Source organism: Propionibacterium cyclohexanicum (genome assembly GCF_900111365.1).
GTDB lineage: Bacteria > Actinomycetota > Actinomycetes > Propionibacteriales > Propionibacteriaceae > Propionibacterium > Propionibacterium cyclohexanicum.
In genome coordinates, this window is record NZ_FOGZ01000008.1 from 57,032 (window position 1) to 112,956 (window position 55,925).

A 55,925-nucleotide genomic window follows, 5' to 3' on the forward strand; every position below is an offset into this window, starting at 1 on the left:
GGCACCCGAAGCGGCGACATCGATCCCGGGATCTTCGCCTATCTGGGGCGCGCCGAGGGTTGGAACATCCACCGCATCGACACCGAGCTCAACCTGAAGTCGGGCATGGTAGGGATGGCCGGGGTCAGCGATATGCGCGACGTCGAGGCCCGATTCGAAGCGGGTGACCCCGATGCCATCGATGCGATGGATGTGTACACCCACCGCCTGGGCTTCTACATCGGCGGCTACGCCAATCTGCTGGGCGGGGTCGAGGCCATCACCTTCACGGCAGGGGTGGGCGAGAACTCGGCCTTCGCGCGCCGCGAGATCTGCAAGAAGCTCGCCGGGATCGGCGTGGTGCTCGACGAGGAGCGCAATATGATCCGCGACCGTTCCCCCCATCTCATCTCGGCCCCCGAATCGGCGGTGAAGGTGCTCGTGGTCTGCACGAACGAGGAACTGGCCATGGCACAGCAGACCGCCGCATTGCTGTCCTTGTAGGGAGCGCTGGCAGGGGTGCCGGCCAGGGGCCAGGTAGCCCTCGGAGGGTGGCGCGGTGCGTCCGGGAAGGACTCGCGGCAGGACGCATGTCCCGTACTCCGATAGATTGGGGCCCATGGCTACTGCACTGGTCACCGGAGGCAGCAGCGGCATCGGCTATGCGTTCGCCCAACAGCTCGCGGCCCGCGGGGACGATCTCGTCCTGGTGGCCCGCGACGAGCCCAAGCTCCGTTCGGCCGCGGAAACCCTGCACACTCTTTTCGGTGTCGATGTCGAGACCGTCGTGGCAGATCTTTCAGTGCGCGAGGATCTGGTCCGCGTCGAGCGGCTGCTCGGTGACCGCGAGATCGACACGCTGGTCAATGACGCAGGCTTCGCCTGCCACGGGGACCTGCTCGACGAGGACTGGTCGGTCCAGGCGGCCGCATTCGATGTGATGTGCCTCGCGGTGCTCGTGCTGTCGGGCTCGGCGGGGCGGGCGATGAGCGCCCGGGGTCGAGGGGAGATCATCAATGTCTCCTCGATCAATGCGCTGCTGGGAGCCGACAACTATTCGGCGGTGAAACGCTGGATGGTCAGCTACACCGAGGCTCTGGCTGGACGGCTGGCCGGCACCGGGGTGCGGGCCAGCGTGGTTCTGCCCGGCTGGGTCAAGACGAACTTCCATTCCGCCGCAGGCCTGGAGCGTCCCCATATCCCTGGCTGGCTGTGGGTCAAGCCATCGCAGGTGGCCGCCTCGGCGCTCGATGCAGTGCGGCGCGGCGCGGTGATCTGCGTACCGACCGTTCGCTGGCGTATCGCCGCGTGGGCGCTGAGGCATGGTCCGGACGCCCTGCCCCGGGTCGTGGCGCGCTCGGTGCGTTCGGGGCACCGGCCGAAGGCGGGCCACTGATGGAGTACGGCCGCAGCAACTGGCGGTACAAGTCCGTCTTCACCGCCCTGGCGCGCAATGCCGTGCAGTTCACCGTGATGAAGCCGGCCATCGACACGGCCATCAAGGTGCACAAGCATGGGCTGGAGCATCTCGACGGGATCGACTCCCCGGTGATTGTCAACGCCAACCATTCGGGTCATTTCGACGCTCCGCTCGTGATGCTCACCATGCCGCGCCGCATCACGAACAAGCTCGCCACCGGCGCCGCGGCCGACTACTTCTTCGACAAGTGGTACAAGGCGGCGTTCACCGAGCTCATCGTCAACGCCTTCCCGGTGGACCGCACGGGCACCCGTAATCACCGGGGTCTGTCCGGCGATCTCCTGGACGCGGGTGTCTCGCTGCTCATCTTCCCCGAGGGCACGCGTTCTCGCACCGGAGGGATGGGGCGCTTCAAGCCCGGCTCCGCCGCCCTGGCGATCTCGCACAATGTACCCGTCGTGCCGGTGGCGATGGTGGGGGCGTGGGCAGCCTGGCCACCGAAGCAGGCCCGCTGGACTCCCGGTCGCCCCGATGTGCACGTGGTCTATGGCGCGCCGATGCGTGCAGAGCCTGGCGAGATCGCCCACGAGTTCAGCGAACGGGTGCGCCGGCGAATCATCGATCTGCACGACGCAACGGCGCGGGCGTATCACATGCCCACCCAGGCCCAGATGCTCCATCTGGCGGCGATCGAAGGCATCCGCACTGGCGAACTCCCCAAGGGCAAGCACCGCCGCATTTAGCGGCAGACATCCCGCCCGCCCAGCGGCAGGCATCCGAGTCCCGGCCGCTCCGCCGTCTGACTCATGGCGTCATCCCACAGCAGATCCATCGCTTGCGCGTCCGGTCCGGGCGCCGAAGGGGATGCTAGCCTCGGGGTCATGAGTGCAGATCGCGCAGTCTCCCCCGAGGCCATGGCGTCGGTGCACATCTGTTGTCCGCGCTGATCGAATCGCGCGTCGCCGCCCGATTCGGTGGGTATCGGCATCAACGGCTCCTCCTGCCTCTGTTCCGGCGCATGAGCCTGCTGGCCCCCGGACCGGCACAGAATCCACCGCCCCGTGCGGCTGCCTTCCTTCTGGAATCTTGGAGGTTGTTCCCATGTCCAACCCACCCGCCGTCCATGGCGAGGTCGTGGATCCGCGAGGTCCACGATTCGCTGCCGGCGTCACCTCTGTTGTGCTCATCGTCGCCCTGGCAGCCGGCCCACGATGGGGGCTCCTGCCCCTGCTGATCCAGTTGCTGGCCTTCGCCGCCGGTTCGCTGCTGGGCCTGCGCTACCAGCCCTACGGGCTGTTCTTCCGGAAGGCGATCCGGCCCCGGCTGAGCCAGCCCGCCGAGCTGGAGGACGCCCGCCCGCCGCGTTTCGCCCAGACGGTCGGCCTGGTCTTCGCGGTGGCGGGGGTTCTCGGATCGCTGTTCGCGCTGCCGGCGCTGTTCTATGTCGCGGTCGGTTTCGCGCTCCTCGCGGCCCTGCTCAATGCGATCTTCGCCTTCTGCCTGGGGTGCGAGATGTACCTGCTGGGCAAGCGGCTGTTCGACCGGCCGGCCCGCCCCGGCGTCGCGGGCTGAGCCGATGACAGGCCTGTGGATCGCGCTGGGAATCGTGGCACTGGCGCTGCTCATCGGCGCTGTGAGAAGAATCACCGATGGGCGCGCCCGCACGGCGCGGAAGTCCTCGCAACGCGTGGATGCTGCTGAGCTGGGAATCGAGTTGGCCCCGCACGGCACCTTCGTGCAGTTCTCCACGAGCATCTGCGCACCCTGCCGGGCCACGGCCAGGTTGCTCTCCCAGATCACCGAGGAAAACCCCGCGGTTGCCCATGTCGAGATCGACGCCGAGCACCGGATGGATCTCGTGGAGCGCTTCGGTGTGCTGCGCACCCCCACCGTGCTGCTCGTCGACGCCAAGGGCGCGGTGCGCTACCGATTCACCGGGCCGTCCAGGCGCGCTGAGCTCGTGGACGCGCTGGCGCGCCTGGAGGACTGAGCCGCAGGCCTGCTTCCATCGCCGGCAGCCGGGAGCGATCCCGGCACCGGACCGGGGCCGCGCAAGATGTCGCGCACAGTACGGCTCGGTAGGGTAGAGGCCATGCCCGGCTCCCCCCTCATCGACGACAGCGTGGCCGCTCCCGGCGAACGAGTGGTGGCAGTGGTGGTGGCCTGGAACCGGCGCGAGCTGCTTGGCCAATGCCTGGATGCCTTGGCCGCCCAGCGCCGCCCGGCGAACGCCATCGTTGTCGTGGACAATGCCTCCACCGATGGTTCGGCAGACCTGGCGGCCGCTCGGGATGTCGTGGACGAGGTCATTGCGATGCCCCGCAATACCGGCGGGGCCGGGGGTTTCACAGCCGGGATCGCGGTGGCGGTGGTGCGCCAGCACGCCGATCTGGTGTGGATCATGGACGATGACACGATCCCCGGGCCCGGCTGCCTGGAGTCCCTGCTGGACGTGCGGGCTCTGTACCCGGGCCGGCTGGCCTTGCTGGCGAGCCGGGCGGACTGGAAGGACGGGCGCGAGCACCCGATGAACACCCCGCGGTCCAGGCTTGGCGCCTCCAGCGCCGAGCGTTCGCGGGCCGCCTCGCTGGGCTGCCGTCCGATCCGCAGCTCCTCGTTCGTCTCGGTGCTCATCGATGCAATGGCGATCCGTGCCGAGGGGCTCCCCGTGGCGGACTACTTCTTGTGGAACGACGACTTCGAGTACACCGCGCGGCTGCTGCGGCACCGTCGCGGGCTCTATGTGCCGGCTGCCCGCGCGAGGCATCTCACGAAAGCGTTCGGCGACTCGTCCGCCGATCCCGGCCCGCGCTTCTATCGGGAGGTGCGCAACAAGATCTGGCTGTTCACCCATTCGCAGGCACTGAACGGCTGGGAAAGGGTGGTCTACGGCGCCTCGACGCTGCGACGGTGGGCGCGTACCGTGCGAGCATCCCGCGAGCGCGCGACGCTGGGCTCCGGACTGTGGCGAGGGCTCGTCGACGGCCTCACCGCCCGTCCGCGGCGCAACGACGAGGTGTTGGCGGACTGCCCTGTGGCCCACGAGATCCAAGAGCTGGAGAACCCACGATGAGCACCGACTTCAGCGTCCTCATGCCCGTCTACCGCGGCGATGTGCCGGCCCACTTCGCCCGGGCACTGCGCTCGGTGAGCACCGACCAGACCCGGCGTCCCAGCGAGATCGTCATCGTGCGCGACGGCGCGGTGAGCGCCGAGCTCGACGGCCTCATCGACGCCGCGCTGGCCGGTGAGGCCGTCGGCGGGGTGCCGGTCACCGCTGTGCGCCTCACGCACCATCGCGGCCTGGCGGGCGCGCTCAGCGAGGGACTCAAGGCCTGCCGCCATGAGATCGTGGCCCGAGCCGACGCCGACGACATCTCCGTTCCGATTCGGTTCGCCGCGCAGCTGCCGTTCGTGGCAGGGGAGCACCACCATGAACCGCTTGATCTGCTCGGAGGAGCGATCCGGGAGTTCGAAGACGACGAGTCACAGCTGGGAATCGCCCGCGTGCTGCCCACCGACGCGGACGAGATCCGCCGGGTGGCGCGCTTCCGCGACCCTTTCAACCACCCAACCGTCGTCTATCGCAGAAGCGCAGTGGACACCGCGGGCGGCTACCAGGAGCTCGCCCGGATGGAGGACTACTGGCTGTTCGCGCGGATGCTCGCTGCCGGTGCGCGGGTCGCGAACCTTGCGGAATCCGTGGTGCTGTACCGGGTGGGTGCAGGCGCGTACCAGCGTCGTGGCGGACTGGGCATGGTGCGCAGCGAGTTGGCTCTGCAGCGCGCCTTTGTCGGTTCCGGCTTCGTCAGTCCGCTGCAGGGCGCGCGCAATGTGCTGGTGCGGGGGGGCTACCGGATAGTGCCCACCGCGCTGCGCCAGGCGGGCTATCGGGCGATGCTGCGCATGGCTGGGCGCTGATCGGTGGCTCTGGGGCCTGCGTCGTCAACACGCTGACCGATTCTCACAGGGTCGGCACATGTTCAGCACAGCCTGTGAACACAACTGAGCGCTTGACTGGTCTTCTATGAGCGGTGGACGACGACACGCTCGTCCGACACGCACGCCGGCTGGTCTCCACGGACTCTGCGCCAGCTCTCGCAGCGATCTCGGGTGCCGACCACACGCGACGACAGGGGGGGAGCTTGCTCCGCATGTGGGGATTTGGCCATACCAGGAAGACGTCACGGCAGAGTCCACACATCTATCTGCTGGCGACTTCGGGACATCCCAACTATGGCGACGAGTTCATCGTGCGGTCATGGCTGGAATTCCTGAACCGCGAGCTACCGATGGCACAGGTCTGGCTCGACTCGCCCAATCCGGGGCTGTGCACCCAGCTGTTCAGCGATTCCCACCCGGGCCTGCGATGCACGGACACCCTGTGGAGACTCGCAGATCAGGTGAGCCGCCACGCGCCTGTGGCGCAATGGCGCAATGAGCTCGAATCGTATCTGGTGAACTTGGGCACTCCGCTGATCGATGCCGGCATCCAGCGGCTCGACCAGATGTCGCGAGTGCACATGCTCGGCGGGGGCTATCTGAACAGCATCTGGCCCCAGAACTGTCTTCTCACAGTTGCTGCTGCGGCCCTGAGCGGCAACCTCCGGATACCTGCAGTGGCGACGGGGCTCGGGCTGGAACCTCAGTCCGCCGACACCGCCGGGCTGCTGGGCGAGGCGTTCGGAGCATTCGATTTCGTGGAGTCTCGCGACGGGAGTGGACCAGTTGAGACGGCATTCCCTATGGCCACGCCCGGTTTCGATGACGCCTTTCTCGGTCTGGGCCCGGCAGTCGAGGGCTTCTGGCGCAAGCCCCAGGATCGGACTCCACCCCACTTCATGCTCCTGATCCAAGGCGACCAGTACGGTGACGAATCGTCACGCACCGATGTCGTGGAGACCGCGTTGGCAGAGCTGCGGCGGGCGGGATGGGCTCCGGACGAGCCTGTGGGGCTTGTCGAGGCCATCCCGCCCGATGACGCCTGGGCGCTGGCCGCACTGAGGGAGGAGCGTCACCTCACGGTGGAGTTCTACCCCTTCTTGGATTTGTGGAACAACGGGTTACCATTCGCCGCCGACCAGTACTGGGTGTCCACCCGTTTTCATTTCCACCTGCTGGCAGCTGCCTGCGGGATCGATGGCACAGCGGTGTCCATCTCCGGGAACTATTACTCACCGAAACACCATTCCCTCATCGAGCTGGGCACCGGGTGGCGCCTCGTCGACGCGCACGGCGCAACGATGTGCGAAGCCGACCGCACCGCGACCTGCTCGTTCCCCCGCGTGGCGGGCGAAATCGCCCAGGCAAAGACGGAACTGGCCCGGCTGGTCGCGCACGGCTATGGTGACCGGGAGCTCCTGAGAGAGCCGATCACGGCGCTGCGCGGCCGGCTGGCAGGCGGCAACCAGCCGAGGTGAGCCACGCCTTCGACCGGCTCACCTCGGGCGCACTGTCCCTTCGCGGATAGGGACAGCCGATGAGCAGCGCCTCAGATGCTGTCGGGCGGGCCGCCGACGCGCACCCGCACCGGCACCTCGGCTCGTTCCTCGTCGGTGAACAAGCGTTCTTTCAGCTGTTTCGTCGTCAGCGCAGGTTTGGGATCGTCCTCGCTACCGTCGAGTGCCTTGTTCCGGAGAAAGCGCACAGCCTGATCACAGGGGCCGTCGAAGACGAGCTTGCCATGCTGCATCACGATGCCGCGCTTGCACAGCTTCTCCACCATGTCGAGGTCGTGACTGACAATCACCAAGGTCTTGCCCTCGCGCACCATCGTGCGGATGAGTCTCTTGCATTTCTCCTGGAAGGGCTCGTCGCCGACAGCCAAGATCTCGTCCACCAGGAAGACATCGGGATTGGTGTGCACTGCCACCGAGAAAGCCAGTCGCAAGTACATTCCCGATGAGTAGAACTTCACCTCGGTGTTGATGAACTCGCCGATGTCTGCGAACTCGAGAATGTCGTCGTAGGCAGCGTCGATCTGTTCCTTGGTCATGCCGAGGATGGCGCCATTGAGATAGACATTGTCATGGCCGGTGAGATCTGGATGGAAGCCGGCACCCACTTCGATCAACCCGGCGACCCGCCCGCGGACCCCCACGGCACCCTCATCGGGCCGCATGACACCACTGATCAGTTTGAGAGTGGTGGACTTACCAGAGCCGTTGAAGCCCATGAGCGCCACAGACTCGCCATCTCTGATGTCGAGGTTGATGTCCTCCATAGCCTGGAATTCATTCGAATAATCCCTACGACGCCCCCTGATCAACCAGACCATGGCCTCCTTGATGGAGCGAGTATGCCGCAGCAAGAAGGTCTTCGTGACATGCTGCAAGGTAACGACGACATCGGCGCCGCGCGGTTCGAGTCGCTGTTTGCGGGTCATCACAGCTCCTGCGCGAACCGGGACTCGAACCGTCGAAAGAGGAAATCGCCGAGCACCAACGTTGCCACCGTGATCACCAGCGCAATCGGGGTCCACAGTGTGAAGAGATGAGGAACCACGCGCCACTGTTCTGGATTGATGGGGTATTTTGCGGTCGGCGCCCAGAAGCAGTCGTGGAACAACTCCACTGCGACGGTCAGAGGGTTGAGCATGTATATGTGCATGACCAGTGCGCCCATGGACTTTTCGACGAGCACCCACATATAGAGCACCGGGCTCAGCCACGTGGCCACCATATTGATGAGATCAACGAAGTTCTCGGCATCCCGGAAAAAGACGTTAGCGGTGCCGAAGATCAAACCCAGTGCAAGCGAGAATACCGATATGATGAAGGAGCCCATGAAGAACGACCCAGCCTGGACCCAGGTCGGATGCCATCCGATGATGAGGTTGACAACCACAAGGATGAGCACTTGGGGCAAGAAGTGGACCCATGCCACCAACAGGCTGGACACCGGGAACAGCTCGCGCGGCAGGTAGATCTTCTTGATCAGGCCGCCATTGCCCACAATTGCGCGCGAAGCATTGCCGAAGACCTCACCGAAGAGGTTCATGACGATGATGCCGCTGAACATGTAAATGGCGTAGTTCTCCAAGCCCTTGTTCAGCCCGAGGAACACTCCCATCGCGAGGAAGAACACGCCGAACTGCACTGCCGGCTTGATGTAGCTCCAAACCAGCCCGAGCACCGAGTCCCGGTAACGGACCTGGATCTCTTTGTCCACGATTCGCTTGAGAAGGAAGCTGCTGCTGAATACATCGCGTAATCCTCTGCTACGACCCGGCGTCTGCAACTGGATCGTAGAACCAGTTTCGCTCTGCTTCATGAGTGCCACTGGATCAAACCTCATTCTCCTCCGAGTAATGGGAAAAGGTCTCGCCCCACGCCTCCATTGACGTAATCCTCGGCAGCGCCTCCCGGTACTGACGGGCCAAGGACGGCCAGCGCGCCATGAGCTCCATGTGCAATTCAACGTCCGCCTTGAGCTGCACGCGCACCTGTTTAGGATCACGTCGGTAGAAACTCACGCCCGTACCTGTTGCATTGCTCACCAACGCCGAGTCCAGTTTCGGCAAGAAGAACCAAGCGGCGTCGTCCCTGGCCACAACCCGCTCGGGATGGGAGCGGGACAGAGCAGTCGGTGTCTTGAAGACTTGCCGCACCACAACGGAGGCTGCCCACGGCACCAGTGTCAGGGGGTTGGGTGAGTGGGTCTTCGTGATCCGGGGCACAGGGCGATCAGCCTTGACGACAGGACGATCTGCAGCACCGGTGATGAGCGTGCCGTCCACAAAGTCGCTCTGCATGGCGCGTGTTTCAGCAGCTTTGGACGCAAGCACCGAGTGAAGACCATCAGGGCCCGCCATGACGTCGCGCAATGCCATCTCCGTGAGTGTGGCTGCGTAGTACTGCATGGACAGCATGTGTTTGGTGAAGATATTGACACTTTCGCGAACCATCCGCCCACCGATCTTGTAGGGCGAGTGGAGCAGCGCAGCAATGAGTCTGTTGCGCTCATGGAAATAGGCCTGCCAGTCGGTGGCATCGTCCTTGTCAATCCAAGAGACATGCCATGTGGCCGACCCGGGAAGCGAGATTGTTGGGTAGCCGGCCGCGCGGGCCCGCAGAGAATACTCCGAATCATCCCATTTGATGAAGATGGGAAGCGACAATCCAATCTCTTCGATCACCTGGCGCGGTATCAAGCATTGCCACCAACCATTGTAATCCGCGTCCCAGCGCCGGTGCAGGTTCTTGCGAGCGCGCAGTCCCTCAATTGTGAAATCGATTGAACCCAATCCAGTAGTAGGTCCCCAGTTGAAGCGATATTCATCAACGATTTCCGCAAAGGCAAGCAGCGTCCCCCGCCGGTAGACATCGAACATATGTGAGCCAATGATGGCTGGGCGAGTACAATAGTCGGCGAAAGTGCAAGAGCGAAAAATACTCTCGCCATCAACCAGGATATCGTCATCAAGGGTCATGAAGTAATCTGACTTCGTACCGTCAGCACTACCCTTGACCGTCTCGTACATGCCTCGCGCATAGCCACCGGAGCCACCGAGGTTCCCCTGCTTGATCACCCTGAGACGGCCATGCATTTCTTCTTCAGCTGTCCGGAAGTGCTCATCATCACGAACGGCTTTGGTGCCTTGGTCAACTATGAGCATCTCGCGGACACACGCGTCGAGGGCACGACAAGCCGCGACCACACGGACGTTGCCAACAGCCTCCGCCGGTCGGTTGAACGTGGTCATCCCAAGAGTCACTGTGCCATGACGACCGTTGTCTGGAGCCAGCCACGAGGCTTCCTCAAGGACCAGGTCGTGATCGGGCGAGGCGGCCAGGTCAAACCAGTACCAGCCCCCATCGCCAAAAGTCTTCAGTGGCAGTTCGAAGGTCTCCGTGCTGCTGGCACCCGAGAGTGCTTTGGTCGCCACCTGCTGCCTGGCGGCCCGCGAATTCGAACCAAAAACGGTGACGCGCCCCGAGCCGGAGGTGCGGACCCTCAAAGTGACCACGTGCACCGTGGTCCACCACTGCCAATAGCCCGCCGGGAAGGCATTGAAATAGGAACCCAATGAAACACGAGCCCCGGCCGGCACGCGCAGAGACGTTGCGGAGAGGATGTTGTCGGGGTCCAGGGTGGCCGGATCCATCATTGCGCTACTTGCCGAGCCATCGTTCTCCGGCTTGTCAATGTACAGCGCGCGCGCGTCGCTGTCCTCAGTCTCGGGGAAACGAATGTGCGCCAGCTCTCGCAACTGCACCGAGGGCATCTCAGATTCACTCACGCGTCAACTCCTCCGCTCACGAACGCCTCGCCGGAGACGAAGTGCGGTTTGATCTTGTTCTCGAACATGGTCAGCGCAGAACCGATGGCCATGTGCATGTCGTAGTACTTGTAACTGCCCAGCCGCCCGCCGAAGAGGATCGTCTTCTCCTCCTTGACGCGGTCACGGTATCTGAGCAGGGTGGCCCGGTCCTCATCCGTATTGACCGGGTAGTACGGCTCGTCGCTGCGCCCGGCAAAGCGCGAGTACTCGCGCATGATGACGGTGGCGTCCTTCGTGTAGTCGCGCTCCGGGTGGAAGTGCCGGAACTCATGGATCCGGGTGAAATCGACGTCGAGGTCGGGGTAGTTCATCACCGCGCAACCCTGGAAGTCCTCGATCGGCAGGACCTCCTTCTCGAAGTCCAGGGTGCGCCACTTGAGTTCACCCTCGGCGTAGTCGAAGTAGCGGTCGATCGGGCCCGTGTAGACCACCGGAACCTGGCCCAGCACGCGTGCCCGCCCGAGCTCGCCCTCCGCGAAGAAGTCGGTGTCGAGACGCACCTCGATCTTCGGGTTGTCCACCATCCGCTCGAACCAGGCGGTGTAGCCCTCGGTCGGCAGGCCCTCGTGGGTGTCGTTGAAATAGCGGCTGTCGTAGGTGTACCGCACCGGCAGGCGCCTGATGATCGACGCTGACAGATCCTTGGGGTCCGTCTGCCACTGCTTGCCTGTGTAGTACTTGATGAAGGCCTCGTACAGCGGGCGCCCGATGAGCTGGATGCCCTTGTCGTTGAGGTTCTCAGGGTCGGTTCCGGCCAGCTCACCAGCCTGCTCGCGCACCCAGTCGCGGGCCTCCTGCGGCGACAGCGCTGCATGGAGGAACTGGTTGATGGTGCCGAGGTTGATCGGCATCGGGAAGACCTCGCCGTTGTGCCTGGTGAAGACGCGGTGCACATAGTTCGTGAAGGACGTGAATTGGTTGACGTAGGCCCACACCCTCTCGTTCGAGGTGTGGAACAGGTGGGCCCCGTAGACATGCACCTCGATCCCGGTGGCCTTCTCCTTCTCGGTATAGGCATTGCCGCCGATGTGGCCTCGTCGGTCCAGAACGACGACGTTCAGGCCCAGCTCGGTGGCGGCACGCTCGGCGATGGTCAGTCCGAACAGGCCAGAGCCCACGACCACCAGATCTGCTTGCATGAAAGTGCTCTCCTCACGTCATGTCCGAGTTCGGTCTATCGAACATGACACCAGACCATAATCAGCACCACGTGGATGTCACGCGGTCCAGCAGCGCGGTTCGCCTGCCCGCCGCGCGCTGGAGCCCCAGTCTGGCACACCGACTCGAAGACACGACTAACGCTGGGGGAGACACGACCCCATGTTGCCCATCAGCTCGCTCGAGCTGGCTACCCGATGCCCCTACATTGTCCCCCGGGCGGAGCATCTGTAGTCAAAGGGATGAAGCGGAACGACGATCACCAGGTGCATGGTCATCGAGATCACAGGACTAGGCACTCGGGGCGCCGAGCAGTGCCATAGCATTCGTGCATACGCGGCAGAGTCAACAAAGACCGCTCATCGCCCGACCATGCGGCACAGGTTCACCCAAGCCCTCAAGCTCAACTCTGGGTCTAGGCATGAAGACAGATGAATCGCAGCCCAAGGGGCACGCTCTAATGGGCGGTTCTCAGACGCCTACGAACGATGCGTTGTAACACTGTTGGGGGAGAAGATGACTCGTCGAGGGCGAGTGCCTATGCGAACGCTGAGTGTCTCTGTTGCCGCTGTATCCATGCTCCTTCTCCCGTTGCCAGCCTTGGCCGACCCTGCCAGTCCACCCACAGCTACCCCATTGCCCACAGCTACGGTCTCCACGGCCACTTCGACCGCTTCTGTGATGTCCCCCGCGCCAGCCATGGCCTCCCCGAGCATCACCGTTGGTGCTTCCGAAGAGCTCCCGAGACGTGCTCAAGCCACCGACACAGGAAGCGCCGCTGTAATCAACACTGCAGTCGCGGCGCGGGGAGTAGCCAGCGTGGAGCCCGCCCCACTTGGTTCCTCTAGCCAAGGCGCCGATCACGTCAGTTCGCAGCAGCTAGGCCAATCCATGTTCGTCACGCCTCGCGTCTCCATGTTCACTGTCTCTCCCGGGCTGTCGCAGTTCTATTACGCACTCGGCGGACCCACCGGACGACTCGGCCAGGCGACCGGCCCGGAAACCCCCATCGGATCCGGCTCCTACCAGAGCTACCAAGGCGGACGCATCTACTGGAGCTACCCCACCGGAGGCCACGCCGTCTTCAACGGCGCCATGCTCGACCAATACCTCGCCAACGGCGGACCCACCGGACGACTCGGATTCCCCACCACCAACGAAACCCCCATCGGATCCGGCTCCTACCTGAGCTACCAAGGCGGACGCATCTACTGGAGCTACCCCACCGGAGGCCACGCCGTCTTCAACGGCGCCATGCTCGACCAATACCTCGCCAACGGCGGACCCACCGGACGACTCGGATTCCCCACCACCAACGAAACCCCCATCGGATCCGGCTCCTACCTGAGCTACCAAGGCGGACGCATCTACTGGAGCTACCCCACCGGAGGCCACGCCGTCTTCAACGGCGCCATGCTCGACCAATACCTCGCCAACGGCGGACCCACCGGACGACTCGGATTCCCCACCACCAACGAAACCCCCTCGTCAGCAACAAGCACTTACCAGCAATATCAGGGAGGAATAATTTACTGGTCGGCCAATGATGGTGTTTCGACACTCACCACATCACAACAAATCGCCGCTCAAATCCTGTCCGATGGCGGCTTCAGCAATGCCCAAGCTATTGTCCAGGCCGCCCATGACACGGGTCTTCCCCTGGGTATCGCGGCTGCCCTCATGGCCAAGGAGTCGATGGGCGCCAATGTCTATGGTCATGACGCGGGCGGCGCCATGTCGGGGGCCGGCGAAGTTACCCAGCAGAATTTCACCCAGCAGTTCCTGCCGGCAATCCTGAGCGGAGCGATATCGAATGGCGTGGGACCGAGCCAGATCACTTATCCCGGATACTTCGTCCAAAACCAGAATCTGGCGTGGTGGGATCCGTATACGAATATGTGCTTCGGTTTCAAGCTCATGGCTGGCTATCTCAACGGAGATTACTCCGACGCCTCCCTCATCGCGGCCGGATCGACCTACAATTCCGGAACAGCGACAGGTGCCCCCTGGTACGGACAGTCATTCGACCAGCTAGCAGTCAACTGGACGAATCTGCTCGCGGGCACCTGAGTCTGTCGCCGTCCACTCCACCCCGCAAGCGACCCGGCCGGCTTCGAGTCGGACCTACTTCGTCTTGCTAGTCTTCGGTCGTGAGTTCACTTCTCGTGACCGGCGGCGCCGGGTTCATCGGTTCCAACTTCGTCCACCACGTTCTCGAACGCACTGACGACTCGGTCGTCGTGCTGGACAAGCTCACCTACGCCGGCAACATGGCCTCCCTCACCGACCTGCCGGCGCAACGCTTCCGCTTCGTCAAGGGCGACATCTGCGACCGCGAACTCGTCGACTCCCTGGTCGCCAAAGCCGATGCCGTAGTGCACTTCGCCGCGGAATCACACAATGACAACTCACTCAACAACCCCGAACCCTTCATCCAGACGAACCTCTACGGCACCTTCAGCCTGCTGGAGGCGGTCCGGCGCCACGACGTGCGCTACCACCACATCTCCACCGACGAGGTCTATGGCGACCTCGAGCTGGACGATCCGGCCAAGTTCACCCCTGAGCGCGCCTACAACCCGTCCAGCCCCTACTCGTCGAGCAAGGCCGGCTCCGACCTGCTCGTGCGCGCCTGGGTCCGCAGCTTCGGAGTACGCGCAACGATCAGCAACTGCTCCAACAACTACGGGCCGCGTCAGCACGTCGAGAAGTTCATCCCACGACAGATCACCAATGTCATCGATGGCATCCGGCCCAAGCTCTATGGCGCCGGCCTCAACATCCGCGACTGGATCCACGTCGACGACCACAATGCAGCAGTCCTCACCATCCTCGAGAAGGGACGCATCGGCGAGACCTACCTCATCGGCGCCGACGGCGAAGTGGACAACAAGACCGTCATCGAGAAGATCCTCCAGGCGATGGGCCAGCCCGCCGACGCCTACGACCACGTGAACGACCGGCCCGGCCATGACCTGCGCTATGCCATCGATGCCACGAAGCTGCGCGACGAGCTCGGCTGGCGTCCCCACTACACCGACTTCGACGCCGGCCTGGCCGCAACGATCGAGTGGTATCGCACCAACGAATCGTGGTGGCGCCCGCAGAAGGCAGTCGTCGAAGCCAAATACGCAGCCCAAGGACAGTGACCATGACCCCCCAATATGGAGATTTGCGACAAGCCAACTGGGCGTACGAGAACGAGCCCATGATGGTCTTCACTCGTCTTGGAGCTGATCGCCAAAGCGGTCTGCCAGAGCTTACCGGGGCAGATGCAGCACTCGGTGGTGAAAGCAAGCCCTGCACCAATTCTTATCTAGAAGCCGAGGGGTGCTAACAGTAGTGCCAGACGTTGCAGAGTCGGTTGAGCCGCAAGTACCCCACATCGCGAGACTTGATAAGCGAGATGCTAAATGGTTGTGCGCTCTCATACTGCTCACCGTGGGGCTATCCGTACTCCCGCTTTTATTTAATCACAACTATTACTACATCGACGACAGCGCCGGTGGCTCATTCGGACAGTGGTACGAGCTAGGAAGACAACTTCTTTCAGGCCACTGGCCAATGCTCAACCCAGCAGCATGGATGGCTGGAAACTATCTTGTGGATGGGCAGTGGGGGCTCTACAACCCATTAATATGGGTGATCGCGGTATTCTCCACCATAACGCCGTCGGCCGCAGGATTCACGACAATCGTAAAGATTCTCTTTCTCCTGATAACGGCAACCGGAGTTTATGCGCTGGTTCGCTCATATAATACCAGACCTGCTTATGGTCTACTCGCTGGTCTGTCAGTGGCCTTTGCGGGCTGGACGTTCCATATGGACGCTGGTACATGGGTAACTAATCTGGAAGTCTTTTCTTACTTTCCGTGGGTCTTCTGGGGGCTACGCCACTGGGCTTTCTCTGCACGCCGGGCAGGCCTGACCTTTCTCGCGATCTATCTACTCATCACCACGGGCTATGTGCAGGGAGCCGTTGCACTAATCATTGGGTTCGTCTCCATACTATTGGAGTGCATAGCCTACCGCCCCGCCAGAAGATTCGTCATTCGCGTGCTTCTCATGGGGCTTGCCGCAGCTCTCATTACCATTACAGTCTTTCTTCCAGGCTTGGCAAGCGTTGGTGTCACGACACGCTCGGGAGGGATTTCAAATAATGACTTCCTCACAGCCAACTTAAACGGGCTCGCAGTGGGCTCAGTTCCAAACGCTCGGCCACAGGTCAATGGTTATTGGTCAGGAAACTATGTCGCTGTACCTATCACCTACATGGCATGGTTCCTCCCAGCACTTGCCTTGGTCCAATGGCGTCGTGTCAAGAACTCCATACCCGTTCTGCGAGGCATGGCTATTTTCGGTACACTCATGCTCCTGTTGACTACAAGCCCCTCATCAGTGGGCCCACTGCGCTACCCAATACGAAACCTCCCTTGGCTCACTCTCGCGGTCATCGTCATGGCCTGTGTCACACTTGACCACGGGCTTGATCCCGCGCGGATAAACCGAAGGCAGATTGTTCTTTTCTGCTGTCTGACGATGGTCCCCTTCTGGATTTCTTACCGGGGGACACCAGAGCACTTCAAAGGGTTCATCGTTGCCGCTGGAGCCATTATTTCCGCTACGCTATTAGCAGTAATGATAACGAACCGTATGCTTCGGTTTTCGCACGTTCGCTCGCGAACTCTCGGGCTATTCTTTGTGATCATTACAATTGCGGTGACTACCACCCAAACCATATATTTACATGGAACCTCATCACCATTCGGATGGAGCTTGGAGTCAAGCACGAAAGCCTTAGAGAAACCCCTACCAGGTGCCCACGGCGATGTACTCGTCATTGGATCCATACTAGATTTGAAGGGCACCACACCGTCTCCAAATAGTGCAGGAACCGGATTCCCGCCCAATATCCCGTCTGGCTATTGGACTGAGTCCTCGGCTGCAAATCTGTGGTACCTGAAGAGTAGCGTCAACACGCTAAACCTCTACACCGCGGTGGGGAACAGTAGCGCTTCTCGAGACCTGTGTATGGAGACTTTCTACGGATTCACATGCCCTGATGCTTTCACAAAGCTCTTCACGAAAGATGCCACCACTGGCGAGACGTTGGCCGACTTGATGAGTCTTGACAGCGTCGTTGTCATCGTTCCTGCCAACTCAGATGCTCATCAAATCGCTACGACATATTCGACACCGCAGGGCTGGCACATCGCTAACATAGGAACTTACACCGTAACGTGGGCGCGCGACCAAACGACACCGGTCATTGGGAGCCCAACGTGGAGTTCCAATGGTCTCAATTACGAAATTGTTTCGGAGACACCAACTACAGTGAAGCTGAGAATTAATTCTGTTCCTTCTGAAGGTGGCGATATCGTCTTCAGTCGTCTCGCATGGCCTGGGTATATGGCACGTGGTGCCGAGATCGCGACCCCCCTTCGCGGTTATCTACTGAGGGTCCACGTGCCGGCCAGTAACACTGGTGGCACAATTACTGTCCAATTCCGGCCTCCGCTCTGGAATCTGCAGGTGATTGCGCTTGCACTTTCTCTGCTCATCTGGCTGGGGCTGACTCTTTTCTCAATCCGATCCGGACGCCGCGACACGCGACTCCGGGGGGATGCTGAGCTTGTTGCTCATTGATGGACAATCCGAGCTCACTAGCTCTGCAAAAAGTGAAGAACCCCCTTGGAATGACCTTTGGATGGAGTTCCGCAGAGTTCCATTGTCCTGGAGCGAACCTAGATGGTTCTAGCGAGGCAGGCTTGGGGCGTCAGCGGGGCCGTCTTGCTAGTCTTCGGTCGTGAGTTCACTTCTCGTGACCGGCGGCGCCGGGTTCATCGGTTCCAACTTCGTCCACCACGTTCTCGAACGCACTGACGACTCGGTCGTCGTGCTGGACAAGCTCACCTACGCCGGCAACATGGCCTCCCTCACCGACCTGCCGGCGCAACGCTTCCGCTTCGTCAAGGGCGACATCTGCGACCGCGAACTCGTCGACTCCCTGGTCGCCAAAGCCGATGCCGTAGTGCACTTCGCCGCGGAATCACACAATGACAACTCACTCAACAACCCCGAACCCTTCATCCAGACGAACCTCTACGGCACCTTCAGCCTGCTGGAGGCGGTCCGGCGCCACGACGTGCGCTACCACCACATCTCCACCGACGAGGTCTATGGCGACCTCGAGCTGGACGATCCGGCCAAGTTCACCCCTGAGCGCGCCTACAACCCGTCCAGCCCCTACTCGTCGAGCAAGGCCGGCTCCGACCTGCTCGTGCGCGCCTGGGTCCGCAGCTTCGGAGTACGCGCAACGATCAGCAACTGCTCCAACAACTACGGGCCGCGTCAGCACGTCGAGAAGTTCATCCCACGACAGATCACCAATGTCATCGATGGCATCCGGCCCAAGCTCTATGGCGCCGGCCTCAACATCCGCGACTGGATCCACGTCGACGACCACAATGCAGCAGTCCTCACCATCCTCGAGAAGGGACGCATCGGCGAGACCTACCTCATCGGCGCCGACGGCGAAGTGGACAACAAGACCGTCATCGAGAAGATCCTCCAGGCGATGGGCCAGCCCGCCGACGCCTACGACCACGTGAACGACCGGCCCGGCCATGACCTGCGCTATGCCATCGATGCCACGAAGCTGCGCGACGAGCTCGGCTGGCGTCCCCACTACACCGACTTCGACGCCGGCCTGGCCGCAACGATCGAGTGGTATCGCACCAACGAATCGTGGTGGCGCCCGCAGAAGGCAGTCGTCGAAGCCAAATACGCAGCCCAAGGACAGTGACCATGACCCCCCAATACTCCAAACCGCTCAGCGTCACGAAGACCCCGATTCCCGGATTCCTCCGCATTGACCTCACAGTGCACGGTGACAACCGTGGCTGGTTCAAGGAAAACTGGCAGCGGGCGAAGATGGTTGAGCTGGGGCTGCCAGACCTCGGGCCGGTGCAGAACAACATCTCGTTCAACAACGAGGCGGGGGTCACCCGTGGCATTCACGCCGAGCCGTGGGACAAGTTCATCTCGGTTGCCACCGGACGAGTCTTCGGTGCCTGGGTCGACCTCCGGCAGGGCCCAAGCTTCGGCGCGGTGTATACCTGCGAGATCGACCCCTCGGTCGCGGTCTATGTGCCTCAGGGCGTGGGCAATGCCTACCAGACGCTGGAGCCCAACACTGCCTACAGCTATCTGGTCAACGCCCACTGGTCGCCCGCGGCGAGCTATACCTTCCTCAACCTCGCCGACGAAACCGTTGCCATCCGCTGGCCGATCCCGTTGGACCAGGCGATCTTGTCCGACAAGGACAAGGGCCATCCGCGGCTCGCTGACGTAAAGCCATTCGTGCCTGCCGCCCCATCCGGTGAGCAGCCCAGGTCCGGTGAGCCCGCTGCCGGACGCCGGGTGCTCGTCACCGGGGCGAACGGCCAGCTGGGGCGTGAGCTGATGATCCAGCTGCCCAAGGCAGGCTTCAGCGTCACCGGAGTAGGCCATGGCGAGCTCGACATCACCGACGCATCGGCCGTCAAGGAATTCGACTGGTCCCAATTCGACACGATCGTGAATACCGCGGCCTGGACCGATGTCGACGGTGCCGAGACTCTCGCGGGCCGGCGCGCAGCCTGGGCAGTCAATGCGACGGGCCCAGCGAATCTTGCACAGGCCGCTCTGGAACACCGACTTACGCTGGTGCACATCTCCAGCGAGTACGTCTTCGACGGGACGGTCTCGCCTCATACCGAGGACGAGCCGCTGAGCCCGCTCGGCGTCTACGGACAGTCGAAGGCAGCCGGCGACCTCGCTGTGGCTATTGTGCATGACCACTACATCGTGCGCACCAGTTGGCTCATCGGCGACGGCAAGAACTTCGTTGCGACGATGGCCGGGCTCGCCAACCGAGGTATCAGCCCGAAGGTCGTTGACGACCAGATCGGGCGCCTCACCTTCACCGAGGATCTCGCTGCGGGCATCATCCATCTGCTCACCACCCGCCCACAGTTTGGCATCTACAACATCACCAACGAGGGCGAACCCATGACCTGGGCCGACATAGCCAAGGACGTGTTCGCATTCAATGGCCAATCGGCTGAACAGGTGACACCGGTATCAACCGAAGTGTATTTCGCAAATCGATCCTGCGCACCGCGCCCGAAGTCCAGCGTCCTCGACCTCACTAAGATCACTTCTACCGGACTCATCCCGCCTGACGCCCGTGAGCGGATGAGGGAGCACTTGTCATGAGGCTTCCCACCCAATTCTTTCCTCACACACATCCCGGCCCCAACCAGGCCAACCACCAAACGAAGGGGGACGCCACAGATGCCTGACTCCCAGACACATGACGACCCACAGATTGTCCATAGCGTGTCGGTTGTCATCCCTGTGTACAAGGGTGAAGACACGCTCCCGGGGCTCATCTCCGAAATAGCCCCGTTCACAGAGAGGTCTGTCACACCCGACGGTCACCACTACAAGGTGGACTTGGTCTACCCGGTGTGGGACAACGGCCCTGATCACTCCGATGACACGATCCGCCAGCTGGCGGACCAATGGGAGTTCATCCATCCGGTCTGGCTTTCACGGAATTACGGCCAGCACCCCGCAACCATCGCTGGCATGGCGTCCACCTCCAGCGACTGGATAGTGACGATGGACGAAGACGGTCAGCACGACCCGAGCGATATCGCCAAGCTCCTCGATACAGCCCTGCGCGAAAAGGCAACGCTAGTCTACGCAAAGCCCCTGAACCCACCACCTCACGGCGCCTTCCGCAATTGGGCTTCCGGTGCAGCCAAGCGCTTCTTGTCGCGCGTGATGGGAACAGCGCGAGCGACTGACTTCAACAGTTTCCGGCTCGTGCTCGGTGAGACCGGACGGGCATTGGCGGCATATGCAGGACCTGGCGTATACCTCGACGTCGCGCTCGGCTGGATCACGAAGAAGACGGTTACGTGCCCGGTCACGCTTCGTCAAGAATCGCGCCCTTCAGGTTACCGGCTCAAGACCCTCATCTCGCACTTCCTGCGCATGGTGGTGACGAGCGGCACTCGAGGTTTACGGCTGGTGACGCTGACCGGCCTCCTGTTCGGTGCAGTCGGCATTCTCCTGACCATCTCACTCATCATCACTGCATTGATCAGCCCTGCCCCGGTGCAGGGCTGGACCTCCTTGATGTGTGTCTCCCTCATCGGCACTGGCGTCATTCTGGCGTCCATGGGTATCGTCGCCGAGTACATCGGCGTATGCGTCAATACAGCCATGGGAAAGCCCTTGTACCTCATCACCTCGGATCCGGGAGATGGCCCATTAGGCCTCGATGACATGACCAGTCAATTGAAGAAGTCCTGAATGGGTCCGACTTGGGTCATAGGTGGTGGCGGTCTCCTCGGTTCAGCAGTTGTTGATCGGCTCACCCGTGACGGAGCTAGTCTCATTCACCAGCCTATTCACTGGGCACAGCCCGAGAGAATCCCCAGTGATTTCTCAGCGGGTATCGCACAACTGCTAGCGGCACATCGCGACGCTCCAGACAACGAGAACCTGGCAGTTATCTGGTGCGCGGGCGCGGGCGTGCCCAGCTCGCCACAATCCGTGTTCGACCAAGAAGTCACGAACTTCCAAGCATTCTTGGGGCGTCTGAGCACGTTGCCGAGCCAAGTCCTCATGGGCCTTCGAATGTTCTACGCCTCGTCTGCCGGGGCCGTCTACGCCGGCGTAGGCGCACCGCCCTACGACGAAACGAGCCCTGTCAGGCCATTGGCACCCTATGGCGATGCGAAGCTGGCGATGGAAGAGGCTCTGAACCGCTTCAGCAAGAGCACTGGTGCGCGGGTCGTGGCTGGAAGGATCTCAAATCTCTACGGCCCAGGACAGGATCTCACCAAGGCCCAGGGCCTTGTCTCCGCCCTCCTGATGGGCTCGCTCAGTCGCCGCCCCATCCAGATCTACGTGTCTTTGGACACAATCAGGGACTACTTGTTCGTCACCGATGCCGCAGATCTGGCGATCAGCTGCCTCGAGTACCTCGACGCCGAAAGCCCGGGCAGCTACCGAATGAAGATCCTGTGTTCGGGTACGGGCACGACGATCAGCGCGCTGCTCGGCCTGACTCGCCTTGTGGTAGGTCGCAAACCGTTGATCGTCCAGAGTGCATCGCGTCTGGCCAAAGTCCAGACTCGCGACCTGACCATGCGCTCAGTGGTCTGGTCACAACTCGGTCACCGAACTGCTGTGGGCATGGTTGACGGGCTGGGTCGCACCTACCGCGACCTACTCCGACGTAGGACAGCAGGTGAATAACGTGAAAGGAAATGTTTCGTGACCCCACGAGTTTCAGTCGTCATTCCCGCGTACAACAATGCCAAGTATATTCGCGCGACCCTCCAATCGGTCCTCTCACAGGACTACGACGACTACGAGGTAGTAATCGCCGATCACTCCTCTGCCGATGGGACGGCTGCGGTCATCAAAGAATTCAGCCATGATCCCCGTTTGCGCATATTGTCTCCGACCCCAGCGGGCGGCGGCGCACAGCACAACTGGCAGAGGGTCACCGATGAAGCACGTGGCGAACTGCTCAAGCTCGTTTGCGGGGATGATCTGATCGACTCCAGCCTGCTCTCACGCCAGGTCCAGGCTTTCGACGAATCTCCAGAGCTCACGCTGTGCTCGGCGCGACGCCGGCTCATCGACGAGGACGGCAAAACCATCATTGCCTCTCGTGGCGTTCCTTCCCGCCTGTGGGGTCACCATCCGGGAACCGAGGCCGTCCGTGCCACGATCCGCGGCGGTACGAACATATTCGGAGAGCCCGGCTGTGTCATGATGCGCAGGGATGCCCTTGCCATGATCGGCGGCTGGGACAACACAAATCCCTATGTCATTGATGAACGAACGTGCTGCCGAGTATTGCTTGTCGATGCCGAGGCAGGCAGGGGCGGATTCTTCGGCAGCGGAGAAGCTCTCGCCGCCTTCCGTATCAGTTCCACCCAGTGGTCAGTCCGGTTGGCCAACTCGCAATCGGATCAAGTCGCGCAATTCCATGCCGACATGCTGCGGGAGTACCCTGATGCGGTCACCCCCTCAGATGTCCGTATCGGCAATCTGCGTGCCCGAGCGGTGGCCTATTGCCGCCGCGCCGTCTACCTGGGGCTGGGCTTCCGAGGTGTCGGAAGGCGGAACAAAGTGGTGTCCCATGACTGAGCGCAGGTGCCGGATCATAAGAAATCTGCTGACACGCGACATCTCGCTCTGTATTGCCCGCCCACGTTACTGAGATGTGTGTCCTGCGTCAAGTGGTTGGCCGGTCTTTTCGATTTCGAAGCCGGGGATGGTGGGGTCGCCGGTGCCGGCGTAGTCCTCGGCGAGCCAGTTCCAGGCGATCGCCTCGTGCGGGCGGGCGTGGTTGTCGTCGCGCCGTTGGGCGCCGATCTGGTCAACGAGCGGGAATCCATCGTCGATCTCCTCGCGCGTGGCCTATAGTCCCGACACGACGCGATCCGCCACGTCCCACCGGTCCTGGTCTCAAACTCGGAGAAGTCCAAGCCACCACACCTGGTTCGGGCCCGTCGGCTCCCTCACCACCGACGCCTCGCGGCGCTCGGCCAGGCGGCGACGTTCCCGCTGACAGTTTGCCTCCAGAATCAGGCCCTCATCGCGCAACAGCAGCAGCACGGCCGCCTGTAAGAACCGGTTCCCGTCGTGGCGGGCATCGCCCAGACCTTCCGATGACCCCACGCCCGATGCCCGGCCGCGCGCCGGACCACGACATCACGGCCCGCAACCCGGACCCGCCACCACGAGCCCTTCGGCGGTGATCCTGCTTCGCCTTGGCCTGCCAACACCACCAGGTCCGTTCGGGCACGTCAATCAGGCGACAGAACCGCGCGGTCGACATGCCCGCCTCCATGCGGATCAGCTCGAGGCCCTCGAAGCCCCCAAACTCCCCCTCGCGCTCATCCTCCACACCCACATCTCCACCGCAGCCTCACCCAGCGCCTTGGTCCGCTCGGCGACCTCGTCCTCAAACTGCCGCTCCCGGGACGAGAGCTTCGACCTACCGGCTTCGACGCCCGCCTCCCAGTCTCGAGGAACCAGTGTTTCAGCTCCCGATCGCCTGCCCGGACACCTTCTCGCGACAGGCTGCTTCCGCGATCGAGATCTCACCCTGCAGCACGGACAACACAATGGGGACCTTCCCCTCTACCGGGATCGTCAGGGGACGACTCCTAATTCAGACCTTCCGACAGGGACGCTGTCTCAGCAACGAACAACCCCCGCCACATAATCTGCCGCGCGACAGACGCAACAAGGTTGGCATCTTCCACGCCTCCTTCCTATTGGCATCGGTCCTGGCTCTCGACTGCGGTATTGCGCCCACGGTCGGGCGACGCCTCAGCAGACAGATCGGCTCCGCCCAACGAGTCGTCAGTTCCTGACCACGTGGCGGTTGCTCCGCGAGCCGACAACAAGCCAGCCGAGCATGACAAGGCTTCCCACCAGTGGGCCCACCAAGAGAGAGAGAACCACACGCAACGACAATTCGATGCCGGTGAGCAGGATAGCGATCGCGATCACGGAGGCAACGAGCCAGCCCAGCGCATAGACCCAGTGCGCATCGAGGGCCAGGACAAGGGTTCCGAGCAGCGTCAGGATGGCAATGAAGGCGGACGAGAACGTGAGGAAACCGAACACCCAGCTTTGGATGTGGTATCCGGAGTTGAAGAATGGCACGAACCACGGACCGACGAACCATGCAGCTGCGCCGCCGATCACACCCAACCCAAGGAGGGCGCCCACCGGCTTGGCAATCGCCTGAAGTGGCGCATCACGATGCCCCAGGAATACTTTGATCGCGACGCCCGTGAAGGCGGTGAGGGGAATGAGAATTGGTGCTCGGGTTAGCGAAACGGCCAGGATCAATCCCCCAAGCAACAGGGGGTCCGCGCCATGCCCGACGCCCTTCAATATGGCGCCATAGGCAGTGACGAGAACAGCGGTGCACGATGTCGAGAGCACCGCCAACAGGTTCTTGCGAACCATCATGCCCATCGGGGCATCGGCCCTGCTGCCAATCGCTCGTCGGGAGCGAGCGGAGAATGCCAGGAAGATGAACAGGATCGCCGTAGCGCTGCAGCACGCCAACACATAGCCACCAAGACGTGCTCCGGTAGCCAGAACGGCTCCCACGAGCATCATTCGGAGCACGACTTCGCTGCACAACAGCGACGCATAATGAGACCACCATCCGTGCCCTCCAAGGGAACCCACCAGCACTACATAGGCCGCATAAGCGAGTGTCGTCACAACCAACCCAGGAAGTGCCAACCCCGCTGAGAGTGGAACAATCCGATGCCCGATGACGGGGGAAAGAAGCAACACAAGAACGGCCACGATCGCGCCGACGACCATCGCCGGCGCGATAGCGCGGACACCGGGGGCGCTACCGCCATCCACCGCACCGACAGCACGTGTTGTTTCGTTCTGGACGCCCGAGACAACACCGAACATTCCGGTAAGTAGCGACCAGAACGCCAGGAATTCAGTCCCGGCGGCTGCTGGCAGCGTCCGGGTGCCAAGAAACATGATGACGAAATTGCTCAGCGCTGCCACACCCGCAGCAATGGCGACACCAGAAGCACTACCTCTCGACAGACTGCCACTCACCGGGCTTGGTACGTTCTGCCTGCCTGCCGTCATCGACCCTCGGAGGCTAACAAGCGCAACAGATACTCGCCATAACCCGACTTGCGAAGTGGCTCGGCCCGCTCAGCCAGTTCATTATCAGAGATGAATCCCATGCGCCATGCGACTTCCTCGGGACAACCAATATCAAGACCCTGGCGGGCCTGCACTGTTCTCACAAAGCTCGTGGCATCGGCAAGCGAGTCGAAGGTTCCGGTGTCAAGCCAAGCGGTGCCGCGAGGCAGCACTTCGACCTTCAGCTTCCCCGCCTCCAGATAGGTACGGTTCACGTCGGTAATCTCGTATTCACCACGCGCCGAGGGCTTCAGCTGCTTAGCGATTTCTACGACATCATTATTGTAGAAATACAAGCCCGGCACCGCATAGTGCGATTTCGGGTGGACCGGCTTCTCTTCGATCGACAGGGCTCTAGAATTCTCATCAAATTCCACAACCCCATAGGCGGTGGGATCCGCCACATGGTAGGCGAAAACTACGCCGCCATCAGGATCAACGTGCAACCTCAGCCGAGTACCCATACCAGGTCCGTAGAAGATGTTGTCGCCCAGCACCAAGGCAGCAGGCTGCTCGCCGATGAAGTCTGCCCCAAGTACGAAGGCCTGCGCCAAGCCGTTGGGCTTCTCCTGGACGGCGTACGAGAGGTTGACCCCCAACTGAGAGCCGTCCCCAAGCAGTCTGTGGAAACCTGCCGCGTCATGCGGTGTGGTGATGACCAGCACGTCGCGGATCCCGGCCAGCATGAGGGTGCTGAGCGGATAATAGATCATTGGCTTGTCGTAGACCGGTACCAGCTGCTTGGAGATACCGAGGGTGATGGGGTTCAGTCGGGTGCCGGAGCCGCCCGCAAGGATGATGCCACGCATGTGGCCAAGTCTCACATACTCCAGAGGGGACGTGTACGCAGGCACACGGCAGGGGGCGGGGTCTGGTTCACCTGATCAGACCCCGCGCTCAGTGGCCAATACCTACTACCAACAGTACTGAGGACGCATGAATCCGGTAGCCGCCCACTGACTGAAGCTGAGTACGCCCCAGAAACTCTGGCCTTCATAGTAGAGGCCCGAACCTGAGGAGTAGCAGACTCTATCACCTGGCAAGCTACTTCTGACCTGGGGCGTTGGGAAGCCCGCATTTCTCCAATCGTCATAGCTAATTCTACTGCCTACTCCTGCCCCGATCTGGTACATTTTCGCAATTCCACTGTCCCAACTGAGTTTCATATACCCTTGATCCGCCTCAACTTCAGGCTGCTGATACCCGGATGCAGCCCATTCTTCAAAGCTCAGCTTATGTACTTGGCCATTGAGTGATACGAAGAGTTCGTCGTTCGTGGCCCACCTGAAGTATATTGAGCCATCGATCCACCCGGCATTGTGAGGCGTTGGCGAGCCTGCCTGCCTCCATTGTTTGAAGTCCAAGAGCTGCCACGCCCAAGACTCTGGTCGAGTGGTATCGAAATAGGTCACCGCATAGATTTGATCAGACCAAGGATAGCGGACGAAGTCCGATCCAATCCAGGTTGGATTCGGGCGACCGTAATCAAGCCAATCCGCATAGGTCAGCTTGAAACTATCCGAGAATGCATCAGAGTAATAGTATATGTCACCTGAATAGGAGACCTTATAGAAACCTGATGGAGCAGCGCTTGCGGGAGCCGCTGAACCAATGACCCCCAAAGCGGTCAGGAGAGTGATGAACAAGACACTAAGTGTGCGGCGACGTCGCCTGATACCCATTTTTCCTTCTCTACGTGGTGCGGTCAACACGAGAAGCCTTATCTACACCGACACAGTATCTGATTGCAGACTGGTTGGGACCAGATTCGTCTCATGATGCGGGGAAAGAACGATCCGTCCGCCGACAGAAGCCTAGCAAATACCAACCACGTGACACGATTGAAGGATGAGCGTCGATCACTACGTCACTGTGGCTTCGCCACTGCGTCACGAGGTCGAGATCAGCCGCTCCCGATTCATCGCCTGCCTGAGCCGGGTCAGCGACGAGAACGAGGCGCGCGAACAGATCACAACGCTTCGCCACGAGTTCCACGATGCCCGGCACCTTCCCAGCGCGTTCGTCCTCGGGCCGAGCCGGGGCGAGCAGCGCACCAGCGACGATGGTGAGCCAGCGGGCACCTCAGGCGTCCCGATCCTCCACGCGCTGAACAATCACATCTGCCCGACCGGCCGCGCCGAGCTCAGCGATGTGCTGGCGGTGGTGGTCCGTTATTTCGGGGGCATCAAACTCGGCGCCGGTGGGCTGGCCCGGGCCTACGGCAGAACAGTGTCCGAGGCCCTCCACCGCGCCCCGCTCGTCGAACACATCCGACGCGCCGTCATCGAAGCCCACCTTCCGACCACGACGGCAGGCCGAGACGAGTCCGCGCTGCGGGCCGGTGGCCTCGACGTGCTCTCGACCCAGTGGCATGGTGCCGAGTGCGTGCTCGACATCGCTTGCGGACCAGGAAGCGTCGACGCCTCGATTGCTCGGATCGCTGCGCTCACCGCTGGGCGGGCCCGCTCGGTTCCCGCCGCGTACCGCTGGGTAGAACAGGCCCTATGAGCCTCCTCGAACTCACTCCACCGAGAATGAGCGCATGCCTTCGGCTGGCACCAGGTCCACGTCCACTGCAGTGACCGAGGCATAGCCAGGCCCCTCATGCACCCACTCCAGCATCTGGTCGAGCGCTGGCCTGTCGCCCTCGAAGTGCGCCTCGACGCACCCATCCGCCCGATTGCGGACCCAGCCACTGATGCCCAGCTCGCGCGCACGCATGGAACACTCCCAGCGGAATCCCACCCCCTGCACGCGACCGTGCACTGTCACCTTCAATGCCGTGTGCGTTGCCATGCCATTCATTGTGCGCGTCATCGTGTACAGTTCCGTGAACCTGCAATGGACAGGGGCAGACATCAGACCAGTTCGCTGTCTGCCGACCCCCGGCGGGCGGTGAGCCAATGGCTTGGCCGAGAGCAGATTCCATAGCCTCCCGAGCCAGCTGAGTTAGAATCTCCCTCAATGTGACTCTTGGAGTGGTCACCTGGCACGCCCAGCCGAGCGTTGCTCTTCCCAGCCCTTGGAGTTGTTTCATGGCTCTTCCCCACGACAAGCTTCCCCGCCTGAGCCGCCGCACCATGCTCTCCGGTCTGGCTGTGGGCATGGGTGCAGTGGGACTGGCCGCCTGTGCCCCCGCCTCCGAGTCCGGCGGCGACGCGAAGGGATCGAACGGTACTCCGGTCTCCCGGTCCGAGCACACGCCCGCTCCTACGCCGATCGCCGCCCCGGTCCTTGCTGTGTCGGGTGCCCATGGAGCAGAGATCTACCCAGATGACCCGTTGACGATCGCCGTGACCAATGGCACCGTCCAGAGCATCACCGTGACCGATGCCAACGGCAAGGAGTACAAGGGCTCGCTTTCCGGCCAGACCTGGAAGGGCGAGCGAAACTTCTGGCCTGCCAAGCCATACACCGTCACCGCCGAGGTCCTCGACAACTCGAAGACCGTGAGGACGCTGTCCCAGCAGTTCACCACGAAGGCCACCGACACGATCGTCTACCTTCCGACCTATGCCACGCCAAACCTTGGCATCGGCATGCCCGTATACATCCAGTTCCGTGACGCGATCAGCGACAAGGCCCAACGGGCCGAGATCGAGAGGCACGCCACCGTCACCACCCATCCCGAGCAGGCCGGGTCCTGGGGGTGGGTCGCCAACAAGATCCTCATGTGGCGTCCCCAGAACTACTGGGAACCCGGAAGCACTGCCACCGTCGACCTCCAGTTCGGCGGACTCAAGGTGGGCGACGGCGTCTACCTGGCCGACGACAGCAACTACTCGATCAACTTCGGCGAAGCCCACCTCCTGAAGGTCGATCTGACCACTCAGCACATGCTTGTCTTCAAGGGCGGCGCCCAGGTGCGCGACTGTGCGGTGAGCACGGGTAAGGCCGGTCACGAGACCTTCACCGGCACCAAGGTCATCATGGAGAAGTTGGCGACCATGGTGATGGATTCGTCCACCTACGGGGTACCTGCCACCGCCGCCGAGGGCTACAAACTCGATGTCGCCAACTGCCAGCGCGTCACCTGGAGCGGTGAGTTCCTGCACGGCGCGCCCTGGTCGGTCCCCCAGCAGGGAAACACCCCGACCAGCCACGGTTGCACCAATCTCAGCCCCGACGACGCCGCATGGCTGTTCGGCTTCAGCTTGGTGGGAGACCCGGTCGAGTTCAGCGGGAACTTCCCCGGCACCAATTCCACTCCGTTCCAGCCCGACGATGGCATCGGCTGCTGGGTCTACGACTGGGCGTCCTGGCAGCAGCAGAGCGCCCAGGTCTGAGGCCCTCGGGCAGGCAGGTCTGCCGACGCCCAAACGTGCCATTTCTGACCGAAGTCCGGGCCCATACCCCAGCACGCGCTCTGGAGGCGATCCTCGGTCACTTCTGACACGCTCGGCCGAGCCGTCGTGCCCGCAGAACCCGCTTCAAGAGCTGCACTGTCTCTTCTGGCGACTCGACACACTGGCGCCACGTCACATGCATGATGATCCATCCACGCGCCTGAAGCCTCTGATCGCGGATCCGGTCTGCCTCGAAAGCAGCCCTGTCACTGTGGAACCGGTAACCATCGATCTCGAGTCCGACCTTCAGCTCCTTCCAGGCCACATCGATGTAGTAACCGTCCACTCGGACATTGGTGCGCCATCCGATGATGTGATGCGACCGCAACAGGTGGTGACAGGCCCGTTCCCCCTCGCTCCACGGTTCATCGCGGGAGTCCCTCAGCAACAACTCGCGCACAGGCGCACCGCGCCGTCCACCCATGTGACGATGCGCCTCCCACAGGTCGTCGAGCTTCACACCGGCACGGAGCGCCTCATCGAGCGGCTCACCACCCATCGTCGAGCACAGCTCGACCGCTGCCCAGGACGGATGCGCAAATCTCAATCCCCCACGGTCCACGACCCACTCGCTCGGCACCACCCGCCGAAGCCAGCTGAAACCGCGTGTCTCGACCGTTCGAGTGCGCCGCGAGACCTCCACGTCACCCACCTGGCACCCGGGCCAGAAGCTGAGCGCGGCTGCCGCGCGCCCAGTCACGGTCGCATCCGGGTGCCGGACACACGCCGCGAGGGCCCTGCGGCGCCAGTCGCCGCTCGCTCCGGCCTCGACATAGACACCGGGCATGATCGTTTCCAGCTCACCCGCAGCCGCCGCCCGGGTGATGGCCGACCGCAGCGCGGGCCACGAGCGCCGAACCACCACGCCATGCTCGGCCAGAATCTGCTGGAGCTGAGGGTTCATGGCCGGACTGTGTGCGAATCAGCGCCAATTCGGTCATTGTCCACAGCCCCACTCGTGCCAAAAGTGACGCAACTTCGCCCTTACGCCCCGAAGCCGAGCGAATCGCCCAACTTGAGTCAGAAAAAGCTCGCGCTGGACGCCGCACCCGTGGTCGGGCCCCTCGATCGCCTCCAGTCAGCTGGCCGAGGCTGCGGCGATCTGCTCGATGGAGCTGCCCAGCTGCGCATCGAACTCTTCCTCGCTCTGGTCGACGGTCAGCCCCTCGGTGAGCGCCCTCGAGAAGCTGGCGATCAGCCCATGGTTGTGGGCCAGCCGCTCACAGGCCTCGTCGCGGCTGAACCCGCCGGACAGCGCCACCACCCTCAGCACCCGCGGATCCTTGATGAGGTCGGCATACAGGTCGTCGCGCACCGGGATGCTCAGCTTGAGCATCACCTGCTGTCCGTCGCCGAGTGAGTCGAGATGGGCCTTGATCTCCTCATGGAGCTGCTGCTCGGACGCCTCTCGATCCTTGGCAGTGATATCCGCCTCGGGCTCGAGGATCGGGACGAGACCCTTCGCCAGGATCCGGTGACCGATCTCGAACTGCTGATCGACGATTGCGCCGATGCCGTCCTCGTCGTGTTCCAGGATGACCGAGCGCATCTTCGTGCCGAAGATGCCGTTGGACACAGCCCGATCGAGGAGGCGATCCAGGTCAGGTATCGGCTTCATAACCCGAACACCCTGTGCGGCCGGTGCCAGACCCTTGTCGACCTTGAGGATCGGGACGATCCCCTTGCGCTCCCACAGGAACTGGGCGGTGGGGATTCCCTCGACAGCCCCCTCCATGGTGCGCTCGAAGAGAATCGCCGCGAGAATGTGCTGGCTCGTGAACCTGGGAGACGTCATGATCCGGGTGCGCATCTGGTGCACCAGGTCGAACATCTCGTCGTCGGTGTGCCAGGCCGTCTGCTCAATTCCGTAGCGCTCCAGCGCCCCCGGTGTCGAACCACCGGACTGGTCGAGCGCGGCAATGAAGCCCTGCCCACGCGACATCCGCTCGTGCTGCTCTTCGTTCATGACCGACCTCTCTTGTCATGCATCGTTGGGTGAGATGCGCTCCCTCTCGCCCAAGACAGCCGTCGTCAATGACGCCTGTGCCTTGCAGTCTAGAGTCTCGATCCGCTGCCCGGACGCGCCGGCACAAGGTCTTTTCCCACCCGGCTGGCCCCTGCTCAAGGTCATCGCTGCGCGAAAGGCATGCCCGCGGCGATGCTGCCCCGCAAATGGTGAAGGCCCGGCCGAAGCCGGGCCTTCACCTCAAAGATCTGGGGTCAGTGCAGGACGGTGATGTTGGTGGCCTGCAGACCCTTCGGGCCCTGCTGGGTCTCGAAGGACACGCGGTCGCCTTCGTTCAGCGAACGGAAACCAGTGGAATTGATTGCCGAGTAGTGAGCGAAGACATCAGCCGACCCGTCTTCGGGGGCGATGAAGCCGAAACCCTTGTCGCCGTTGAACCACTTGACGGTACCTGTAGCCATGATGAACTCCTTATGTCAGGAAACGGAGCAACCGCGGATGCGGAGCTCGGTGATGTAGCTCGAACAAACGCTTCCCGTAAGGACTACCAACCTGGAAACCAGGGGCCTACCACACAAGTAAACGAAAAACTCAAACAACAACGCCTCAAGACTAGCAGCCTCGCGGCCCGGACCACGAATCCGAGCGCGACGGGCTGCCAGCCCACAGCGGAGCGGCAGCTCGGGACCACTCACGAACAGCGGGACCGAGCTGCCCGGCGCCCCACTGGACTCAGGCCTGCTTGATGGCGGAGATCTCGAACTCGAGCTTCACCTTGTCGCTGACCAGCACGCCACCGGCCTCCAGAGCCGCATTCCAGGTGAGGCCCCAGTCCTTGCGGTTCACGTCGACCTGGCCCGAGAAACCGATGCGCTGGTTGCCGAAGGGGTCGGTCGCCGCGCCTGTGAACTCGAAGGGAATGGTGAGCGGCTTGGTGACATCCTTGATCGTGAAGTCGCCGGTGATCTCGACGGTGTCGTCGCCGGTGATCTTCACCTCACGGGAGACGAACTTGAGGGTGGGGAACTTCTCGACGTCGAAGAAGTCGGGGCTCTTGAGGTGACCGTCGCGATCGGCGCTGCGGGTGTTGACGCTGGCCGCCTGGATCTCGACCTCGACATGGCTTGCGGAGGGCTGGGAACCATCGACGTGGGCAGTGGCGGAGAACTCATCGAAGCTGCCACGGACCTTGGTGATCATGGCATGGCGGGTGACGAACTCAAGCGTGCTGTGCGCGGGGTCGATGGTGTAGTCACCCTTGAGGCTGGTCAGTTCGTTGTTCATCGTGGCTCCTGTGGAAGTGTTGACTGCTGACTGGCTCACCGCTGTCGGCTCGCTAGTTGATTGTTCAATGACGCACTTCTCAGCGTCACCTCACCGTGGATTATTCCCACAGGGACACACATTTTCCGCGGTGGTTTCGCGACGGTTCGTCCACAGTTCCCGCGCCGTTCACTGCAGCGCCACACTCCGCCTGCCGGCCTCATGACGGCCCTGGCAACGGCGGCCCTGCCGCGGCCGGGACGGCGGGTTGCCAGCTAGTGTTGTTGCATGGTGCACACAGTGCGGTTGACCAATGACGGTGTCGACGTGGAGCTGCCAGTCGTGGAGGCAACGGTCGGGGCAAACGGCTACGACGTGTCGACCCTGCTCAGTTCGAGTGGCAATGTGACCTTCGATCCGGGTTTCGCGAACACGGCCGCCTGCACCTCGTCCATCACCTACATCGACGGCGACAAGGGGATCCTGCGCTACCGCGGCTATCCCATCGAGCAGCTGGCCGAACAGTCCACCTTCCTCGAGACCGCCTACCTTGTCATCTACGGGGAACTGCCCACTGCTGCACAGCTGGCCGATTTCGAGGACCGGATCCGCCGCAAGACGATGATCGACGAGGCAATGCGCAATCTCTTCCACTCCTTCCCCCGCCGCTCGCATCCGATGCCCGTACTCGCCGCCGGAATCATCGCGCTGAGCACGTTCTCGGGAGATTCGCTGGGCGACTCGCCCGCAGCCATCGAGAAGGCCACCGACCGGCTCATCGCGAAGGTGCCCACGCTGGCTGCCTTCGGCTACAAGAACTCGCGCGGAGAACCGACCCTCTACCCCGACAACTCGTTGAGCTATATCCAGAACTTCGAGCGGATGAGCTTCGGCTATCCCACCGAGCCCTACCATTTCGAGCCGCAGATCACCCGGGCCCTTGAGGTGCTTCTCATCCTGCACGCCGACCACGAGCAGAACTGCTCCACCTCGACGGTGCGCCTGGTCGGCAGTTCGGGGGCCAATATCTACGCCTCGGTGGCGGCCGGCGTGAACGCGCTGTCGGGACCGCTGCACGGCGGCGCCAACCAGGCGGTGCTGGAAATGCTCGAGCAGATCAAGGCCTCGGGAATCAGCGTCAAGGAGTACATCCAGCAGGTCAAGGATCGCAAGGCCGGCATCAAGCTCATGGGCTTCGGCCACCGCATCTACAAGAACTACGACCCGCGCGCCAGCATCATCAAGAAGCACGCGGACGAGGTACTCAAGCTGAAGGAGGGTCGCCGCGATCTTCTCGAGATCGCCCAGGAGCTGGAGCAGACCGCACTGGCCGACGACTACTTCACCGAGCGAAAGCTCTATCCGAATGTCGATTTCTACTCCGGCCTCATCTACGAGGCGATGGGCTTTCCCAAGGAGATGTTCACTGTGCTGTTCGCCATCGGGAGGCTGCCCGGATGGATCGCCCAATGGCGCGAGATGCGCTCCAATCCCAAGAACAAGATCGGGCGTCCTCGCCAGATCTACGTGGGCAATCCGGAGCGTGCCTTCGTGCCGATCGACGAACGCCGTGATGCGCGATGAGCCAGCTCAGCAGCGACCACGCGCCGTGGACGCCTCATCCAGCGCGCTACGACGGCACGATGGCCTATCGGCGGATCGGTCGTTGGGGACTCAGGCTGCCGGTCATCTCCTTGGGCCTGTGGCAGAACTTCGGCGACTCGCAGCCCTTCGAGGTGCAGCGCGCCATCGTGCGAGCGGCCTTCGACGCCGGGGTGACGCACTTCGATCTCGCCAACAACTACGGGCCGCCCTATGGCCAAGCCGAGATCAACTTCGGGACGCTGCTGCGCACCGATCTGGCACCATGGCGCGACGAGCTGGTGATCAGTACGAAGGCCGGCTACGACATGTGGCCGGGCCCCTACGGCCAGGGCGGCTCGCGCAAGTACCTGCTCAGCTCCCTCGACCGCTCATTGCAGCGGATGGGGATCGACCACGTCGATATCTTCTATTCGCACCGCTTCGACCCGGACACCCCGCTGGACGAAACGATGTCGGCCCTCGACCAGGCGGTGCGCTGCGGCAAGGCGATCTACGCCGGAATCTCCAACTACACCGCCGAACAGACCCGCAAGGCGGCCTCGATCAGCCGAGAGCTGGGCACGCCACTGGTCATCCACCAGCCCCGCTACTCGATGTTCAACCGCTGGGTCGAGAAGGATCCGGACAGCTCCGAGCCCGGTCTGCTCGACGTGCTCGTCGAACAGGGCATGGGTGCCATTGCCTTTTCTCCATTGCACCAGGGCCTGCTCACGGCTCGCTATCTTCACGGGGTTCCCAAGGGTTCCCGGGCGTCTCGCGGCGGGTCCTTCGCCAGCTCCTGGCTCGACGATGGCACACTGACGCGGCTGCGGGCCCTTAACGAGCTGGCAGCCGCCCGCAACCAGACACTGGCCCAGCTGGCCCTGGCCTGGATCCTGCGCCAACCGGCGCTGACCTCGGTGGTCATCGGCGCATCGAGCGTGGCACAGCTCACCTCGAATCTCGCCGCGGTGCGCAATCTCGACTTCAGCTTTGAGGAGCTTGCCCACATCGATGCACTCATCGCCCCTGCTGGACATGACCTGTGGCAGCGCACCACCTGAGCTCATTGCCCTCCTGAGAGCCAGCAGGCGATGGACCGCACAGCGGACTCCCAGCTTGCCCGGTGGTTTTGTCGGCGTGCGAGGGCAGACTGGTTCATGACCCGCAGCTTCCCGACGGGTCCGAAAGGTTGCCGTGATTCCGCTCAACATCGAGTTCCATTGGCCGGGCACCGTCCTGGAGATCGTGCTGACAGTTGGCGTGGCGCTGCTGTGCCGGATCGTCCTCCACCAGCTGGTGCGCCGCGCCGTCGCGAAGGCCGATCAGCGGCTGGGCGAGCACACAGCCCTGGAAATGGGCCGTGCCGCATCGATGGTTTCCACCTCCGAGGGACTGAGCCACAGCCGCGGCGCGCAGCGCACCAAGACGATGGGCTCGGTGCTCATGTCCATCACCGATGCGGTGCTCGTCGTCATCGTGGTGCTGACGGTACTCAATTCGATCAATGTGAACATCCGGCCAGCTCTGGCGAGCGCCGGGATCCTCGGCGTCGCAGTCGGTTTTGGTGCGCAAAGCCTTGTCAAAGACCTGTTCTCCGGGATCTTCATGATCATGGAGGACCAGTACGGGGTGGGCGACATCATCGAGATCGGGAAGCTCAAGGGCACCGTTCGCTCAGTCGGCTTCCGGGTCACCGAGGTGCAGGACTTCAACGGTGAGGTCTGGTATGTGCGCAATGGTGACATCAGCACGGTCGGCAACGTGAGCCAGGGCTATTCGCAGAGTTTCATCAATCTGCTCGTCAGCATCGAGGAGGACCCGCACCGCGTGATCAAGGCATTGACGCGGATGCTGGAGAAGATGGACGCAGAGCCCGACTGGCACAACAAGATGCTCGAGGAGCCCGTCTTGCTGGGCTTGACAGCGGTGGACGCGACTACCGCCACCTATCAGGTGATGATCAAGTGCCCTCCCAATGCACAGTGGGAGGTGGAGCGCGAGATCCGAGTGCGCGCCCTGACCGTGATGGCCCGGCGGGGCATTTCGATGCCGCGCCAGCTGATCACCACCATCCCCGCCGCAGACAGCGATGAGGACTCCGGCGTCACCAGTCCCACGCGCCGACGCCGTGTGGCCCGCACCAACCGAGCCCGCTTCAGCACCCTGCGCCAGTCGCTCAGCCCCGAGGACGACCGGCTGCCCGCCGCCGATGAGCAGGAAGACGCCGGTGCCGGCGAGCCGGACGATGAGCAGGCCGCGCTGCACCAGACGTCGACGGACCGGCGGCCACGCACGGGGGCCCTTCCGGCTGCGCATCCGTCCGAGGTAGAGCCCGACCCCGACGCGACGCGCAATCTTCGGCGGATCGCCTCGGACAGCGCCCCTGAGGACAGCGCTCCTGACCATCTGGGCGGCACGCCGCAGGAAGGTCTGAGCGGCACGCCGCAGGCGCAGGAGAACACGGCGAGTGACACCGAGAAGCGAAGGGCCCGGGCCTGGCTCGGCAACGCTGCCAATCGCAGGGTTCGCTGGGTGTCGACCGGGGCCACCGGCCATGACATGTCAGCCGAAGAGACCGTGGTGCTCAGCGCTGAGGCGATCCGCCAGGCGAACGAGCGCCGCGAGCAGAAGCGAGACGACGACGCCACCGGCCACAAGGGCTCCGGTCGCAGCTGACGCCTGGCAGGGGCGGGGACCACCCGTCGCCTGGCAGGGGCGGGGACCACCCGTCGACTGGCAGGGGCGGCGCCCAGACCACCCGTCGACTGGCTCGCCACGGTATGCCCCCGGGGGCGTACCCCAGAGGTGTGCCCCAGAAGTGTGCCCCAGGGCTGACGGGAGGGCTGTCCGGGTGCGGCCCGGCGCCCCTCGCGCCGCGCCGCCGCTCGCTGGATACCACGACCCTGAAAGTCTGAGACGGACTACCAGTCAACCGGAGAATAAGCTTAGGCTTACCTAAGCTCCGGTTGAGCCGGGGCTGATTCCCGCTCCGAATCACCCGGTCCACTGGAGAGACGCTGTGCTTGCCACGTTCATCATCGGCCTGCGAGAAGGCCTCGAAGCGGCACTCATCGTCAGCATCATCGCCGCCTTCCTTCGGCGCAACGGCAAGTCGCTGGCGCCGATGGCCATCGGCGTGGCTGCCGCCGTCCTCGTCAGCCTCGGCGTGGGTGTCACTCTCAAGGTCATCGAGAGGAGCCTGCCGCAGGCTGCCCAGGAGGGCATGGAGACCGTTATCGGCATAGTCGCCGTGGTCTTCGTCACGACGATGGTGCTGTGGATGGGCAGGCACGCGCACGAGCTGGGTGCCCAGCTCGAGAACGACGCCCAACAGGCGCTGAGTTCCGGATCCTCGCGGGCACTGGTCACGATGGCCTTTCTGGCCGTCCTCAAGGAAGGCTTCGAGACCGCCGTCTTCCTGCTCGCGACCCTCGAAGCCGCCAACAGCGCTGGGACGGCGGCACTTGGCGCCCTGCTCGGTGTCCTGAGTGCCGCTGCACTGGGATATGGCCTGTATCGGGGCGCCGTGCGAGTGGACCTGAAACGCTTCTTCGCGGTCACCTCGGGCTTTCTCGTGCTCGTCGCCGCCGGCCTGGTGATGAGCGTTCTGGGAACCGCCCACGAAGCCGGCTGGCTCAATGCCGGTCAGCAGCACACCGTCGATCTGTCCTGGCTCTCACCGTCTGGATCGATCCGTGGCGCCCTGTTCACCGGGGTGCTCGGCATACCGCCCGATCCGCGTCTCATCCAGGTACTCGGCTGGTTCGGCTATCTCGTGCCGATGTGCGTCGCGCTGTACTGGCCCGCTGCCTGGCGCCCGAAGGGCCGGCAGGCCCTGTGGCTGCGCCTGACACTGGCCGGCGCGCTGGCGGTACTGGGTGTCGGGCTCGCTGTCTTCGTTCGCCCGCCCCAGCCGCCTGGGCTCGACACGGCGACCCTCGTGGATGCCTCCGGCGTCACCGCCGGCACGGTGACGCTCACACCCGGCAGCGCCACGATCCATGCTGGCTCCAGCTCATCGTCGATGCCCCTTGGGCAGGCCAGCCGCGAGTCCCACGAGTCAGTACCCGATGCGACGGTCCATCGCCAGGAATTCAGCACGGCGCCCCAGGGGTTGCCGGCTTCGCTGACGGTTGGCGAGCTCATCGCGCTCAATGGCGGCAGGCTACCGGTCGGGGTCAGTGCCCAGAATGACCCTGGCCCTTTCACGGCCCAGTGGACACGCGCCGGGACGCGTGAGCTGTGGACGGCTGGCGGCAGCATCCTCGACTTCTCGCAGAACGCGAGCACAACCCTCACGCTGTCGGGCGGAGGCCTGCAGACCAACCGGACGATGCGCGTCGATGACTCTCGCATCGCCTCGATCGCAGCAGCTCCGGGCTCCGGAGCGCTCAGGATTGCGCCCGCCGATGCCGCCGCGGCCCAGTCCGCGTTGGCGCGCTTCGCAGCTGACCGGGCCGAGCAGCGCTTCTGGGCCCGCACGGTCGCGGCGATCCTCGTGGCCGCAGCTCTGGTGGTCGCCGCGGGTGCCCTGCGCGCAGCGCGACCAAGCAGCCTGCGCGGAGCGCGACCAAGCCACCTGCGCGGAGCGCGACCGAGCCACCTGCGCGCAGCGCGCCGATCCGACCCTCCTGCCGCCCCCGTCGGTATCGCCGGTCCGGGACCGGCCGATGACGCCGGGCACGCCTCCCCGGCACCACGAACCAGGGCCTCGCATCCCACGTCTGCTACCCGATCCGAGTCCTCGGCTTGACAGGCCACACCGAACCCCCCACCCGATCCGAGAGGAACCGAGATGTCCCCACACTCCCCCATCCCGAAGTCCCCCATCCTGAAGTCCGCCGCCCTGGCGGCCGTCGCCGCCATTGGTCTGGCCGGCTGCTCGAGTTCCGCGAACGCGGGCGCACCCGCCAGCGGTTCCGCGTCCGGCGGCGCCGCCCCGGTCTCCAACGGCGCGGCGCAGGTGAAGGTGACGTTGAGCAGTGACGGAGGCGACAAGTGCACCCTCGATCACACGAGCGCCAGCGCCGGACCCGTCACCTTTTCCGTGACGAACGTGAACTCGACGGCGATCAGCGAGGTGGAACTGCAGAGCAACCTGAAGATCGTCGGCGAGAAGGAGAACCTGGCTCCCGGGCTGCCCACGTCCAGTTTCACCGTGACCCTGACCGGCGGCCAGTACACCGTCTACTGCCCGGGCGCCGACCAGCAGACCCAGACCTTCACGGTCACCGGCACCGTGGCCTCCTCGCCGAGCAGTGACACCCAGCAGCTGCTCGCCCAGGGCACGACCGCCTACGCCGCCTGGGTGGTCTCGCAGACACAGGAGATGCAGACCGCGGTGAACAGCCTCCAGGCGGCTGTCGATGCCGGGGACCTCGAACAGGCGAAGCAGGCCTACGCTCATGCCCGGCCCTTCTACGAGAAGATCGAGTCCGACGTGGACGGCTTCGTGATGCCCGGATTCGCCCCCGACGACAACTTGGGAAATCTGGACTACCTCATCGACATGCGCGCCTCGAATGTCGACGACGCGGTGGGCTGGAGCGGTTTCCACGCCGTGGAACGAGACCTGTTCCAGGCCGGTGCCATCACGGACCAGACCAAGACCTATGCGTCGGATCTCAAGACCAATGTCGACAAGCTCGTGGACGTGACGAAGAGCCTGGAATACAAGCCCGAAGACCTTGCCAACGGCGCGGCCGACCTGCTCGAGGAGGTGCAGTCGACCAAGATCTCCGGCGAGGAGGAGGAGTTCAGCCATATCGATCTCACCGACTTCGCCGGCAATATCGAGGGCGCCCAGCAGGCCTTCGCGAACCTGCAGCCGGGTCTTGAGAAGATCGACCCGGCCCTCACCGAGCAGGTGGCCCAGCAGTTCACTGCAGTCCAAAAGGCATTGGACGCCTATCGTGATCCGAATTCGCTCGGCGGCTACGTCGCCTGGACACCGCAAACCCGCGACAAGAACGCCAAGCAGCTCAGCCAGGCGGTCCTGGCACTGCAGCAGCCGCTACAGCGGATAGCCGAGAAGGTGGCGACCGCACAGTGAGCAAGACGAGCAATGCACCCGAGACTCCCGACGAGGAGCCGACGGCAGCACCCGACGGCGTGTCGCGCCGCCGGCTGCTCATCACCGCGAGCGCTTCGGCGGCGGCTGGTGCGCTCGCCGGTATCGGCGGGACGGCGGCCGCACTGCGCCGGACCACTCAGGCCGGTGAAGCCGCTCACTCCGACACCGTTGACCTTGCTGCCTCGGTGCCCTTCTACGACCAGGCCCACCCGGCCGGAATCCAGACCCCACCCCAGCGCTATGCAGTCTTCATGACCTTCGACCTGTCGAAGACCGCCACCGCGAACGACCTGCGCGTACTGCTGGCCCGATGGACCGCTGCCATCGGCCAATTGGTCGCTGGCAAACCGATCGGTACCGTCGACCCCTCGCGCCCCGACGCGGTGGGTGCCGACTCCGGAGAGGCCGAGGGCTTGGCTCCCGCCTCGCTCACCGTGACCGTCGGCCTGGGTCCAGGAGTCTTCACCGATCGCTTCGGTCTGCGCGAGAAGCGGCCTGCTCTGCTCAGACAGCTGCCCGCGCTGCCCGGCGAGCATCTCGATCCGGCCCTCACCGGCGGTGATCTGTCGCTGCAGGCCTGCGCCGATGATCCCCAGGTGGCCTACCATGCAGTCCGCAATCTGGCGCGAATGGTCACCACCACGGCCCAGACCCGCTGGGTGGCGATGGGCTTCGGGCGTGCCAGCGCCGGCAAGGGCCAGCAGACCCCCCGCAATCTCATGGGCTTCCGCGACGGCACCCGCAACGTGTCCACCCCCGAGCAGTTCGACGAGCATGTCTGGCTGACCGATGCGGGCGCCATGACCGGCGGCTCGTACCAGGTGGTCCGCAAGATCAAGATGGACATCGAGAACTGGGACGCCGACCGGGTCTCCGACCAGGAGCAGATCTTCGCCCGGACCAAGGACGAGGGGGCGCCGCTGACCGGGACGAAGGAGTTCGACACGCCCGACTTCGCCAAGACCGACGACTCCGGGACGAAGATCATCGACCCCAGGGCGCACATCGCCCTGGCGGCCCACGAGAACAACGGCGGACTGATGATCCTGCGGCGGTCCTACAACTACACCGATGGCCTCAACGCCCAGGGCCTGCTCGACGCCGGGCTGCTGTTCATCGCCTATATGAACGACCCGCAGCATTTCGTCACCCTGCAGACCAAGCTCGGCGCGATGGACCTGCTCAACGAGTACATCGAGCACATCGGCTCGGCCATCTTCGTCGTGCCGCCCGCCCCGGCGTCCGGCGGATATATCGGCCAGGCCCTTTTCGAATGAGAAGCGTGAGTAAGAAGCGCGAGTGAGAAGCGCGCTGCGCGCCGGGGCGGGGCACCGGTAGACTCGATCCTTGTGTCAATACCGTCCACCGACCTGTCCTCGGCGCAGCGCCGGGCTGTCACAGACTTGCTCCACGTCACCCCGCTGGTCGAGGAGCTGGCAGAGCTTTTCTCGAAGGCGGACGAGCAGCTCTACCTGGTGGGCGGGTCGGTGCGCGACGCCCTGCTGGGGCGCCTGGGCCACGACCTCGATTTCACCACCTCGGCGGACCCGGACCGCACCGAGGAGCTCATGCGCCAGTTCAGCAAGGCGGTCTGGGCAATCGGCAAGGAGTTCGGCACGATCGGCGCGTCGCGGACCGTCAAGGGCCGCGAGTGGGTGGTCGAGATCACCACCTTCCGCGCCGACTCCTACTCCCCCGAGTCGCGCAAACCCGTCGTCGCCTTCGGCGACAACCTGCACGACGATCTGATACGCCGCGACTTCACCGTCAACGCCATGGCCATCGATGTCATCGGCCGGTCCTTCGTGGACCCCTACGGCGGCGTGAAGGACCTGGCCGACAAGGTCTTGCGGACCCCCAGTCCGCCCCAGGTGAGCTTCAGCGACGACCCGCTGCGCATGATGCGTGCCTGCCGCTTCTGCGCCCAGCTGGGCTTCGTCATCGACCCTGCCTGTCTCGAGGCGATGGCGCAGATGCGCGAGCGTATCGCGATCGTCTCACCCGAGCGGGTGCGCGACGAGCTGTCGAAACTGCTGTGCACCGATCTCCCCCGTGCCGGACTCAATGCCCTGGTCGACACTGGCCTGGCCGAACTCGTGCTTCCCGAGCTGCCAGCCATGCGCCTGGAGCGCGACGAGCACTTCCGCCACAAGGACGTCTATGAGCACTCCCTCACGGTGCTCGACCAGGCCATTGCCCTGGAGAAGGCCCGCGACTTCAAGGACGGGCGCCCCAACCCGCATCACGAACCCGATCTCGTCGTGCGGCTGGCGGCGCTCCTGCACGACATCGGCAAGCCGGCGACCCGGGCTCTGGACGGCGGAAAGGTCACCTTCCACCATCACGACGTGGTCGGCGCGCGGATGGCCAAGCGCCGGCTCAAGGCGCTGCACTATCCCAAGGCTGTCATCGATGCTGTCTGCCTGCTCATCGAGCAGCACCTGCGCTTCCACGGCTACGGTGAGGGCGAGTGGACCGACTCGGCGGTGCGCCGCTATGTCCGTGATGCCGGTGATCAGCTCGAGCGCCTGCACATCCTCACCCGCAGCGACTGCACGACACGCAATGTGCGCAAGGCGGAACGCCTGCGCCGCGCCTATGACGAGCTCGAGGCCCGGATCGACGAGCTGTCTGCTCGAGAGGAGCTCGACGCGATCCGTCCCGATCTCGACGGCAACCAGATCATGGCTGTGCTTGGCCTCGCGCCGGGGCGCGAGGTGGGCGAGGCCTACCGCTATTTGTTGAACCTGCGGCTGGAACGCGGGCCGCTGGGTCCCGAGGCGGCTGCCGAGGAGCTTCGCCGGTGGTGGGACCGACAGCATCGCTGATCGGCAACCGCAGGCCCTGACGCGCAGGCTGTGCCCGGGCTCGGGCTCTACCATGTCCGGGTGAGCCCAGTCATCAGCACGCGCCCCGCGACCATGGTCCGGCGCATTGCTGCCGCGCTCGCTGCCGTACTCATCAGCCTCACGGTGCTCGTCGGCCCCGGCGCGCCGGTCGCACATGCCCAGGACAGTCCCACCGTGAGCGTCCATCTAGAACAGCTCGACCCCAGTTCCATCGCCGGCCAGGGCACGCTCACCCTCGCCGGCAGCCTCACGAATTCCACGGACTCGCCGATCAGCGGGGTGACTGTGGTCCTGTGGCGCGACAAGCGACCGATCACCAACGTCGACGCGCTGCGCCTCACCCTCGACGGCACCAGCGAGAGCGACGAGATGCCGGTGACCAGTGACGGCGGCACCGCGGCAATCGGGCTCTTGGGCGCGCACGCCACCATGCACTTCTCGGTCCGGGCGGATTTCGCATCAGGCTCCGATCCCCTGCAGCTGTCCAGCCCCGACACGGTGAGCATCGTCGGCGTCAGCGTGCTCGACGCCGCCAAGGCGACGATCGGCTCCTCGCGCGTCCTCATGGCCAACCCAGCTCCATCCGGCTACCGGGCGGCCACGGTGGTGGAGCTGAGCAGCGCCCCGAGCCTGCTTGGCGACCAGTCGGGTCGCCCGGTGTTCAGCGATGACCACCTGGCGCGGGAGATCGCACCGGGCGGACGACTCGACCTGCTGGCGGGGCTGGCCGAGCAGAGCGGCGTGAACGCCGTGATCGATCCCCTGCTGTGGGACGAGCTGAGTGGCATGGCAGGGGGCTATGGCGTCCAGCAGGCCGACGGCTCGGTGAGCAGCGGCGACGCGGCGGGTGCTGCGGCCGCCTTCCTCGCCAGGCTGGGCGAGATCGCCAAGGATGGACGCTGCTACCGCGGCCTGTACGGGATGCTCGATCTGCAGGCCGCGTCCAGTGCCGGCCGCTCCGAGTTGCTGTCCGCTGCCCTCTCGGCCGTCCCCAGCACTCATCCCCTGGCTACATTGCCGCTTGTCGTGCTGCCCGCCCAGGGGGCCCTGAGCACGGATCTGCTGTCCTTCCTGGCGCCCGCTGCGCCGCAGTTGGTCCTCACCGCCGATCTCGATGCGAATACCGCAGTGGCCACCAGCGCCTCGGGCGAGACGCTTGTTGCCGTGCGCTCGGCCATCGCGTCGGGCGGCCCGGGGCCGGCACCCTCGGACGATCTCGTGCACCGGATAGGCCGGCTCCAGTCCGAGCAGTTGCTCTCCTCTTCGCAGGGCACGCCGGCGCTCAGTGTGGTGAGCACCGCCGAGCAGGCCCGCGCGGAGCTCGCCCCGGCGCCTGGACGCCAACGGGTGCCGCTTTCCGAATTGGTCACCGGACACCGGGCCCCTGGCCTCACCATTTCCCACCCGGAAGCTGCGAGCCCTCCCGATGCGCTGGCGTCCGCCGAGCGGACGGCACGAGACACCGAGGCACTGGTGGCGTCCCTCAGCGGTGTGCCCTCATGGCTCGACATGGATGCCGTGTCACTGCGCGCGTGGAGCTCCTCCTTCCCAGCGGTCGAGCAGGCCACCGCATATCTGGCCGCGGCAAGCCACGATGCGAATGCCAAGATCGGTGGGGGCACGGTCACCGTGCACATCAGTCCTCAGCTCGTGGTGCCTACCGAGGAAACCCAGCTGCCGATCAGCCTCACCAACACCATGAAGATGACCACGCACGTCAGGGTGCACTTCGTCTCGGACAATCCCCAGCGCGTCCGCATCGACGACACCGATGAAATCACCCTCAATGCGGGCGACTCCGCAACCGTGCGCATCGCGCCACAGGCCAGCGCCAACGGCACGGTCGCCATGCATGCCGTGGTCACCGCGGCCAACGGCACGCCGCTGCCGTCGAGCGAGCCCGTCTCCTTCATCGTGACGGCCACCAATGCCGGACGGGCGGCCTGGGTGATCATCATCGCCTCGGGCGCGATCCTGCTGGGCCTCACGGCACTGCGGGTGCGCCAGGTGCGCCATGAGCGGGCCAGGGCAGACCACCCTCGGGGTGGTTTTCCTGAGAACCCATCTGGCGACTGAGCCGAGTGCCAGCACAAGGGGGCAGACTTGTGCCAAGGAGTGTCGGGATGATCACCTGACCGGCAAGGAGGACGATGGAGCGCACGACGGCCGATCCGGTCTTGGGCGGCAGCTCCGAATCCGGCCCGGCGACGATGTCAGCGTCACTGCTGGCCGGACGATATCGCCTCGAACACGAGCTGCATGTGCACCATGGTGCGGTCAGCTGGCAGGCCTTCGACGATGTACTGTCCCGGAGGGTCGTCGCGCATGTCCTCGAGCCCGGCAGCGATCACACCGCCGGGGTGCTGGCCGCTGCTCGCGCGTCCGCCTTGGCCACCGATTCGCGATTCCTGAGGGTCCTCGATGCCATGGACGGCGACACGCCCTTCGTGATCTGCGAGGCCGTGACAGGTGTCTCGCTGCGCGAACTTCTCAGCCACGGACCGCTCACCGCACTCGAGGCGGCCCACATTGTGCGCGAGATCGCCGATGCCCTGGTCCCGCTCCACAGCCAGGGAGTCTTCCACCGCCGCATCGACCCCCAGACGGTCACCATCACCCGTAGCGGGAACGTGAAGATCAGCGGTTTCCTCATCGACGCGGCATTGGGCTCCAGTGCCCCGGGCCCGCCGCCCAGCTGGCGCGAGCAGGAGGCCAGCGATGTGCGGGCGCTGGGCAAGCTGCTGTACGCCAGTCTGGTGGCCCGCTGGCCCATCGATCTCGATCTGGAACAGACCCGCCAGTGGGGGCTGCTCGCCGCTCCCCTCACCTCGCCGGCCGTCTCGGGGGAGCGCCGCTGGGTCCCGCCGGCATCCCTCAGTGCCCGGGTCTCGGCGCCCCTCGACGCGATCTGCATGGAGATCTTGTGCCCCCGGCCCGGGGGCGAGGCACTGCGTAGTGTCGAACAGATCGACACCGCACTGGGCAGGGTGCTGGGCAATGCCGCTGCGGACGATCAGCTGGAGCACCGCGTCGCCCTGCTGCTCGGTGACCGCAGCGCACCGGATCGACTCGGCGACGAGGCGTTCGGGAGCTGGCCCACCCCCGCCCCACTGGCCATGGGGGAGACGACCTCGGCAATCACCACTGCCCAGCCTGCCCGGGATGTGACCCTCGCCGCGCCTGCCACGTCTTTGGCGCCAGCGACCGCCATCGTCGAGAGGGGCCCGGCTGAGCCTTCTCGCTCGGTGAGCCACCCACGTACATCGTCAGCTCCGGCAAGTCCGCCTGCCAGGCGGCCTCCTCAATCATCGGTGCAGCGCGTCGGCGCGCCGGCGAACCGGCTCTCAGGGCGGCCCGGTGGCTGGCATCCCGATCCCCAGCCGGGCACGCCGCGCATCAGCCCAGGGCGCGACAGGCCCCAGACAGAGCCGTCCCGGGCCTATCGGCTGGGGCGCTGGCTCATTCCCCTGTTCGTGATCCTTATGCTCGTTGTCTCGGTGAGCGGCATGTTGCGCTCGTGCGAGAGCTCGCTGAGCGGATGGCCGGGAACAGGTTCCCATGGCCGTTCCACCTCGACAGCCGCCCGTAGCGATATTCCGCTGGCCGGGGCGCCGAAATCAGTGGTCGAGTTCGACCCGGTGGCCGACGGCGGCGAGGGCAAGGAATCACCGGCCGAGGTGCCGCTGGCCACCGATGGCAACCCCTCGACGGCCTGGCACACCCAGGAGTACTGGAACTCGGCGCTCATGGGAGGACTCAAGCCCGGCACCGGCCTGATGCTCGACTTCGGCGCGGTGAGCACGGTGGATGCCGTGAAGCTCACTTTGGTGGGGGAACCCACCGGCGTCCAGATCAGGGTGCCGGCCGACGATGCCCATCCGTCCATGGCCACGGTGAGGGATTGGAAGGTGGTCGCCGATGACGCGTCGGCACCGCAGACGGTGACCTTGAGCCCCTCGACCCCGGTGACCACTCAGCACCTGCTCGTGTACATCACCTCCCTGCCCAAGCTCGCCAATGGCCATTTCCAGGCAGGTATCGCCGAGATCAAGGTCAACCCCTGAGTCGGGGCCAGCCGGGCCCGGAGGGGAGCTGGAACAATGAGCTCGTGAAACTGCTTCTCATCCGGCACGGCCAGTCCACCAACAATGTTCTTACCGCTGCTGGGCATCCCTTCCGGGGCCGCAGCGCCGATCCGGAGCTGACTGCGTTGGGCCTTCGGCAGTCGCTGCGGCTCACCGAGGCGTTCACCGGCGGGCTGGCGCCCCGGCCGACCGTCCTGGTCAGTTCGCCCATGGTGCGCGCGGTGCAGACCGCTGCCCCGCTGGCAGACGAGCTCGACCTGCCGATCGTCGTGGATACCTGTGCGTACGAGGTGGGTGGCGTCTATGCGGGCGAACCGGGTTCGCCGGCACCGGATCGTGGTGCAGCCGCCAGCCGCCTGCTCGCGGTGAGTGAGCGGGTCGAGCTGCCCGATGACGTCGGCGAGCAGGGCTGGTATCACCGGGGTGCGCATGTGGAGGAACAGGAGGAGGCACAGGAGCGGGGCCGGACGCTGTACGCCTCCCTGCTCAGCCGAGGGACGCACGATCGCGATGTCATCGCGCTGGTCTGCCATGAGTGGATCATCCAGTACCTCATCCGGGCAGCGCTTCACCTGAGCAATCCCCTCGGCAGCCCCGATCCCTGGTTCATCGTCTTTAATACGGCGACTGTGCTCATCGAAACCGGCCGCCCCAAGCCGGGACCTTTCGAGGGCACCGGTACCTCGGCGCTGTGGTGGGTGAACCGTCACGATCACCTGGACCGGGCCGAGGTGACGCACTGACCAGTGAGGTGACGCACCGATCATCGTTCGTCAGGCCAGGGACGAGGAGATCCGAGAACTCTCCTGGAATATCAGCTCATCTAGAAAAAACACGATAGTCATCGATCGGCACCGATCATCTGACGGGGTTCTGTCAGCCATGGTCCAGCGAGTCGTTGGCGACCCGTGACAGGTTCGAGATGCTGGCTGAAGCAGGCTGCTTCCCGGTGACGGCCGCCATGAGCTCGGACTCGATCACGGCATCGACGTCCAGCCAGGCGGGACTTCCGCCGGGGACCATGACGGCGTACTTGACGTCGTCGAGGCCCTGGACGAGCACCCGGTTGAGCGCCAGATCGCTGCCGGGCACGATATCGGGCCGGGCAGGAACCGCCGAGGTGATCCTTGCCGCCGCGAGCAGCGGGGATGCGCCGAGTGCGTAGTGGCAGAACTCGAAGGCGACATCGGGGTGCTGGGACTGATTGCTCACCGCCAGCAGGGTCCCGGTCTGCAGGACGCAGGGATCCTTGCCCTGCTGGGCGGCCGGCATGGCGAACAGGCCGAGATGACTGCTCTCGGCCAGCCCGGCGGCGCTCAGCGCGGGCCAGTTCGTCGAGCTCACCAGCGTCATGGCGGCCTTCTTGTCGAAGAAGAGCTGGGGTGAGCCCGTGGCCGGGATCTTCGAAGGATCGGCCGAGCCATCCTTGACGAGCCCGACGATGAATTCGAGGGCCTTGAGGCCCTCATCGCGGTCGAACTGGGGCTTTCCGTCGGAGGTGAAGAGCTGACCGCCATAGCTTCCGAGCAGGGTGAGCCAGGTATTGCGCAGCCCCGGCCCGAAGGGGTCGAATCCGCTGAGCTCGGGGGTGGTGAGCTGTTTCGCCAGTGCCCGCAGCTCGTCGAGGGTGGCCGGTGGGGAGCTGATGCCTGCCTGGGCGAACAGATCGGAGCGATAGCCCACCAGGCTGAGATCTATTGCATAGGGCAGTGCTCGCACGCTTGCCTGCTGGCGGCAGCTGATGAGGAAGTGGTCGTCGAGATGGAGGTCGGCAATGACGCTTTCGGGGATCTCCCGCAGGGCATTTCGCCGCTGCAACCCCGGGACCCAGCCGGCAGGGGGCATGACGAGATCGGCAAGGTCGGCGCCGACCAGGCCGGTGTAGATGCTGTCAAGCAGCCGATCGGGGCTCGTGTAGGTGGTGTCGAGGGTATAGGAGCTGCCGGAGAAGAAGCCGTTGAGCACGTCATTCGCGAAGCGCTGTTGGGACTCGGGGTCGGCGAGCAGTGCCGACAGCAGCGTGAGCTGGCCCCCGCCCTGCTTGGACGCTCCCAGCCATGAGGGGGTCGGGGTGCTGCTCGGGCTGGGTGTCTCGGTGGGCGGCGGGGGGGTCGTGGTGGTCTGCTTGCCGCCGCACGCGCTCAGCGCGGAAATCGCTGCAGAGCCGAGGAACAACGACAAGACCTGACGGCGCTGCAGACTCATGGCTCTTCCTCACTCCCGATGACCCCACGACTCTACCGGGCTCAGCTGGCACGCCTGGGGCTTCGGTCCCTGCCCGCAGGGGGGTCATCGGGGGTGCTTCGGCCGCGGCGGGCGCCCTGGGCAGACGCCGGGGAGTTCTTCGTGGGCGCAGCAGGGTAGCCGATGCGCCACAGGTACAGCCCGATCAGCGCGCTTCCTGCCGCCAGGATCACTGCCCACCAAGGGAATCCGGGGATATCGGGCCGGGCGTGTGCTGCGGTGACGTCCGCAGCGGGGGTGGGGAGAATGCGCTCTCCGGTGACCAGGATGCGCTGGGTGTTGATCCCCAGCGGAGTGCAGGTGACGAGCGTCACGAGGTCCTTGCCCGCCACCGGACGCAGCAGTTGGGTCTGGTCGGGATCGACGACGGTGGTGGAGGTCACCACATAGCTGAGCGTCTGGGTGAGCACCGTGATGGAGAAGGTGTCCCCGACCTTCACCTTGTCGAGATTCGTGAACAGGGTCGCCGAGGCGAGGCCCCGATGGCCGGTGAGTACGGCGTGGGTGCCGGGGCCACCGACCGGGAGCGAGGTGCCCTCGAGGTGACCAATGCCCTTGAGCAAGGTCGCGTCGTCCGTGCCGTGGTAGATCGGCAGATCCACCTGGATGGCGGGAATCCGGATCCGGCCCATCACGCCGGTGTCGTCGGTGTGCAGGAGATCCTCGTAGCTCATTGCCGAGTTCTCGGTGCCCTGGCCGGTGGGTAGCCTCTTGCCCTTCTCCACTGCCGCCCCCGAGCTGAGGAGGTCGTTGTACCGGTGCGCCATCGCCAGCTGCTGCGCCGCCGAGGGCACCAGATCGGGTGAGCTCGCGCGGTCGTCATAGTGCGCCACCACCCGGGACTGGTTCACCTGCGCCACCCACGACGCAGTCATGGGATACAGCAGGACGCACATGCCGACGAACGACACCAGGGCCACGACCACGGGAAGCACCCCGGGTCGCCAGCGGCGCCGCGAGTGCCCGGAGCTGTCCGGCTCGGCACGCCCCGGCGCCGGGGCGCCCTCGGACGATCGTGGTGTCACGTGAGCCTCCAGAATGCGCGACGGCGGGAATGCAGGACGGGATGAAGACAACGGATTGTGGTGGGGCAGCGCACTCCCCACCACAATCCGTCAGTCACTCAGTTTCGGCGTATCGGGCCGATTCAGGCTCCCTGCTCCTGCTTGCGACGACGCGAGATCGCCGCGCCACCGGCACCACCGGCAATGAGCAGGCCACCGAGGATGGAGGCAAGAACGGTGCCCTGGCCGCCGGTGAGGGGCAGGCCTGGGACGAGTTCCTTCTCATTCTTGATGGTGGCTGAGTAGGTTCCGCTGGCGAGGCTGCCGATGCGCACGGCGACAGGGGTGTACGAGGCATTGCCCTGGGGCGTGACATAGCCGGCAGGCGCCTGGATCTCCTGCACGACATAGCAGCGTTGTGCGGCGTTCTGCGGGGCATTCTCGGAATCGGAGACGAACAGCCCGGCGATCGAAACGAGGCCCGAATCATCCGAGGTGAAGGTGGAGCTGCCGCTGACGGCGATGGGGCTGCCAGTGGCCTGGGCTGTGCTGCAGTCGGCAGCGTAGGGGTTCTGTGCCGCGAAGACCTGGAAGGTGGCGCCCTTGAGGCCCGTCGTGGAGTCGCCGGAATCCACCTTGTCCAGTTTCACATCACCCCAGTTGGTCGTGACCTGGTTCGAGGGCGTTCCTGGCGGAGTCGTCGGGGGTTCGGTCGGGGGGGTCGGCGGATTGGTGGGGGGCGTCGGGGAGACATTGGTGGAAATGTCGAGGTAAGCAGTGTTGTTGATGACGCCGTCCGCGCCCAGCCCGGTGACCGTACCGGTGAAGGTGGTGACCACCTGCTTGTTGGGCTGGGTCTTCAGCCAGCTGAGCCCGGCGTTGGTGAACGAGACCGTCGCGTAGTTTCCGGTGACGACGCTGGTGTAGTAGCTCGGATCCACCGCGGCGCCGTCGACCGTGACACTGGCCACCGCCACATTGGCCAGCCGGGAGTCAACCGGATCGGTCACCCAGTAGTGGTCGAAGCTTGCGTTCGGGGCAATCGCCGGGATGTCGGTGGTCACCGGGAACGATGCCGTCGATCCCAGACCGAGATCGGTCTGGCCGGTGACGGTCTTCTTGATGTTCGCCACACCGTTCTTCGGGTAGACGTTCACGTCGTAGAGCCATCCCTGAGTCGTTCCCTGGTTCGCGGTGGTGTCGGGGAACGGGATCGTCACGACGAAGGGCTGGGCCTTGTCGACGACGGTGGACGGGGACTGCGTTTCGCACACCAGGTAGGCAGCGACCGGCAGATTCGATGCGGTGGCCAGGCCGTCGGCGTCGGTGAGCGGAGCAGCGATTCCGGTGCCCAGCGTCTGGCCAGGCAATGCCGCAGTCCCGCCGGCTCCCGCCGTGCAGGCGTCCGAGGGCACCGTGAAGGTCGACAGGGTGGTCCAGGAGGACTGCTGGGACAGGTCCAGGGAGCTGATCGGGTAGGCGGTGAACTGAACGCCCGCGACGCCCGGAGTGGTGAGGGTGTCCGGTCCAGCCGGCGTCCCCGTCACCGGATCAGTGGCGGTCTGGTTCACGTGCTTGTGAATGATCAGCGAGCCGGTCTTGGTGAAGTCGATGTTGCCATAGGAGGGCACCGAGCTGGCGCCCGGAGCGGCGATGGCGGTTCCGCCGGTCCCCAGCACGCTGACCAGGCCCAGGCCCACTGCTGCGGCAGCGACGAGAGCGCGATGCCCCCGCGACACTGTGCCGTGTTGTTTCATGTTTCGTTTCCTTTCGAGTCCACCGCGAGTCGCGTTGGCTGAATTGATGTGTCGGTTGTCTCACTCGTCGATGTGGTGGCGGATCCCTCTAGGCATTCCGCGCGGGTTCAACGTCGTGCGATTGACCTCCTTCGGTGCAGCCATCCCCCGAGCAGGGCCAGGCCACCGAGGCCCCCGCCGAGGAAGAAGTAGAGGTCGGCACTGGATCCGCCCGTCAGTGGCAGTGCGGGCACCGCCGCCTTCTTATTGGCAAAGGTGCCGAGCGAGGTGGGGCCGGGAACACCGATCTGACCATTGCCCGGACCCACGGTGAACTGGTGGGGTGTGGTGTCGAGCACATAGCCGAGGGGGGCCTTCGATTCCACGAGCGAGTAGCTCCCCCAGGACAGGCCGACGAGCCTGAGCGCTCCGGCAGTTGGATCTGCGTCATTGGTCCCGTTGTCGACGACGGTGATCGCGGCACCACCGGTGCCGCCGGTGGGGGTCAGGGTCCACTCCGATCCGGCAAGTGGATGGCCGGACTCGTCGTTCTTCGCCCAGCTCACCGACCCGGGCTCATCGGAATTGGTGATGGTGCATGTCGCCTGCGCGCCCTGGGCGAGGGTGACGGTGCCTGCGGACTGCGTTGCGCCGGGCCCTGTGCACGTCCAGGCACTGGCCTGGTAGCCGGCCGGACCCGCACCCTCGGACAGGGAGTACGTGCCGGGCTTGACCGTTGCATTGCTCACTGCGGTGGATCCGGTGACCCCGGAGATCGGCGTGGGGCCCGTGGCGGTGAGCGTCCAGTCCGTCGGCTGCGCCGTGCCGCCATGGGTATTGCTGACCCGCTTGACCAGGGTCAGCGATGCCGACACGGGCTTGTTGACAAAGGTGCACGCCGCCGAATCACCGGACTTCACTCCTGGCACGGTTCCGTTCTCGGAGGTGAGGGTGGTGGTGGTCGTCGTCTTGTCGCTGTGGGTGACAACGCAGCTGCCCGACAGGAATTGGTAGCCCGGCTGCTGGGTCTCGGACACGGCCAAGGTCGTTGTCTGCTCGAGCGAAGAGAATCCGCTGATCGTCCACGGCCCGGGAACAGATCCGTTCTGGCCGGTCACCTGGGTGCTCGGCGTGGTGATCGTCACTCCTGACGGTGGGCTCGACAGCGTCGCACCCATCGTCCACCCCGATGCGGGCTGGGGATTGGTTCCCCCGAGCTGGGTCACCTGCTTCGAAACAGTCACGCTGGCCGTCGGGAAGACGGGCGTATTCGTGAACGTGCAGGTGACGTCCGGTCCATTGGCGTTGCTTGGCGGCGGGCTCGGAAAAGGATCTATGGAGAATGACGAACCCGAGCCACTCACTCGCCAGGTGGGATCTGTGTCGGATGTACAGGCGTAGGTCGTGGTGTAGTGACTCAGATCGGTCGTGCCCGACGCGGTCTCTGTTATGTCATATTTCGCCCCGGCGGAAGCGATCGCTGGGCCCGCGATCTGCGCCTGGATGCCGGTCTGGCTGCCGGCTGTGGTCTTCGCCGCCAAGGGTGAACTCTGACCATCGCGGACAATTGACATCTGGAACTGATCGCCAGCCTGATAGCGCCCCATCACATTCTTCTGCACCGCGAGGGTTGGCGGATAGGTGCACGTCGCCAGATCGGTGGCGACGGTTGCCATCGTCCTGAAGATGACTTCGTCGTTGGTCCGCGTCCACAAGTTCGGATCAACCGTCGAAACGATGGTGTTCGCGTTGCCGCCCGATACATCAGCAGCCTGGACAACAATCTGGCCGCTGGGCAGGAACGAGATGCCGTTGTATTGGAGGCCGGACGGCGACGCGACGCGGGGCTGGGTCTGCTCGGCAGTGATCTGCTGTCCATCTGCTGCTTGGAGATTCTGGGCGGTCACCGGAACTATCTGATTCGCACTGGTCGTGCTGTAGATGAGAAAGAGATTCCCGTTCGAGTCGAATGCGATGTCCCCATTGCCTGAGCCAGTGACACCGTTCGGGAGCACATATCCCAGGTAGGTCACTGTGCCGCTGCCTGGATCGGCGCGGTAGAGGTAGAACCGCTGGCTGTTGCCATCGTATCCGCCGAAGTAATATTGACCGTCAACAGGATTGATGGCTCCGGCGATCATCTGGTTCCACACCGGGCCTTCGGTCAGCCGGTACGGGCTGCCGAGCTTGGCGAAGGTGTTGGTCGAAGCGGTGTACTTCACGAGCTGGATATATGAGGACGAGCTTGTCCCATAGCGATCGAAAGCAATGGCATAGCTTCCCCCGCGCGAGATGCCCAGGCCATTCATCGACACGGTTCCGCTGAGACCGGCGTCGTTAAAGCTCCCGACGCGCGTAGTGCCGGTCGACCCAACGGTCCCCTCGTACAGGCCGCCGGATTGCTGGACCGTATAGTAGGCGTCTACATCGCATGACAGGTTGGCGGCAGCGAGAGTACGCACTTGCCCGGAACCTGTTGCGGGAGTCCCCGAATTCCCACTGTCTGGATTCGTACTGCCCGGATTTGTACTGTCCGAGCGCGACAACAACGCGCGATCGCCGTTACCCTGCGCTGGCAAACCATGGAGTGATGGAGCCTGTTCCGCTTGCCACGGCGCAAGAGAGTCACCTCCCAGCGCCCAGATGATCGACATGATCAGTACGGCAACTGCAGATCGCTGACACAGTGTGCCCAACACCTGCCGGTATCGGATTCTCCTCACAGATGACCTACCCCTCACCGATCCTGCTCAAGCTGTGATATTGCTCGGTGAATCGAGCACTACTCGTGAAATGACCATCCGGGTAGCTGCCGAAGACTACCCAAGCCCAATCCTTGCCGCGAACGCCCCTGACATTAGCAGCGTGTCATTCTCACGACACTGCAATTACATCCAAATGTGGGGTGAAAGAAGGGGTGAAAAAGCTCACCCGCCAGCTGTTTGTATTCAGTCGCCGCAACCGCGGCTCACCTGACCTCGAGCCATGCTCACGAGACTCTTGATCAGTAGGCAAAAGGGTGAGCATTGAGGATTATATCAAGGGTGATCGGGGGTGATATCGGGCTCTTCCCAGATGAGGGTGTAGGCGACGCAGCAGCCGTGGTGGGAGGGCGCGGCGCGTCGGTGCCCGGATAGTGGCCGAGGCCTTCCGAGG

45 protein-coding genes (1 of these 45 cut by a window edge) are annotated in these 55,925 nt (G+C 64.0%); 29 read left to right on the forward strand and 16 right to left on the reverse strand.

Annotation, left to right across the window (positions count from 1 at the left end; genetic code table 11):
- The 8 genes from BMX93_RS05360 to BMX93_RS05400 form a co-directional block, all read left to right on the forward strand.
- On the forward strand, positions 1–483 hold the 3' portion of the coding sequence (locus BMX93_RS05360) for an acetate/propionate family kinase (protein WP_091968772.1). 708 nt of this gene lie to the left of the window's left edge; 483 of the gene's 1,191 nt are visible here — the last part of the coding sequence; its start codon lies beyond the left edge, outside the window; its stop codon occupies positions 481–483.
- A 115-nt stretch (positions 484–598) separates the two neighbouring features.
- A complete protein-coding gene (locus BMX93_RS05365; RefSeq protein ID WP_091968774.1) occupies positions 599–1,375 on the forward strand; it encodes an SDR family NAD(P)-dependent oxidoreductase in 777 nt (258 codons plus the stop codon).
- Positions 1,375–2,142: a lysophospholipid acyltransferase family protein gene (locus tag BMX93_RS05370; protein ID WP_091968776.1), complete on the forward strand. Its 768-nt coding sequence runs from the start codon at positions 1,375–1,377 to the stop codon at positions 2,140–2,142. Before BMX93_RS05365 ends, BMX93_RS05370 begins: the two co-directional genes overlap by 1 nt.
- A gap of 358 nt (positions 2,143–2,500) precedes the next feature.
- Entirely contained in the window at positions 2,501–2,971 is a 471-nt protein-coding gene (locus tag BMX93_RS05380) for a DUF4395 domain-containing protein (protein ID WP_091968780.1), read from the forward strand.
- Between the two features lie 4 nt (positions 2,972–2,975).
- Positions 2,976–3,389, forward strand: coding sequence for a thioredoxin family protein (locus BMX93_RS05385; RefSeq protein ID WP_091968782.1), 414 nt, complete (start codon positions 2,976–2,978; stop codon positions 3,387–3,389).
- Between the two features lie 102 nt (positions 3,390–3,491).
- Entirely contained in the window at positions 3,492–4,472 is a 981-nt protein-coding gene (locus BMX93_RS05390) for a glycosyltransferase (RefSeq protein ID WP_091968793.1), read from the forward strand.
- Entirely contained in the window at positions 4,469–5,320 is an 852-nt protein-coding gene (locus tag BMX93_RS05395; RefSeq protein WP_091968795.1) for a glycosyltransferase, read from the forward strand. The genes BMX93_RS05390 and BMX93_RS05395 overlap by 4 nt, the downstream gene beginning before the upstream one ends.
- A 233-nt stretch (positions 5,321–5,553) precedes the next feature.
- A complete protein-coding gene (locus BMX93_RS05400) occupies positions 5,554–6,819 on the forward strand; it encodes a polysaccharide pyruvyl transferase family protein (protein ID WP_143052818.1) in 1,266 nt (421 codons plus the stop codon).
- Between the two features lie 71 nt (positions 6,820–6,890).
- Here BMX93_RS05400 and BMX93_RS05405 read toward each other — a convergent pair whose 3' ends face one another.
- Genes BMX93_RS05405 through glf form a run of 4 tightly spaced genes read right to left on the reverse strand, consistent with a single transcriptional unit; the run spans position 6,891 to position 11,821 of the window.
- The gene (locus tag BMX93_RS05405) at positions 6,891–7,784 is read right to left on the reverse strand and encodes an ABC transporter ATP-binding protein (protein WP_091968798.1); all 894 of its coding nucleotides are present in this window, start codon (positions 7,782–7,784) and stop codon (positions 6,891–6,893) included.
- Positions 7,784–8,671 carry an ABC transporter permease gene (locus BMX93_RS05410; RefSeq protein WP_091968884.1) on the reverse strand — a complete coding sequence of 296 codons (888 nt, stop codon included), beginning with the start codon at positions 8,669–8,671 and terminating at the stop codon, positions 7,784–7,786. The genes BMX93_RS05405 and BMX93_RS05410 overlap by 1 nt, the downstream gene beginning before the upstream one ends.
- 13 nt (positions 8,672–8,684) lie before the next feature.
- Positions 8,685–10,640 carry a glycosyltransferase gene (locus BMX93_RS05415; protein WP_091968800.1) on the reverse strand — a complete coding sequence of 652 codons (1,956 nt, stop codon included), beginning with the start codon at positions 10,638–10,640 and terminating at the stop codon, positions 8,685–8,687.
- Positions 10,637–11,821: a UDP-galactopyranose mutase gene (glf, locus tag BMX93_RS05420; protein ID WP_091968802.1), complete on the reverse strand. Its 1,185-nt coding sequence runs from the start codon at positions 11,819–11,821 to the stop codon at positions 10,637–10,639. The genes BMX93_RS05415 and glf overlap by 4 nt, the downstream gene beginning before the upstream one ends.
- Positions 11,822–12,731: 910 nt before the next feature.
- Here glf and BMX93_RS05425 point away from each other — a divergent pair.
- From BMX93_RS05425 to BMX93_RS05460, 9 genes are all read left to right on the forward strand, one after another.
- Positions 12,732–13,910: an LGFP repeat-containing protein gene (locus BMX93_RS05425; protein ID WP_177170079.1), complete on the forward strand. Its 1,179-nt coding sequence runs from the start codon at positions 12,732–12,734 to the stop codon at positions 13,908–13,910.
- 80 nt (positions 13,911–13,990) lie between these two features.
- Positions 13,991–14,989: a dTDP-glucose 4,6-dehydratase gene (rfbB, locus tag BMX93_RS05430; protein WP_091968807.1), complete on the forward strand. Its 999-nt coding sequence runs from the start codon at positions 13,991–13,993 to the stop codon at positions 14,987–14,989.
- A gap of 181 nt (positions 14,990–15,170) precedes the next feature.
- A complete protein-coding gene (locus tag BMX93_RS12685; protein ID WP_143052819.1) occupies positions 15,171–17,486 on the forward strand; it encodes a YfhO family protein in 2,316 nt (771 codons plus the stop codon).
- A 160-nt stretch (positions 17,487–17,646) separates the two neighbouring features.
- Complete coding sequence (gene rfbB, locus BMX93_RS05435) at positions 17,647–18,645, forward strand: dTDP-glucose 4,6-dehydratase (RefSeq protein ID WP_091968807.1); 999 nt, start codon at positions 17,647–17,649, stop codon at positions 18,643–18,645.
- 2 nt (positions 18,646–18,647) lie between these two features.
- Positions 18,648–20,099 carry a dTDP-4-dehydrorhamnose reductase gene (gene rfbD / locus BMX93_RS05440; RefSeq protein ID WP_091968809.1) on the forward strand — a complete coding sequence of 484 codons (1,452 nt, stop codon included), beginning with the start codon at positions 18,648–18,650 and terminating at the stop codon, positions 20,097–20,099.
- Between the two features lie 78 nt (positions 20,100–20,177).
- Positions 20,178–21,206 (forward strand): glycosyltransferase, encoded by a 1,029-nt coding sequence (locus BMX93_RS05445; protein ID WP_177170080.1) that lies wholly within the window; start codon positions 20,178–20,180, stop codon positions 21,204–21,206.
- Positions 21,207–22,157 (forward strand): NAD-dependent epimerase/dehydratase family protein, encoded by a 951-nt coding sequence (locus BMX93_RS05450; RefSeq protein ID WP_091968811.1) that lies wholly within the window; start codon positions 21,207–21,209, stop codon positions 22,155–22,157. It begins immediately after the preceding gene.
- Positions 22,158–22,175: 18 nt separating this feature from the next.
- Positions 22,176–23,060 carry a glycosyltransferase family 2 protein gene (locus tag BMX93_RS05455; RefSeq protein WP_091968812.1) on the forward strand — a complete coding sequence of 295 codons (885 nt, stop codon included), beginning with the start codon at positions 22,176–22,178 and terminating at the stop codon, positions 23,058–23,060.
- Positions 23,061–23,138: 78 nt separating this feature from the next.
- Positions 23,139–23,339 (forward strand): hypothetical protein, encoded by a 201-nt coding sequence (locus BMX93_RS05460; protein ID WP_091968814.1) that lies wholly within the window; start codon positions 23,139–23,141, stop codon positions 23,337–23,339.
- A gap of 945 nt (positions 23,340–24,284) precedes the next feature.
- Here BMX93_RS05460 and BMX93_RS12690 read toward each other — a convergent pair.
- The 3 genes from BMX93_RS12690 to BMX93_RS12695 form a co-directional block, all read right to left on the reverse strand.
- A complete protein-coding gene (locus BMX93_RS12690) occupies positions 24,285–25,556 on the reverse strand; it encodes a hypothetical protein (RefSeq protein WP_143052820.1) in 1,272 nt (423 codons plus the stop codon).
- Entirely contained in the window at positions 25,553–26,425 is an 873-nt protein-coding gene (rfbA, locus tag BMX93_RS05480; protein ID WP_091968818.1) for a glucose-1-phosphate thymidylyltransferase RfbA, read from the reverse strand. Before rfbA ends, BMX93_RS12690 begins: the two co-directional genes overlap by 4 nt.
- 105 nt (positions 26,426–26,530) lie before the next feature.
- Positions 26,531–27,262, reverse strand: a complete 732-nt coding sequence (locus BMX93_RS12695) for a hypothetical protein (protein ID WP_143052821.1) — start codon at positions 27,260–27,262, stop codon at positions 26,531–26,533.
- Between the two features lie 202 nt (positions 27,263–27,464).
- On the opposite strand from BMX93_RS12695, the gene BMX93_RS05485 reads away from it, so the two are divergent.
- Positions 27,465–28,124 carry an IMPACT family protein gene (locus BMX93_RS05485; protein WP_091968820.1) on the forward strand — a complete coding sequence of 220 codons (660 nt, stop codon included), beginning with the start codon at positions 27,465–27,467 and terminating at the stop codon, positions 28,122–28,124.
- A 12-nt stretch (positions 28,125–28,136) separates the two neighbouring features.
- Here the strand turns inward: BMX93_RS05485 and BMX93_RS05490 are convergent, their stop codons facing one another.
- On the reverse strand, positions 28,137–28,412 hold the full coding sequence (locus BMX93_RS05490; protein WP_091968887.1) for an acylphosphatase: 276 nt from the start codon (positions 28,410–28,412) through the stop codon (positions 28,137–28,139).
- 239 nt (positions 28,413–28,651) lie between these two features.
- Between BMX93_RS05490 and BMX93_RS05495 the strand changes: the two genes are divergently transcribed.
- The gene (locus BMX93_RS05495) at positions 28,652–29,902 is read left to right on the forward strand and encodes a L,D-transpeptidase (RefSeq protein ID WP_091968822.1); all 1,251 of its coding nucleotides are present in this window, start codon (positions 28,652–28,654) and stop codon (positions 29,900–29,902) included.
- Positions 29,903–29,999: 97 nt separating this feature from the next.
- Here the strand turns inward: BMX93_RS05495 and BMX93_RS05500 are convergent, their stop codons facing one another.
- The 4 genes from BMX93_RS05500 to BMX93_RS05515 all read right to left on the reverse strand — a co-directional run bounded on the left by BMX93_RS05500 (position 30,000) and on the right by BMX93_RS05515 (position 33,212).
- Positions 30,000–30,866 (reverse strand): endonuclease domain-containing protein, encoded by an 867-nt coding sequence (locus BMX93_RS05500; RefSeq protein WP_091968823.1) that lies wholly within the window; start codon positions 30,864–30,866, stop codon positions 30,000–30,002.
- A gap of 174 nt (positions 30,867–31,040) precedes the next feature.
- A complete protein-coding gene (locus tag BMX93_RS05505; protein ID WP_091968835.1) occupies positions 31,041–31,928 on the reverse strand; it encodes a fructose bisphosphate aldolase in 888 nt (295 codons plus the stop codon).
- A 254-nt stretch (positions 31,929–32,182) separates the two neighbouring features.
- Entirely contained in the window at positions 32,183–32,389 is a 207-nt protein-coding gene (locus BMX93_RS05510) for a cold-shock protein (protein ID WP_091968838.1), read from the reverse strand.
- 271 nt (positions 32,390–32,660) lie between these two features.
- The gene (locus BMX93_RS05515; RefSeq protein WP_091968840.1) at positions 32,661–33,212 is read right to left on the reverse strand and encodes a YceI family protein; all 552 of its coding nucleotides are present in this window, start codon (positions 33,210–33,212) and stop codon (positions 32,661–32,663) included.
- 267 nt (positions 33,213–33,479) lie between these two features.
- Between BMX93_RS05515 and BMX93_RS05520 the strand changes: the two genes are divergently transcribed.
- From BMX93_RS05520 to BMX93_RS05565, 10 genes are all read left to right on the forward strand, one after another.
- The gene (locus BMX93_RS05520; protein WP_091968842.1) at positions 33,480–34,775 is read left to right on the forward strand and encodes a citrate synthase; all 1,296 of its coding nucleotides are present in this window, start codon (positions 33,480–33,482) and stop codon (positions 34,773–34,775) included.
- Complete coding sequence (gene mgrA, locus BMX93_RS05525) at positions 34,772–35,839, forward strand: L-glyceraldehyde 3-phosphate reductase (RefSeq protein WP_091968844.1); 1,068 nt, start codon at positions 34,772–34,774, stop codon at positions 35,837–35,839. Before BMX93_RS05520 ends, mgrA begins: the two co-directional genes overlap by 4 nt.
- A 133-nt stretch (positions 35,840–35,972) precedes the next feature.
- Positions 35,973–37,454 carry a mechanosensitive ion channel family protein gene (locus tag BMX93_RS05530; RefSeq protein ID WP_091968846.1) on the forward strand — a complete coding sequence of 494 codons (1,482 nt, stop codon included), beginning with the start codon at positions 35,973–35,975 and terminating at the stop codon, positions 37,452–37,454.
- A gap of 343 nt (positions 37,455–37,797) precedes the next feature.
- The gene (efeU, locus tag BMX93_RS05535) at positions 37,798–39,531 is read left to right on the forward strand and encodes an iron uptake transporter permease EfeU (RefSeq protein WP_143052822.1); all 1,734 of its coding nucleotides are present in this window, start codon (positions 37,798–37,800) and stop codon (positions 39,529–39,531) included.
- A 42-nt stretch (positions 39,532–39,573) separates the two neighbouring features.
- Positions 39,574–40,830: an iron uptake system protein EfeO gene (gene efeO / locus BMX93_RS05540; RefSeq protein WP_091968850.1), complete on the forward strand. Its 1,257-nt coding sequence runs from the start codon at positions 39,574–39,576 to the stop codon at positions 40,828–40,830.
- Complete coding sequence (locus BMX93_RS05545) at positions 40,827–42,128, forward strand: Dyp-type peroxidase (protein WP_091968852.1); 1,302 nt, start codon at positions 40,827–40,829, stop codon at positions 42,126–42,128. Before efeO ends, BMX93_RS05545 begins: the two co-directional genes overlap by 4 nt.
- 72 nt (positions 42,129–42,200) lie before the next feature.
- On the forward strand, positions 42,201–43,679 hold the full coding sequence (locus BMX93_RS05550) for a CCA tRNA nucleotidyltransferase (RefSeq protein WP_425438760.1): 1,479 nt from the start codon (positions 42,201–42,203) through the stop codon (positions 43,677–43,679).
- Positions 43,680–43,739: 60 nt separating this feature from the next.
- Positions 43,740–45,776 (forward strand): DUF6049 family protein, encoded by a 2,037-nt coding sequence (locus tag BMX93_RS05555; protein WP_143052823.1) that lies wholly within the window; start codon positions 43,740–43,742, stop codon positions 45,774–45,776.
- Between the two features lie 74 nt (positions 45,777–45,850).
- Positions 45,851–47,764, forward strand: coding sequence for a hypothetical protein (locus BMX93_RS05560; protein WP_091968856.1), 1,914 nt, complete (start codon positions 45,851–45,853; stop codon positions 47,762–47,764).
- A 44-nt stretch (positions 47,765–47,808) separates the two neighbouring features.
- Complete coding sequence (locus BMX93_RS05565) at positions 47,809–48,528, forward strand: histidine phosphatase family protein (protein WP_177170081.1); 720 nt, start codon at positions 47,809–47,811, stop codon at positions 48,526–48,528.
- Between the two features lie 133 nt (positions 48,529–48,661).
- Here the strand turns inward: BMX93_RS05565 and BMX93_RS05570 are convergent, their stop codons facing one another.
- From BMX93_RS05570 to BMX93_RS05585, 4 genes are all read right to left on the reverse strand, one after another.
- Positions 48,662–49,990, reverse strand: coding sequence for an ABC transporter substrate-binding protein (locus BMX93_RS05570; protein ID WP_091968861.1), 1,329 nt, complete (start codon positions 49,988–49,990; stop codon positions 48,662–48,664).
- Positions 49,991–50,031: 41 nt separating this feature from the next.
- Positions 50,032–51,054: a class C sortase gene (locus BMX93_RS05575; protein WP_245725746.1), complete on the reverse strand. Its 1,023-nt coding sequence runs from the start codon at positions 51,052–51,054 to the stop codon at positions 50,032–50,034.
- Positions 51,055–51,176: 122 nt separating this feature from the next.
- Positions 51,177–52,790: a SpaH/EbpB family LPXTG-anchored major pilin gene (locus tag BMX93_RS05580; RefSeq protein WP_091968863.1), complete on the reverse strand. Its 1,614-nt coding sequence runs from the start codon at positions 52,788–52,790 to the stop codon at positions 51,177–51,179.
- Between the two features lie 107 nt (positions 52,791–52,897).
- Positions 52,898–55,231, reverse strand: a complete 2,334-nt coding sequence (locus BMX93_RS05585; RefSeq protein ID WP_177170082.1) for a SpaA isopeptide-forming pilin-related protein — start codon at positions 55,229–55,231, stop codon at positions 52,898–52,900.
- Positions 55,232–55,925 lie beyond the last annotated feature (694 nt).

What these genes read in the sequence shown, in the direction of transcription:
- BMX93_RS05580 (WP_091968863.1), bottom strand. Translation starts at nt 52,790, where the DNA reads ATGAAACAACACGGCACAGTGTCGCGGGGGCATCGCGCTCTCGTCGCT.
- BMX93_RS05365 (WP_091968774.1), top strand. Translation starts at nt 599, where the DNA reads ATGGCTACTGCACTGGTCACCGGAGGCAGCAGCGGCATCGGCTATGCG.
- rfbA (WP_091968818.1), bottom strand. Translation starts at nt 26,425, where the DNA reads ATGCGTGGCATCATCCTTGCGGGCGGCTCCGGCACCCGACTGAACCCC.
- BMX93_RS05390 (WP_091968793.1), top strand. Translation starts at nt 3,492, where the DNA reads ATGCCCGGCTCCCCCCTCATCGACGACAGCGTGGCCGCTCCCGGCGAA.
- rfbD (WP_091968809.1), top strand. Translation starts at nt 18,648, where the DNA reads ATGACCCCCCAATACTCCAAACCGCTCAGCGTCACGAAGACCCCGATT.
- BMX93_RS05400 (WP_143052818.1), top strand. Translation starts at nt 5,554, where the DNA reads ATGTGGGGATTTGGCCATACCAGGAAGACGTCACGGCAGAGTCCACAC.
- BMX93_RS05370 (WP_091968776.1), top strand. Translation starts at nt 1,375, where the DNA reads ATGGAGTACGGCCGCAGCAACTGGCGGTACAAGTCCGTCTTCACCGCC.
- BMX93_RS05450 (WP_091968811.1), top strand. Translation starts at nt 21,207, where the DNA reads ATGGGTCCGACTTGGGTCATAGGTGGTGGCGGTCTCCTCGGTTCAGCA.
- BMX93_RS05425 (WP_177170079.1), top strand. Translation starts at nt 12,732, where the DNA reads ATGTTCGTCACGCCTCGCGTCTCCATGTTCACTGTCTCTCCCGGGCTG.
- glf (WP_091968802.1), bottom strand. Translation starts at nt 11,821, where the DNA reads ATGCAAGCAGATCTGGTGGTCGTGGGCTCTGGCCTGTTCGGACTGACC.
- BMX93_RS05500 (WP_091968823.1), bottom strand. Translation starts at nt 30,866, where the DNA reads ATGAACCCTCAGCTCCAGCAGATTCTGGCCGAGCATGGCGTGGTGGTT.
- BMX93_RS05445 (WP_177170080.1), top strand. Translation starts at nt 20,178, where the DNA reads ATGCCTGACTCCCAGACACATGACGACCCACAGATTGTCCATAGCGTG.
- BMX93_RS12690 (WP_143052820.1), bottom strand. Translation starts at nt 25,556, where the DNA reads ATGACGGCAGGCAGGCAGAACGTACCAAGCCCGGTGAGTGGCAGTCTG.
- BMX93_RS05495 (WP_091968822.1), top strand. Translation starts at nt 28,652, where the DNA reads ATGGCTCTTCCCCACGACAAGCTTCCCCGCCTGAGCCGCCGCACCATG.
- BMX93_RS05520 (WP_091968842.1), top strand. Translation starts at nt 33,480, where the DNA reads ATGGTGCACACAGTGCGGTTGACCAATGACGGTGTCGACGTGGAGCTG.
- BMX93_RS05570 (WP_091968861.1), bottom strand. Translation starts at nt 49,990, where the DNA reads ATGAGTCTGCAGCGCCGTCAGGTCTTGTCGTTGTTCCTCGGCTCTGCA.
- BMX93_RS05485 (WP_091968820.1), top strand. Translation starts at nt 27,465, where the DNA reads ATGAGCGTCGATCACTACGTCACTGTGGCTTCGCCACTGCGTCACGAG.
- BMX93_RS05515 (WP_091968840.1), bottom strand. Translation starts at nt 33,212, where the DNA reads ATGAACAACGAACTGACCAGCCTCAAGGGTGACTACACCATCGACCCC.
- efeO (WP_091968850.1), top strand. Translation starts at nt 39,574, where the DNA reads ATGTCCCCACACTCCCCCATCCCGAAGTCCCCCATCCTGAAGTCCGCC.
- BMX93_RS05490 (WP_091968887.1), bottom strand. Translation starts at nt 28,412, where the DNA reads ATGGCAACGCACACGGCATTGAAGGTGACAGTGCACGGTCGCGTGCAG.
- BMX93_RS05405 (WP_091968798.1), bottom strand. Translation starts at nt 7,784, where the DNA reads ATGACCCGCAAACAGCGACTCGAACCGCGCGGCGCCGATGTCGTCGTT.
- BMX93_RS05505 (WP_091968835.1), bottom strand. Translation starts at nt 31,928, where the DNA reads ATGAACGAAGAGCAGCACGAGCGGATGTCGCGTGGGCAGGGCTTCATT.
- mgrA (WP_091968844.1), top strand. Translation starts at nt 34,772, where the DNA reads ATGAGCCAGCTCAGCAGCGACCACGCGCCGTGGACGCCTCATCCAGCG.
- BMX93_RS05385 (WP_091968782.1), top strand. Translation starts at nt 2,976, where the DNA reads ATGACAGGCCTGTGGATCGCGCTGGGAATCGTGGCACTGGCGCTGCTC.
- BMX93_RS05560 (WP_091968856.1), top strand. Translation starts at nt 45,851, where the DNA reads ATGGAGCGCACGACGGCCGATCCGGTCTTGGGCGGCAGCTCCGAATCC.
- BMX93_RS05410 (WP_091968884.1), bottom strand. Translation starts at nt 8,671, where the DNA reads ATGAAGCAGAGCGAAACTGGTTCTACGATCCAGTTGCAGACGCCGGGT.
- BMX93_RS05510 (WP_091968838.1), bottom strand. Translation starts at nt 32,389, where the DNA reads ATGGCTACAGGTACCGTCAAGTGGTTCAACGGCGACAAGGGTTTCGGC.
- BMX93_RS05380 (WP_091968780.1), top strand. Translation starts at nt 2,501, where the DNA reads ATGTCCAACCCACCCGCCGTCCATGGCGAGGTCGTGGATCCGCGAGGT.
- BMX93_RS05395 (WP_091968795.1), top strand. Translation starts at nt 4,469, where the DNA reads ATGAGCACCGACTTCAGCGTCCTCATGCCCGTCTACCGCGGCGATGTG.